Origin of the sequence: Paraburkholderia sp. SIMBA_053, assembly GCF_046534895.1 — a bacterium.
In the GTDB taxonomy this organism is placed as follows: domain Bacteria; phylum Pseudomonadota; class Gammaproteobacteria; order Burkholderiales; family Burkholderiaceae; genus Paraburkholderia; species Paraburkholderia caledonica.
The window spans coordinates 115,111-172,781 of record NZ_JAWRXU010000007.1 but is presented as its reverse complement, the minus strand read 5'-3'; the positions used below and the strand labels follow the sequence as shown (position 1 = coordinate 172,781).

Below are 57,671 nucleotides of genomic sequence, written 5' to 3'. Positions count from 1 at the left end.
TAATGTTTTCCTTCTTCGACTCGGCCGTTACCATCAGCACCGGCAGGTGCTTGAGGTTTGCATCGGCGCGGATCTCCTTGAGCATGGCGAGACCGTCGAGGTTCGGCATGTTCCAGTCGGAAATCACGAAGTCGTAGGTGCCGCCGCGCAAACGGGCGAGACCGGCCTGGCCGTCTTCGGCTTCGTCCACGTTGCCGTAGCCCAGCTCTTTCAGGAGGTTGCGAACGATCCGGCGCATCGTCGGAAAATCGTCAACAACCAGAAACTTCATTGCCTTATCCATTTGATTCCCTTTACTTGATTCACGGTGCGGCGTGTGACCGCCTCAATTCGAACGGCGCATCATACCCGCTGAACGCGATCGCCCATCGACGCAAGCCGCGCCATTACGCGCCGGCACATATCCGGCAGCGACGCGATTTCGTCCGCCGCGCCCAGCGCAATCGCTTCACGCGGCATGCCGAACACAATGCAACTCGCCTCGTCCTGCGCAAGGGTGTAAGCCCCTGCCTTTTTCATATCCAGCAGACCTGCGGCGCCATCGCGCCCCATTCCTGTCAGGATCACTCCGACCGCATTCTTGCCCGCGTGCTGCGCGGCGGAACGGAAGAGCACGTCCACCGAAGGACGATGCCGGTTCACCGGCGGATCATCCGACAGATGCGCGATGTAGTTCGCACCGCTACGGGCAAGCAGCAGGTGAGCGTGGCCTGGGGCGATATACGCATGTCCCGGCAGCACACGTTCGCCATGCTCTGCCTCTTTAACGGTAATCCGGCACAAACCATTGAGGCGTTGCGCAAAAGATTTTGTGAAACCCGGCGGCATATGCTGTGCAATCAGCACCGCGGGTGCATCCGGCGGCAGCGGCACGAGCACTTCGCGGATGGCTTCCGTGCCGCCCGTCGACGCGCCGACGATGATCAGCTTCTCGGTACTCAGCAGCGGATTGTTGAAAAGCGGCGCGGCGCCGACAGGCGCATGTCCGGCGGCAGCCGGCGCATGATGCACCGGCGCGGCCTGGCGCACACGAGCGCGCGCCGCGGCGCGAATCTTGTCGGCGAGCTTTTCCGAATAGTCGAGCATGCCGTCGCGAATGCCGACCTTCGGCTTCGTCACGAAATCGACCGCGCCGAGTTCCAGCGCGCGCAGCGTGATTTCATTGCCGCGCTCGGTCAGCGAGGACACCATCACGACCGGCATCGGACGCAAACGCATCAGCTTCTCGAGGAAGTCGAGACCGTCCATGCGCGGCATTTCGACGTCGAGCGTCAACACATCGGGGTTGTGCTGCTTGATGAGCTCGCGCGCGACCAGCGGGTCGGGAGCGGTTGCAACGACGGTCATGTCCGGCTGGCTATTGATGATTTCCGTCATCAAGCTGCGGATCAGCGCCGAATCGTCGACGCACAATACTTTGATCTTTTGCACAGCGCTCACGCCTCCTCTGCGGTTCTGGCGTTTGTTGAATTAGTCGGGCGCGGGGTCGAGCCGAACAGTTCGATGCGCGATCTTGGCGCGCCCGCGCCATTCGCTGTTGTGCCGCCTGAGCCGTTGCCCGAGCCACCGCTTGAGCCGAACAGTTCGATCTTCGGCTTCGTGGCGGCTGGCGCTGAAAACAGTTCGACCCGCTTTCTCGCGGCGGCAAGCCGCTCAGCGCGCGCTTCGGCGGTTTGTCGCACGAGCGCCTGTTCGCGCTCGGCCACACCCGGGTCCTGCTGCAGACGCAGCTTCTTCACCATGACCTGGCCGGTGCGCGGCATGAATGCCACCTTGCGCGGATGCGAGCCTTGCAAATCCTCTGCGACGATGCGGATCTTTTCGAGCGCGAGATAACGGCGCACGAATTCCGAATTGCGATCGCCGATGTTGATCGTCGTCATGCCCGCGAGCACCGCGCCGCCGCCGAACACCTTCGCTTCGAAACGGTCGCGCCGGCCGCCCGCCTTGATGAGTTCGTTGATCAGCACTTCCATCGCGTAGGCGCCATAGCGCATCGAATCAGACGCGGCCTGGCCGACTTCCGCGCCGTCGTCGGGCAACATGAAGTGATTCATGCCGCCGATGCCGGCCGTGCGGTCCTGAATGCAGGCCGCTACGCACGACCCGAGTACGGTGACGAGCACCATGTCGTCATGCGTGGTGTAGAACTCGTTCGGCAACAGCTTCACGCCTGGGCGTTGGAAGTGGTTGTCGTAATAGAGATTGGTCGCGATAGGCAAGGCGCTGCTCATACCGTCACCCCGCTCGTCGCCGGCGTGCGTGCCGGTACGCGCGCGCCTGCAGCATCGCGCGTCAGTTCATAGACGGTCTGGCCGCGCAGCTTGAAAGCCTGCGTGACGTAGGTGAAGTTTTCCGAGTGGCCGGCGAACAGCAGGCCGCCCGACTTCATCAGCGGCTCGAAGCGGCTCAGCACCTGAGCTTGTGTCGGCTTGTCGAAATAGATCATCACGTTGCGGCAGAAGATCGCGTCGAACTGCGTGCGCAACTGATAGTCCCGATCGGTGAGGTTCAATTGCTCGAAGCGCACCATCGCGCGCACCTGCGGACGCACCTTGACCATGCCCGCATGCGCGCCCGTGCCCTTCAGGAAAAAGCGCTTGAGCCGCTCGGGCGAAAGGTGCTTCACCTGGTCGAACTGGTACATACCGGCTTCGGCTTTCGCGAGCACTTGCGTGTCGATGTCGGTCGCGAGCACCGTGGCCTGACGCGCGCCGGTCTCGCCCAGCGCTTCGATTAGCGTCATCGCGATCGAATACGGTTCCTCACCGGTCGAGGCCGCCGAGCACCACACCGAAACGGGCTGCGCGCGGCGCGGCACGAAATCGGCCAGGATCGGAAAGTGATGCGCCTCGCGGAAAAACGCGGTCAGGTTCGTCGTGAGCGCATTCGTGAATGCTTCCCACTCGGCGGGATCGTTTTCCGCTTCGAGCAGATCGAGGTATTGCTTGAACGAGTCGAGGCCACGGGCGCGCAGCCTCCGGGCGAGACGGCTATACGCCATATCGCGCTTGTGATCGGAGAGCGAGATGCCGGCGCTGCGGTGAATCAGTTCGCGAATGCGTGTGAAGTCCGCCGAAGTGAAATCGAAATCACGTCCCTGTTCGCCGGATCTGACCGGTTCTGCCCGGTCGGTGCGTTGCTGTGCGCGCGTTGCCATCATGAAAGTTCCTGCCTGCGATACGAGCCATCACGCTTGCGCGACGGAGCTGCCGGCGAGCAAGGGACTGTTTTTGCGGGGTCGCGCCCGCCCGCAAGAATCACCACCATGCAGTCGGCCCGCGACACGCTGTAAGAGCGTGCTCCGATGATTCGCGCCACATGGAGCGAGATACCGAATGACTGCATGTTTCTTCGTCATTTCTTAAAACGTTTCCCAGTCCGCGTCCGAGCCCGCCGACGCTACGCTGGCGGCAGCCGGCCGTGGTGCGGGTGCGGATGCCGCGGGCGGCGTCTTCGGCTTGAGCGCCGGTTCGACGCGCGCCGCGCCTGCTTCGTGATTGCCTGAAGCGGAAGCGGTGCCGCCTGCCGTTACTGCATTTGCCGTTGCTGCTGCGGGCTGCGCCGGTCGCGCTGCGCTTTTCGTCACTGTCTTGCTCTTGCTCACCGCCGCCCGCGCCTTCACCTGCGGCTCGGCCTGCGCGGCGAAACTGCGAGCGGGGCTGCTGGCGACTTTCCAGCCGCTCAGCACCGCTTGCAACTGACGCGTCTGATCTTCGAGCGAGCCTGCCGCTGCCGCCGCTTCTTCGACGAGCGCGGCGTTCTGCTGCGTCACCTCGTCCATCTGCACGACTGCGCGGTTCACCTGTTCGATGCCGCCCGATTGCTCCTCGGACGCCGCGCTGATTTCGCCCATGATGTCGGTCACGCGGCGCACGGCCTGCACGATCTCGTCCATCGTCGTGCCGGCACGTCCGACGAGTGCCGAACCGCTTTGCACCTTGTCGGTCGAGTCGCCGATCAGTTCCTTGATTTCCTTCGCGGCACTCGCGCTGCGTTGGGCAAGGCTGCGCACTTCCCCGGCCACGACCGCAAAGCCGCGGCCCTGTTCGCCGGCACGCGCCGCTTCCACCGCCGCGTTCAGCGCCAGAATGTTGGTCTGGAATGCAATGCCTTCAATCACGCCGATGATGTCGACAACCTTGCTCGAACTGCTCGCGATGTCCTGCATCGTCGTGACGACCTGGCTCACCACCTCGCCGCCGCGCGTCGCGATGTCGGACGCATTCACAGCGAGCTGGCTTGCCTGGCGCGCGTTCTCTGCGTTCTGGCGCACGGTCCCCGTGAGTTGCTCCATGCTCGATGCGGTTTCCTGCAACGAGGCGGCTTGCTGTTCGGTACGCTGCGACAGATCGGTGTTGCCCATCGCGATTTCGCGCGCGCCGGTGTCGATCGACTCGGTGCTGCTGCGAACCGCGGTGACCATCGACGCCATGCTTTCCTGCATCCGCTTGATGCCGGCAAAGAGGCGGCCGATTTCGTTGCGGCTTTTCACCTCGATCGCTTCCGACAGATCGCCCGCGGCGATCCGCTCGAAGCATTCGGTTGCGTCCTGAAGCGGCTGCACGATGAGGCCACGCAGCGCGAAACGCAGACCGATCACGAGCAGCAGCGCGAGTGTGGCAAACGCGATGATCAGCGTCGTCATCAGCGAGATGTTCGACTGCGCATCCGCCTGCTGGTCCACGGCCTGTTGCTGCAGGTTCTTGATCACCACCGACGCCACGTTGTCATACGAGACGAACATCGGGCTGATCTTCGTATCGGCGATCGCGTGGTACGCGGCCATGTCGTTCGCCCGCAACGCCGCGAACTCCGGCTCCATGCCGTCGCGCACGAGCGCCGTGCGGCGCGCGAGCAGTTCGTCCATCTGTGCCTGGTCGACGCCGGTCTTCGGCGCGTCGACGTAGGTCTGCCAGTTCTTGTTGCTGAAGCCGTACAGCTCCACTGCACGGTCCAGAACCTTCTTGGCCGTTTCAGTGTCGCCAGCGGCTGTCAGCGCGGTAAAGCGGTCCAGCGAAACGCGCGAGCGCAGCAGGTATGCCGAAGCGTCGTCGAGCGCATGAATCGCCACCAGATCGCCGCGCGCGATGCGGTCGAGCGACTTGCTCGCGCTGCCGAGCGCCGTCAACCCAAGTACGCCGACCACCATGGTCAGCGCGACGAGAATGATCCCCACTAGCGTGAGCGATGTGCGAATCGACCACCTGCTTAGCATCTCAATGCTCCCTGTCACTAACTTTTCTGAACGCCGCGGGCTGTTAGACGCCGAGCGTTTCGATGAGCGCCATCTCGCGGCTCGTCATCAGCTTCTCGATGTCCATCAGGATCAGCATGCGGCCGTCGACGGTGCCGAGACCCGTGAGGTACTCGGTCGTCAGCGTCGCGCCGAATTCCGGCGCCGGCATGATCTGGTCGATGGCAAGCGTCAACACGTCGGACACGCCGTCCACCACCATGCCGACCACGCGATGCGCGACGTTCAGGATGATCACGACGGTCTGGTGGTCGTACTCGACGCGGCCCAGATGGAACTTGATGCGCATGTCGACGATCGGCACGATGATGCCGCGCAGATTGATGACGCCCTTGATGAACTCGGGTGCATTCGCGATGCGCGTCACGTTGTCGTAGCCGCGGATTTCCTGCACCTTCAGAATGTCGATGCCGTACTCTTCGGCGCCGAGCGTAAAGACGAGGAATTCCTGACCGCCGGCGTCGGCCTGCTGCGCATCGCGGCGACCATTCGTCGCGTTCGCGACGCTCGAATTGATGGATTGAACTTCTGCCACGTTAGCCCCCAAACGGTTGGGATAAATTAAGTTGAGTGAGTGTTACGACAAATTTGACGGACATCATGCGAGACTCATTGCGCCATGCGCGTTGCGCGACTCGCGGTTCAGCGCCGCCACGTCCACGATCAGCGCGACGCGGCCGTCGCCGAGAATGGTCGCTGCGGAAATGCCGCGCACCTTGCGGTAGTTCGTTTCAAGGTTCTTCACGACCACTTGCTGCTGCCCCACCAGTTCGTCGATCAGCATCGCAAAGCGACGCCCTTCGGTTTGCATGATGGTGACGATGCCTTGGGTCGGCTCCTGCTTTGCGCCGTCGACGTTGAACACTTCGTGCAACGCGACGAGCGGCAGATATTCACCGCGCACGCGCACCACGCGCTCGCCGTTGGCGACCGTGTAAATGTCCTCGGCTTGCGGCTGCAGCGACTCCATCACGAAGTTCAGCGGCAGAATGAAGATCTCGTTGCCGACCTTGACGGACATGCCGTCGAGAATCGCCAGCGTGAGCGGCAGAACAATGCGGGTGGTGCTGCCCTTGCCGGCGTGCGACGTGATTTCCACGTGACCGCCCATCGACTGGATGTTTCGCTTCACCACGTCCATACCGACGCCGCGACCCGACACGTCCGTGACCTGCTCCGCCGTCGAAAAGCCCGGCAGGAAGATCAGGTTCCACACTTCCTCGTCGGTCATCGTTTCGCTGACCTGCATGCCCTGCTTCGCAGCCTTCGCGAGAATCTTGTCGCGGCGCAGACCGGCGCCGTCGTCGCTGACTTCGATCACGATGTTGCCGCCGTGATGCGCCGCCGACAGCACGAGCTGACCGGTCGAGGCCTTGCCCGCCGCGCGCCGCGCTTCCACGGTTTCGATGCCGTGGTCGAGACTGTTGCGCACGAGGTGGGTCAACGGGTCGATGATCCGCTCGATCAGGCTCTTGTCGAGTTCGGTGGCTTGACCGAAGGTGACGAGTTCCACTTCCTTACCGAGTTTGGCCGCGAGATCGCGCACGAGACGCGGGAAGCGGCTGAACACGTAGTCCATCGGCATCATGCGGATCGACATGACGGCTTCCTGCAGATCGCGCGCGTTGCGCTCGAGCTGCGCCATGCCGTTGAACAGGCGATCGTGCAGCGCCGGATCGAACGTGCTGGTGGTTTCCGCAAGCATCGCCTGCGTGATCACCAGCTCGCCGACCAGGTTGATCAGTTGATCGACCTTCTCGACGCCCACGCGAATCGAGCTGCCTTCCGCGCCGCCTGCCGCCGCTGCCGGACGTGCGGCCTTGCGATCCTGCTCGCCGGCTGCCGCGGCCGCGGCCGCCGGTGCGCTGGCCGCAGGCGCTTGAGCCGCTGCGGGAGCCGGAGCTGCCTTGGCGGGCTCGGCGGCGAGCGCCGGAGCAGGCTGCGCGACCGTCGCGGCAGGCTCCACGGGTGCTGCGGTATTAGTGGCGGCCGAAGCCGCCGGTGCTGCTTGCGCCGGAGACGAAGGCTCAGCGTCGGGCGTTCCAGGTTCGCCTTGCTGAGCACCGTCCGCCGGTGCGGTTCCGCGGCCGATCGAGATCTGACTTTCGTCGATCACGAAACAGCACACGGCGATGATGTCGTCGGACGTAACATCGGTCTGAAGCCACAGCGTCAGATCGCCGCCGCTCTTGACCTGCCCGACGATGTTGCCCAGGTTACCCAGCTCTTCGGCAAGGAGTTCCTGGTCCTTCTCATCAACGCCCCGTAGCGTAATTTTCAGGTGCGGACCGGCGGCGTCGTCCGCGTCGCCGGTTCCTTCGGCTTGCCCGGTCTGTGCCGGTTCGCCGTCATTCCATTCGCCCGCCGCCTGCACCGCCTGTTCGACGACGTGTTCCGGCGGACTGCCTTCTTCTACTGTTGCGAATTCCTCGATCGGCGCGGTCACCGCGACTTCGACCGGCGCCGCAGCAGCCGGCGCAGCCACGCCGCGGCTTTCCGCGTGCAACTGTTCGAGCTTCGCGCAGATCGCCTTCGCAACCGCCGCGTCGGGCTCTGCGCTCGCGCGGTAGTCGGCGAGCTGGCCCGACAACACGTCCTTGGTTTCGAGGAACGTGTCGATCATGTCCTTGCGCAGCACGAGTTCGTTGTTGCGCGCACGGTCGAGCAGCGATTCGAGGATGTGGGTCGTCTCCGTCAAGGCTGTAAAGCCGAACGTCGCCGCGCCGCCCTTGATCGAATGTGCCGCGCGGAAAATTGCCGCGAGGTCTTCGGGGTCTGGGTGCGCGATGTCCAGATTGAGCAGCAACTGCTCCATCTGCGCGAGCAGTTCGTCCGCTTCGTCGAAGAACGTCTGATAGAACTGAGTGATGTCGAGTGTCATGCCTGGGTCACCGCGAGAGTTCCTGTCTAGGCTTGGGCTACCGTGCCGCAGCGTCGAGAGCTTCTATAACTTGTCTAAGGTTGATGCTTATGCCTGATCTGGCTCGGCCAGCGCCGCCACCAGTTCGGTGAGCATGTCGGGGTCGAGCGGCTTTTCGATCCAGCCGGTCGCACCTGCTTCACGCGCCGCGGCTTTGAACGACTCGCCCGATTCCGTCGTCAGGACGAGGATGGGCGTCGCCGTGTAAGCCGGATTGCCGCGCAGTTCGGAGATCAGATCGAGGCCGGTCTTGCCCGGCATGTGCTGATCGGTCAACACCAGGTCGAACCGCACGGCGAGCGCGTTTTCGAGCCCTTCCGCGCCGTCCGCGGCGAGCGTCACCTCATAGCCGGCCGCCGTCAGCGTCGCGGAAAGAATCTGCCGCATCGATGCCGAATCGTCGATTGCCAGGATATGCCTGATCATGAAAACCTCGCTGCACTTACGCTATGTGTCGCCTCGCTGTCCGCGCCAGTGAGGCGCATGGAGCAGCGGGACGACCGCCTTCTGTTACTGAGCCGCCGGCGCTACCGCCGGTACCTTGGGCGCGGCCGTCGCCGGCTGCGCCAGTTTTTGCAGCAGCGGCTTCGAGCCGGCTGCATCGTCCGACAAGGTCGTCGTAGTGGAGTCGTCGTGATCGAGCGCCTCCTCTGACTTCCTGTTCAGAACGATGATGCTGATGCGGCGGTTTTCCGGATCCATCGCGTCCGCCTTATTCAGGTTCTGCGTCGACGCGAGGCCGAGTACACGCATTACCTTTGCTTCGTCCATGCCCCCGGCGATCAGCTCGCGGCGCGACGCATTCGCGCGGTCCGCGGACAATTCCCAGTTGCTGTAGCCCTTCTCGCCGCCCGCGTACTGCGCGGCGTCGGTGTGTCCTTGCACGATGATGCGGTTCGGCACATCGTTCAGCGTGTGGCCGATCTCGCGCAGAATGTCGCGCATGTACGGCTCGACCTGATCTCTCGCGGTCGCGAACATCGGCCGCTTCTGCGAGTCGACAATTTCGATGCGCAAGCCGGTCAGCGTCGAATCGATTCGTATCTGCTGCTTGAACTGGCGCAGCACGGGATTCGCTTCGATCGCGGCCATCAGCTTCACTTGCAGATCGTGCAGCCGGACCTGCTCGCGTCGCTCCAGCTCACCTTGCAACTGCTTCATCGAGTCTTCGCTGCTGTGCGAGACCGTGCGCTCGGCGCGATTGTTCGTACCGTCCGTTGCGCGCGTCACGCCTTGCGCGTCGGTCGAGATATCGCGGCCGCCGCCCTTCAGAATGCTCGAATCTTCCGCGCTGCGGTCGCCGCCCCACAGCGTGATCTTCAACGGCTGGTTGAAGTATTCCGCGATGCCTTTCAACTGCACCGTGGATGCCGAGCTCAGCAGCCACATCAGCAGGAAGAACGCCATCATCGCGGTCATGAAGTCCGCATACGCGAGCTTCCAGGCGCCGCCATGGTGGCCGGCCTTCTTCGGCGCAGCGCGCTTGACGACAATGGCGCGGTCTTTGTCCTTGCTCATCGGTTCGTTCCCGGCGCCCTTACTTGGCCTTCACGCGGCGCACGTGCTCTTCGAGCTCGGCGAACGACGGACGCTCGGTCGAGAAGAGCACCTTGCGGCCGAACTCGACGGCGATCGCCGGTGCGTAGCCATTCAGGCTCGCGAGAATCGTCACCTTGATGCACTGGAACATCTTGGTCGACTCGGTCACGCGCTGTTCGGCGACGCTCGCAAGCGGCCCGATCAGCCCGTACGAAAGCAGAATGCCGAGGAACGTACCAACCAGCGCCTGCGCAATCATTTCGCCGAGTACTGCCGGCGGTTTGTCGGCGGACGCCATGGTGTGCACCACGCCCATCACCGCGGCCACGATACCGAACGCCGGCATTGCGTCGCCCACCTTGTTCAGCGCATGAGCGGGCGCTTCGCCTTCCTGGTGATGCGTCTCGATCTCCTCGTCCATGAGGCTTTCGATTTCGAACGCATTCATGTTGCCGCCCACCATCAGGCGCAGGTAGTCGGTCAGAAACTCGATGATGTGATGGTCAGCGAGAATCTTCGGGTACTGCGTGAAGATCGGACTCTTCGACGGATCGTCGATGTCCGCTTCCAGTGTCAGCGTGCCTTCCTTGCGCGCTTTGGCGAGCAGGACGTAAAGGAGCGCCATCAGCTCCATATAGACGTCCTTGTTGTACTTCGCGCCCTTGAACAGGGTCGGAATGACGCGCAGCGTTGCCTTGATCGTCTTCATCCCGTTTCCGAGGATGAACGCGCCTACGCCGGCGCCGACGATCATCAGCACTTCAACGGGCTGCAACAGCGCGCCGAGATGGCCGCCTTCCAGCGCGTAACCGCCGAAGACGGACAAAAGCGTCACGAGTGTTCCCACGAAAATCAGCACTGCGGAGCCCTCACAAAGAAGCGACGGTGACCGTCGTTAAACTGGTTTACGGCAACGCACCAGAAAACTTTGACGGAAAAGCGGCTAGCCTCGCCGGTGTAAACCAGAGGCGGGCGCGGCTGGCCGGAGACGTGGACGCGCGGCCCGGCGCGGTAGTCAGCCGGGCGGCAGCGCCCAGTGGGGCGGGGAGATGGACGAGGGCCGCACGGCGGCGGCCCGCTTGAGGATCAGGCGGCGAGCGCAGCGAGGCTCTCGCGGGCGCGGGCGTCCGCAACTTTCTTTGTCTTACCGGCACGCGAAGGCGGCTGGCACAGCCCGCAGATAAAGCCGTGTTTCGGGTCGTGAGCGTGTGCGACGAAATGCCCGCCGCAGCGGCAGCAGGGCGTGATCTGCAGCATCCCCGAATCGAAGAAACGCACGAGCGTCCATGCGCGCGTGAGGCTGAGCACGGGTTCGTCTTCGTGCAACTGCACGTGCTCGAGATAAAGCCGGTAGCTCTTCACGATCGACTGGATCGTCGCGCAGCCGCCATGGTCGGCCATGAAACGGTAGATGTTGTAGAACAGCGAGGAGTGAAAGTTCGGCTGCCACGTCATGAACCAGTCGGTCGAAAACGGCAGCATGCCCTTGGGCGGCGAGACCCCTTTCAGTTCCTTGTACAGCTTGATGAGCCGGTCGCGCGACAGGCTGGTTTCCGCCTCGAGCAGTTGCAGACGCGCGCCGAGTTCGATCAGTTCGATGGCCAGGGTAATTTCCCTGACTTCGAGCACCACGCTTTTATAGGCCATCCGCTTACGTTCCCGTCCCGATTGCTTGCCTTGTGCGGACCGCCATCAGCCGAGTTGCTCGACAGGCTGGCTTGCCATCAGGATCGCGGAGTGCGCCTGCGCAACGGCGCTGGATTTGCCCTTGTCCGCGAGCGCGGACAGCACGGCGTGGTCGTCGAAACGGAAGCGGCACAGCACCTGATTGGACGCCGCCAGCTTCACGGTCTGCGCCAACGAAAGGTTGGCGAGCACGTCGGCCAACTGGTCCGAAATCCCCATGCGGAACATGCCCATCGGCTTGTCTTCGCGGAGCAGGCGCTGCGCGAGCAGGAGATAAGACAGGTTGACTTCTCTGATCTCATTGAGCATTTCGCTTGTCGCGCTCATGATTCCCCCGGGGTGTATCTGGCTGGTCAGGCCGTTACGGAAACGTTTGCTCGAACGCGCGCAGTCAAACCGCGCCGGTCGGCTCGTTTGTAGTCTTGCGAGCATTGTCTCGAAAGGGGGGGCGAAACGAAATCGGACAGACACCCAGCTTGTTTGACGGATTAATCCGTCATTCATGTAGGAGTTTTTCCTACAACGCTGTGTTTTTGGGTTGGGTTAAGCAGATTAACGGGCGCGGAGATCAGGGCCCTTATGCGCGGTGAATCTTAACTTCCCGGCAAATGTGCCAAGCGGTGAGCAGATTAGGCAGTCGGGCCGCACCGTTCGACGGTGAGCCGGATTATAAGACGTTTTCACCGCCCCGTAATATTCCCGACTTTGCGGTCGCGGGCTCGCCGCTTGCTGTAACGGAGCGCGGCGGTTCGAGGAACGTTCGTCATCCCCCGCCAGAATCAGTTTAGAAGCGCCGAAAGCGTGCCTGAGCGTGTGTAACGTCTCGTGTTTCGCGCTGTAACAAGGTTAAGCGTTTGAAAAATAACTCGAATTGGCGCGGCCGATCCCGATAATGACCCTAAGGGATAACCCGATGCAGTTTCGGAGCACCCCCGGGCGGCGGCTACCGCGCCCAACCGTCCGTCAGGCATTCGCTCCTCGCTCTACCCGAGCGCCGCTGTGCGAAGCCGTACTCAACAGGAGAAACGCATGCGAATCGCACAAATTGCGCCGCTGTATGAAGCAGTCCCGCCGAAATTGTACGGTGGCACCGAACGTGTCGTGTCCTACCTCACCGAGGCACTGGTGGACGACGGTCACGACGTCACGCTGTTTGCGAGCGGCGACTCGGCGACTTCCGCGAAGCTCGACGCGTGCTGGCCTCGTGCGCTGCGCCTCGATCCGACGATTCGCGACGCGCTGGCCCCCCATATCCTGATGATGGAAAAGGTGCGCCGGGTCGCACACGAGTTCGACGTGCTGCATTTCCACCTCGACTACATGCCGTTCCCGCTGTTTTCGACGATGGACACGCCGTTCGTGACCACGCTGCACGGCCGCCTCGATCTGCCTGAATTGCAGCCGGTGTTCGATGCGTTCTCGGGCGCGCCGGTCGTTTCGATTTCCGATTCGCAGCGCCTGCCGTTGCCGCAAGCAAACTGGTTGAGCACGATCTATCACGGCTTGCCCGAGCAGCTGCTCACGCCGCAGGCGCACAAGAAGCCGGAATATCTCGCGTTCCTGGGCCGGATCTGTCCGGAAAAGCGTGTCGACACAGCCATCAAGATCGCGGCGCAAAGCGGTTTGCCGCTGAAGATCGCGGCCAAGGTCGACAAGGCCGACCAGGATTACTTCAAGCGCGAGATCGAGCCGCTGTTGTCGCAGGCGCATGTGGAGTTCGTCGGCGAGATCAACGAGGCACAAAAGCCCGAGTTCCTGTCGGGTGCCAAGGCGCTCCTGTTCCCGATCGACTGGTCCGAGCCGTTCGGGCTCGTCATGATCGAGTCGATGGCGTGCGGCACGCCGGTGATCGCGTTCAACCGCGGTTCGGTGCCGGAAGTGATTGACCATGGCGTGACCGGCTATATCGTAGAAGACGTGCAGGGCGCGGTGGCAGCGCTTCAACGTCTCGACGAGTTGTCGCGCAGCGAGATCCGCGCGCAGTTCGAACGCCGTTTCAGTTCGAAGACGATGGCACGCAACTACGTCGACGCGTACTCGGCGCTGATCGAGGCCTCGCGTCGGCCGATGCTGCGCCAGGTTGCGGTGGGCTAAAGCGTGGTGAGCCTGAAGATGGCGGCGCAACCAGGATACTGGTGCTTTAAACGGGCCAGTACTCTGTCGCCATCCAGCCTCACATGCCTGAAGCGCTTTTCGATTGACGCACGGAATGCAGGTATTTTTTCCACGTGAATCGTTTGCGCAAACGGTAACTCGGACTTATCCCGCTTCATTTACAGAAAAGCCGCCTCTCAAAGGCGGCTTTTTTAATGGCGATGTGGATACGCTTCCATGTCCGATTAGAACAGCCCACTAAACCCGGACTCGCGCCGATCCTTCAATTCGCTTTCGTTCACTCGCGAACACTCAGCTTGCACCAATCAAAAAGCGTTCACGGTTCTTGCCGACGATCCACTTGGGCGGTTTTCCCCGGCCGCTCCAGGTATTACCTGTTTTCGGGTCTTGATATTTAGCCGGCAGCGGCGCCTTCTTGGGCGGGCGTCCGCGCTTGGCGGCTACTGCAAAGCCGAGGTCCTGTGCAGTCAGGCCGTATTCGGCGATTTTTTGGCGGATGTCGGCTATCACATTGTCGATTTCCGTACGGCGGGCTTCTTCTGCTTGTGCCTGCAATTTGGCGATCTGCGCCTTGAGGTCTGCATATTGAGACATTCCGGTTCTCCCCTTTTAGATCTCATTCGCTTCGCAGACTAACTGTAATTATAAAAATTCGCAATGGATAACATTACTGATTTAGGACGGTATCTTCTGATAATTATTAAGGTTGATGAATTGCAAAACGGCTTTATCCCGGAATAATCGGTAATGCCGCCCGGCATTGACAATTCTTGACACCCGATTGGCGAGTCTTTCCCTAGAATTGGGCGCTCAAAGGCACGCGCCCGCCCGGAGCGTGCGCCCAGACTCCGTGCTTTCAGAGCATCAACTATTTTAGGATTACCAATCATGCAGTTGTCAAAGCGCCTTGCTGCCGAGTTGTTCGGCACCTTCTGGCTCGTGCTGGGAGGCTGCGGCAGCGCTGTCCTGGCCGCCAACTTCGCCGGTCCGGTGCATGGCCTCGGCATCGGCTTCGTCGGCGTATCACTCGCTTTCGGGCTGACGGTGCTGACCATGGCGTATGCAATCGGCCACATTTCCGGCTGCCATCTAAACCCGGCAGTCAGCGTCGGCTTGGCAGTGGCCGGCCGCTTCCCGGCTCGCGACCTGCTTCCGTACATCGTCGCGCAGGTGGTCGGCGCCGTGCTGGGCGCGGCGGTGCTGGCATTGATCGCCTCGGGCAAGCCCGGCTTCGAACTCGTCGCGAGCGGTTTCGCGAGCAACGGTTATGGCGAGCGCTCGCCGGGCCACTACTCGCTCGCCGCGGCATTCGTCTGCGAGGCGGTTATGACGGGCTTCTTCCTCTTCGTCATCCTCGGAGCGACTGACAAACGCGCGCCGGCCGGTTTTGCGCCTATTGCCATCGGCTTGTGTCTGACGCTGATTCACCTTGTCTCGATTCCGGTGACGAATACCTCGGTCAACCCAGCGCGCTCGACCGGCCCGGCGCTTTTCGTCGGCGGGGCTGCGGTGGATCAGTTGTGGCTCTTCTGGATCGCGCCGATCATCGGCGCCGTTATTGCCGGCGTGCTGTATCCGCTGGTCGCGGAAAGCCGCGACGCTAACGCGCGGAAGCTGGCACTGGACTAACCGGAACCGGTTGGCTGCGGGTTCGAACGGGCGCTACGGCGCCCATTTTTTTATGAAGGCCGCGTGCCGGAGAGGTCTAGCAGCCGCTTCAGTGCTATTTATAGTGTGGGTCTTCGCGGGCGTTTCACGTCCGGCCATCTCAGCGAATTCGTCGAAAGGACCAGATTAATCCGTTATACAGATGTAAGCCGGGATTACGCGCCATGCCGGCAAACGCCTGTCTTAGTTGCCATCAATTCGATGCGCGCGTCGCTTGCCTGCCCCAACGCCCCGCTGCGACAGGCTTTCCGATCAATAAGTGGCGCCGATCCGACGCGGAGCAGGCCCGAATGGATGCTTTCAAGCACTGCGACGATGCTTGCAGTCCGTAACATCTGGTCGCAGTACTCGTGAGGCGCAATGCGTAGATTGAACCTGTGCGACAAACACTCGTCGCTTCACAGCAGGCTCTTGGATGGAGAACAACATGAAACGCATCGTCACTCAATTGCTGGTTGCCGCAGGTCTCGCAGCAGGCGCATGCGGTGTAGCGCAAGCACACACGGATCTGAACATCGGGCTGTCGCTCGGCGCGCCGGTCTATACCCGCCCAGCGCCGGTCTACGCAGCACCGCAGCCCGTGTACTACGGCAATAGCGGCTGGGGCCATCGCTACGATCGCGGCGACTATTATCGCGGCGACCGCCGTTACGAGCACGGCTGGAATCGGGACGACCGCCGTTGGGGCCACGACGACCGGCGCGATCACGGCGACCGCCGTGGCGGATGGCGCGACTAATGACTACGACTAATGGTTACGACTAGTGATTCCGACTGGTAGTTAAGTCGGCAACGAGAGCCGGAGAGACGCCGGCATCTAGTCAACCGGCCCGCATCTGCCGTCGTGCGATGCGGGCCGGTCGCATTCAAGACTCCGGTCGTCAGGCCGTCAGTTCGTCGTCGAGTGAAAACAGCTTGCGCAAGTGATGCGCGACGCCCGCTTCGAAATTGTTGCCTATCCGCGGCACGTTCGGCAGCCGTGTGATCAGATCGGGATTCGCGTTGTTCATCATGAACGGATGGCCGGCCGTTTCGAGCAGGTCGATATCGTTCATGTTGTCGCCGAAAGCCACGCAATGCGCAGCATCCACGCCCACGCGCTCGAGCACGATTTGCAACGCGCGTCCCTTCGAGACATTCGCCGTCATTACCTCCAGGCAGTCCGGCAGCGAATATGTCACGTAGAGCGCGTCGCCGAACTCGCGTGCGAGATTGTCCGCGACCGTGGCCAGATCCGCCGGATCGCCGATGTAAAGAACCTTGGCGATATCGACGCCGTCGTGCGCGAGCAGTTCGGCGACTTCATAGGTGAAGCCGGAATCCTGATGAAACTTCAGCAGCTCCGGCGCGTCGCGGTCGATCAGCCACGCCTGGTCGGCGAACAGGTTGACGATGACGCGACCGTGCCCGCCGACAATTCCGGGCTGCACGAGACGTTGCACGATGGCGGGCGGCAGGTCGTCGGCGTGGATCACAGTGTTGTCGGGCGCATGGATACGGGCGCCGTTCGACGTGATCAGGTACGGCTTGATGCCGAGAATGTCGCGAATACCCGCGACGTCGCAGAAATGGCGGCCCGTTGCGATCACGAATTGCACGCCGTCGCTTTCCAGCTTGCGCACGGTGGCGACCGTGAACGGGTCGACCTGATGGTCGGCATTGAGCAGCGTGCCGTCGAGATCCGTGGCGATGACTTTATACATAGTGAGCAGGCGAGCAGCGTGGAAGGCGCTATTTTACCGTCGATGACGAGATGGGCCCCGAACGCTTCCCGCCCGCATTGAACGCGCGGCGCCCGCGCCCATATCGGACGCCGGTCAGACACTGGCTCACGCGTCGCCCACAAGCCGCGCGGCTTGACGCTGCGCCAGCTGCAAACCACCATGCGCGGAGTCGGACAACGGTTCGCGCAGCCGTGCCTGATAGATCTGCGGCACATACTCGCGCAACGGCGCCCCGAGGCCGCCGCACAGGGCTATGGGCAATGCCCCAGATGGATCGAGCGCGGCAATCATTTTGGCGATCTGAAGCCCCGCTTCGCCGAGCAGCCGCGCGGCGAATGGATGCGCGCGGTGCGCAATCACGATCCGCGCGAGGCTCGCATACGCGGTCTGATTGGCTTCGCAAAGCCACACGACGAGTTCGTCGCGATCGTGTGCGCCGACATGGGCCAGGAGCGCCTGCGCGAGGTCGTCGTTCGGCCCCCGTCCGTCGAGCGCGTGCTGTGCGTGAACAATGGCTCGCACTCCGAGCCAGGCGCCGCTCGCTTCATCACCCGACGGAAAACCATACCCGCTGACCGTCCGGAATTCGCCGTCGTCGCGGTCGGCCGCCGCCGCAATGCTGCCCGTGCCGAGCGCGACAATCACGCCATACGCGCTGCCATGCGCGCCAAGCAATGTTGTGTACGCGTCACTTTCCACGGCGAGCCCGGCCAAAGCTGGCGCCTGCGCGAGAAATGCCGCCAGCCAGTCGCGATTGTTCACGCCCGCGAGACCGCAACCCAATACGCAGCGTGACCAGTCGAGCGCGGCGCCCGCCCGCGCGAATGCATCGGCACAGCCAGCCGCGATTGCTTGCCACGCACGCTCGACGCCCAAGCCAAGACCCGACGGCCCACTTGCCGCCTGCGCCAACTCGCGCCCGTGCGCGTCGGCCAGCACAATGCGTGTGCCGGTGCCGCCGCCGTCAACGCCGATCAGAAATAGGTCTTCGTTCATTGAGAGAGGTGCGTTTCGTGGGAAATGTGCATAGCGTGGCAGGTCTGTTTCGATCCGGCAATTGGCCGAACGGCTAGCTTGCGACGCCCAGGCGTTCCGCTATGCTGGCGAGCGACATGACTACCGGGAGCGCCACATGACACAACGATGCAATTGGGTATCGAGCGAAGCGCTCGCAAAGTATCACGACACCGAATGGGGCGTGCCGTCGCGCGAGGACCAGCATCTTTTCGAAATGCTCGTGCTGGAAGGCGCGCAAGCCGGACTATCGTGGTCGACGATTCTCAACAAGCGAGCGGGCTACCGGCGCGCGTTTGCCGACTTCGATATCGACAAGGTCGCGCGCTTCACGCCGCAACACGTCGACACGCTCGTGGCGGACGAAGGCATCGTGCGCCATCGCGGCAAGATCGAGTCCGCCATCACGAATGCGCGCGCCGTGCAGCAGATCCGGGCGGAACACGGATCGCTCGCCGGCTTCATCTGGTCTTTCGTCGACAACACGCCCATTCAGAACGAGTGGGCGTCGTACAAGCACGCGCCGGCATCGACGGAAGTTTCCGATGCACTCAGCAAAGCGTTGAAGCGCTATGGCTGCAAGTTCGTCGGCTCGACCATCTGTTATGCGTTCATGCAGGCGGTCGGCATGGTGAACGATCACGAGGTGACCTGCATGTGCCGCGCGCGCTGCGCCGCCCTCGGCAAGAAGGGACGGGCTCGCAAGGCCGGTTAGCCGCGGAGACTACACGGTGACGGTGCCGGGCGCGTGTGAGGCAGCGCTCGCCTGCCTACACGGTCCTTGCGCACCGGTCGAAACCGCTATCCGGTAAAGCCCTGCTGCGCTTATCACGGATGCCGGTCGTTATACGGTTATGAGCGTCGCTTCGTTTGCGGAAGCCAGTGGCGATTGGAGCCTGCTGGGGCTTCTTGCGCTGTGCTTGGGCGCCCGCCTGAGTCACGCGGCGAATCCACGGGCAAAGGCCGGAATTGAAGGCTTTTCGCCATGCTAGTCGGGGCTTGGCCAACGCACGCAGGCTGGATACTGGTATCAGACGCTCATCAACGAGTAACCACCGCGCAGCATCGCGAGACCAACCATGAAAACCGTTACCTTCCTCACCCATCAGGACATTTTCGACCGGGCCGTGAGCCACCTTTTCGGCCAGAAGCGCGCAGCACTGCTGCCACGCGGAGGTGGCGCCTATCGTGGCTATTGTGGCGGCTGTCCTGTCGGCAACTTCATCAAGCTGCGCGACTATACGACGGCTATGGAAGGCGTGCCCGTGCGCTATATCGGCAAGACGCCCGTCCCGGCGCCCGCGTATATGGACGTCGGCGTGGCCGCACTGAGGAAAGCGCTGCTGCGTTCGCGCATCAATGTGTACGATCAGGCCACCGTCGATCTGCTCAGCTGCCTGCAAAACGTGCACGACGTGTTCGGCACCTGGGAGTGGGACGAGCGCCTGAACTCGATCGCGCGTCAATTCGGGCTCTCCGTGCACAAGTTGAAGAGCGCAGCGTAACCTCGCGCGAGGCGTCGTCTGGCGACGCCTGAGCACGGCGCGGCGCCGGCCTGCTCAACACGGTAAAGCCGCGTCAACTGCGACCACAAAGCAAAACGGCGGTGTGGCTTCTTTCGAAGCTCACACCGCCGTTCTGACGTGCTGAGAAGCTTGCTTAGTGCAGCTTCTTCGGCAGCATCTGGCTGCGCAGGCGCTTGTGCAGGCGCTTCACAGCAGCGGCCTTCTTGCGCTTACGTGCCGTAGTCGGCTTTTCGTACGATTGGCGCTCACGCAGTTCTGCGATCAGGCCGTTCTTTTCGATTGCGCGACGAAAGCGGCGAATCGCCACTTCGAACGGCTCGTTTTCCTTCAGAAGAATCGTCGTCATGTAATTCCTAACTCAATCACTTGATATGGGTTGATTGCGTGGCGGAGACCGCTCACGCGCCGGCCCTCCGGTCGTTTCGATTCATGGCCAGTAACAGGCAAACGCGGGAAGAACCCGGCCAAACCACGAATGAAACGAGAGGCAAAGCGGCCACGGAGGCCGGAAAAGAGAGGTGCGGAGCTCACCGCGGAACGCGGACAGACGTACTGCAAAGCCGCGTCTGCTGCCGTTTCGCCAACCTTTCACCAACGGAAAACCGATGACGAAACAGGCAAAGATCTCAATTCACTCCCGATGATATCAGGAAACTCTCCATGCTACCAGGGGTTTAGGGATTACGCCAGGCCATCCGAGCGATTCATGCGCTCGCATCGTCCAGTTCGCGGATGTCGGTACTCGTGAGCGTCAGATGAACCGCGGCGACAAGGCTTTCCAGCTGCTGCAGCGACGTCGCGCTCGCAATCGGCGCGGTCACGCTCGGGCGCGCAATCAGCCATGCCAGCGCGACGCTGGCCGGCGTGCTGCCATGCCGCGCCGCGACGCGGTCGAGCGCCGTGAGAATCTGCAAACCACGTGGGTTCAGATACTTTTCCACGCGGCTACCTCGCGCCTTATTGGCGAGATCCTCCTGCGAACGGTACTTTCCAGAGAGGAATCCGCTCGCAAGACTCCAATACACGACCACACCCAACTGATGGGCTACCGCAACGGGCTCGATGTCGGTCTCATATTCGGCCCGGTCGTACAGATTGTATTCCGGTTGCAACACCTGGTACTCGGGCAGCCCGTGCTGGCGGGAAATGGCAAGCGCCTCCTCGACGCGCGCACCGCTGTAGTTAGACGCACCAATCACTCGCACCTTACCGGCTTCGATCAGCCGCTGGTACGCGCCGAGTGTCTCGGCAAGCGGCGTTTCGGTATCGTCTTCGTGGGAAAAGTACACGTCGATGTAATCGGTCTGCAAGCGGCGCAGCGAGTCTTCCACTGCCGCCCGAATGTTCGCCGCCGAAAGTCCCTTACGCTGCGGATGCTTCGCCACTTTCGTCGCAAGCACGATTTTGTCGCGCTTGCCGCTCTGCCGGAACCACTTTCCGATGACGGTTTCGGACTCGCCGCCCTGATTGCCGGGCGCCCAGGCGGAATAGACGTCGGCCGTATCGATGAAGTCCAGTCCGGCGTCGACGAAGGCATCCAGAATCGAAAACGACGTCGCTTCATCGGCGGTCCAGCCGAATACATTGCCACCGAACATAAGCGGTGCGACTTGCAATTCCGAGCGTCCAATGCGGCGTCTTTGCATGATTTCTTCCGCGTTTATTCACAAGAGAAAAAGAGAATACGCCGCCTTTTCAAATCGTGCAGCGCACCCATGAATCGCACCGCAAACCCTTGTCGGGCGGGGCTCGCACGCCTCGTCCGCGATAGCAATTGGACCGCGATAAAAGAAAGTCCCTCAAGTTTTTTTTAGGGGGGCCGTCAACCTTCACTGAGGCGGCCAGCAATGAACGAGTGCTTCCGCCGATGCCAACGTGGCGTATTGGGCTCAGGCTTATTTAGGAGATTTTCCATGCTCGGAATCAATAGCAATATCAACTCGCTGGTTGCACAGCAAAACCTCAACGGCTCGCAAAGCGCCCTGTCGCAAGCTATCACCCGCCTGTCGTCGGGCAAGCGCATCAACAGCGCGGCTGACGATGCAGCAGGTCTGGCGATCTCGACGCGTATGCAAACCCAGATCAACGGTCTGGGCCAAGGCGTGTCGAACGCGAACGACGGCGTTTCGCTGATTCAGACGGCGTCGAGCGCGCTGTCCTCGCTGACGTCCAGCCTGCAGCGTATCCGTACGCTGGCTGTGCAAGCTTCGACGGGCACGATGTCCTCGTCGGACCAGGCAGCTCTGCAGAAAGAAGTTGCGCAGCAAATCCAGGAAGTGAACCGTATCGCGTCGCAAACGACGTACAACGGCACGAACATTCTGGACGGCTCGGCTGGTATCGTGGGCTTCCAGGTTGGCGCGAACGTCGGTCAGACGATCAACCTCGACCTGTCGAAGAGCATGTCGGCAGCTAGCCTGGGTAGCGGTTCCCTGGCAACCGGCCAACTGGCTGGCACGATCAGCGGTCTGGACATCGACGCATCGACCGGCGCAGCAGCAACGGCTGGTTACACCGGCAGCGCGATCACCTCGATCAACGTTCTGTCCGACGGTCACGGCGGCTTCACGTTCACCGATCAGAATGGTGGCTCGATCGGCGCAACGGTTGCTGGCTCGATCTTCTCGACCGGTACTTCGACGGGCGCGACGACGACTTCGCCGATCACCACGCTGACGATGTCGACGGGTGCATACGACACGACCAACGCAGCACTGGGCACGTCGATTACCAACGCGACGGCGCAGATCGGTGCGGTCAACGCATCCAATACCACCGTTTCGAGCCTCGACATCAGCACGGTCAGCGGCGCGAACGTGGCGATGGTCGCAATCGACAACGCACTGACCGCAGTCAGCAACCTGCAAGCAAGTCTCGGTGCAGCACAGAACCGCTTCAGCGCGATTGCAACGTCGCAGCAAGCTGAAGCAACCGACCTGTCGTCGGCACAATCGCAGATCACCGACGCGAACTTCGCACAGGAAACTGCTAACCTCTCGAAGGCTCAAGTGCTGCAACAAGCTGGTATCTCGGTTCTGGCGCAAGCCAACTCGCAGCCGCAGCAAGTTCTGAAGCTGCTCCAGTAATAGCTTCTGAAGTTTGACCGGGCTTCGCGCATAAAGCGCGTTGTCCGGTTTTTAGCTATTCGATGGAAGGTTCGCCTTCCATCCTGCATTTCTGTCACGTCAATCACGCATCAAAACGGACGCACGGAGCATTTCCATGTCAACGATTACGAGTTCATCGGCGGCAAGCGCAGCCTCGGCGACAGTCGCAGCCGACAACGCAGCCCTGCAGCAGGCCATGCAATCGGTCATCAGCGGCGCGACCGGCAACACCTCGCTGGATGTCAACTCGCTCGTCACGGCGCTCGTGAATTCCAAAACTGCTGGCCAGGTTGCAGCAATGGCAGCCAAGCAAAGCAGCGACAACACCCAGATTTCCGCATTCGGCACGCTCTCGGCCGCGCTCGGCGCGCTGGAGAGCGGCCTCAGCTCGCTGTCCAACGGCGGGCTTGCATCCACTTTCACCGCCACCATGACGGGCGGCACCGGCATCACCGCGACGGCCAAAACGGGCGCGGTCGCTGGCAGCTATAGCGTCGCCGTCTCGCAAATCGCAACGGCGCAGGCGCTGACGTCTTCCAAATTCACCGCGAACCAGACACTTGGCTCCGGAACGCTCGCCGTTTCACTCGGCAGCAAGTCGTTCAATGTATCGATCGACAGCAGCAATAACACCGTGGCCGGCATCGCCGCAGCGATCAACAGCGCGACCGGCAATCCTGGCGTTACCGCGACGGTCGTCAACGGCACCGACGGCGCCCACCTCGTGCTCGCCTCTTCCGGGACCGGTGCGGCGAGTACGATCAGCGTCGCAGTCAACAATGTGACCGGCGATAACGGTCTGTCGAGCCTCGGCGTGACGTCCACTGCCAGCACGACGGGCGGCCAGTCGACTTTTGTGTCGGCGAACAGCTCGAACGCGTGGACGCAAAGCTCTGCCGCGCAGGACGCCGAATTCACCATCAACAACGTCGCGGCATCCAGTTCGACGAACGCAGTGACCAGCGCGATCGCAGGTGTCACACTGAACCTGACTTCCGCAGCGGTTACGAGTCCGGCGACCACGCAGACGCTGACCGTGGCAACCGACACCGCGACGCAGGCCAGCACGATCAACAACTTCGTGTCGCTCTACAACACCGTCGTGACGACGATGGGCACCCTCGCGCAGTACACGTCTGGCGCGACCACGCAAGGCCCGTTGCTCGGCGACTCCACGCTCAACACGATCAAGAACACGCTGGCTTCGATCATTGCAGGCGGTGTGAAAGACGGCAGCACGACCAACAGCCTCGGCTCGATCGGCATCTCGCTGCAGGCCGACGGCACGCTGCAGGTCGACAGCACGGCGCTCAATAACGCGTTGACGAACAATTCGACAACCGTAGCGTCGATTTTCAACTCGACCAACGGTATCGGCGCAAAGCTCAGCACCAGCATTACGAACTTCACGCAGACGGGCGGCATGATCGACGCGCGAACCAGCGCGCTGAACTCCGACCTGAAAAGTCTCACGACGCAGCAGACGAGCCTGAACGATTACATCGCGCAACTGACGAGCCAGTATTCGGCGCAGTTCACCGCGCTCAACACGCTGATGGCCACGACGAGCAACAACTCGGCGTACCTGACGCAGCTCTTCGGCGGCACGAACAGCGCCGGCGCGCTCGCGACCAACAAGTAACAGCACGGAGAACCGCAAATGGAGCAATCTGCCCTGATCGAGAAAGTGCTGGCACTGACCGGCGAAATCGAGCACGCGGCCGCGCTGGCCGACTGGCCCGAAGCCGCGCGACTTGCCGAACTGCGCTCGCCGCTCATCATGTCGCTCGACGCCCAGCAGGTTCAGGGCTCGCTCGATGTGATCCGCTCGATCGTCGCGCGCAACGACGCGATCGTCGCCGACGCACAAACCACGCAGGTCGAATTGCAGGCGGAATACACGGCTGCCATGCGCCGCGTGAGCGCCGCGAATCAGTATCAGAAGGCGGCACAGCTGTAAGCGGTACGAACGGCCCGCCGGACGAGCCGCGGAACGGCAGAACGACAGAACAGAAGAACAACAACACGCGCGCCAGCATAAAGGTGCGCACGCTTCACCCTCGCCCGCCTTGCGCGGGCGTTTCTTTTTGTGCTTCCAGCGAGACACACGAGGACGGCCGACGCCCCTGGAAGCCCGGCGCGAGAGCCTCGCGCAACCCATGTCGACACATTGCCGAAAGGCCTGCGAGCGGCGTTTCATGGCGGCGTCGCCGGGTGGCCGTAATCAGGTGAATTGGTGGCCATTTTGCCGTCACTTCCACCCTTCAGGCTGCGAATTCCGACTTGATAATCCAACGTACAGCTTCCTCGTGCGAGCATCATGTCCATCCAATTCGACTTCTCGGCTCCCCAGCCTCTCTCTCCTGAACAGCAGCGCGCTCAGGACATCGCTCTCGTCATGCAGAGCGCCATCGAGCAATATCACGCGGGTGAGGTCGACGACGCGCGGGCGCTTTTCGAAGCGATCGTCGAAGCGGTGCCGAATCATCCCGATGCGAACTACAACCTCGGCGTGATCAAGGTGCAGACCGACCGTGCCGCTGAGGCCGTCGCGCACTTCGAGGTCGCGCTGGGCGTGCGGCCGTCTAACGGGCAGTACTGGGTGGCCTACATCAACGCGCTGTTCCAGAGCGACCAGACGGCGGCGGGCTGGCTCGCGGTAGAAATGGCGCAGCAACAGGGCGTCAACGGTCCCGCGCTAAATGGCCTGATCACGCAGCTGGCCTATCCGGACCGCAAGCTCGAGACGGTGCCCAATGCGCGCCCAACGACGGCGAACAACATCACGCTGATCGTCGGCGAAACGGCGGCCGAAGCGCAACAGCAGGAACCCGCGCCTCAGGAAGAGCAGCGCGAAGCGGCGCCAGTGTCGATAAAAACGACCAAGCACCGTCAGGCCGAAAAGGGCGAACTGCACAAGCACAACACGCTGGTGCACAAAGGCCAGATCGCCGAGTCGGTCGCCGTGGCGCGCAAGCTGGTGGCGCGCTACCCGAAAGACAGCGAATGCTGGCGCGCGCTGTCTATTTCGCTGCACAAGAACAGCCAGTTCCGCGAAGTGATTCCGGCCGCGCGCAAGGCCGTCGAACTCGACCCGAACGATGTGATCTGCCGCCTGCTTCTGTCGGATACGCTGCGCCACACTGGCGCATTGGCCGAGGCGGAAACCCAGGTGCGCGAACTGCTCGCGCTCGTTCCCGATCACGCGGAAGCGCACCGTATTCTCGGCGTGACGCTGATTGCACTCGGCAAACGTGCTGAAGCCATTGCATCGTGTCAGCGCGCCGCCGATCTCGCGCCGCGGTCCGCCGCCGTGCATAGCTCGCTCGGCACGCTCTACCTCGGCATCGGCGCGATGGATCTTGCGGAGAAGGCACTGCGTCTCTCGCTGGAACTCGAGCCGACCAACAGCAACGCGCGTAGCAACCTGCTGTTCTGCCTGACGCACAACAGCACGATCGACAAAGCGGCGCTCTACAAGGAGCACTGCGTGTTCGGCCAGATCCACGACGTGCCCTCAGCCAGCAACCGCCGCTATCCGAACAAACGCAATCCGGACCGCAAGCTGCGGATCGGGTTTGTTTCCGGCGACTTCTGCAACCACGCGGTGGCTTACTACTTCCTGCCGATCGTGCGGCATCTGAGCCGCGACCCGAACCTGTCGCTGCACTTCTATTACACGTTCGGGCTCCAGGATCACATGACGGAGCAACTGCGTGCGCATGCGCACGCCTGGAATGCAGTCGCCGACATGAGCGACGCCGCGCTGGTGAAGAAGATCCGCGACGACAACATCGACATCGTGGTCGATCTGTCGGGACACACCGCGCATACGCGAATCGTCGCGCTCGCGCAGAAGCCGGCGCCCGTGCAGGCATCGTGGATCGGCTATCCGGGAACCACCGGCATGGCCGCGTTCGATTACTACATCGCGGACCGCTTCGTCGCGCCTATCGACGAGTTCACGGAACAGTTCACCGAAAAACTCGCACTGCTGCCGTCGTCGACCGCTTATATGCCGCCGCCGAACTGCCCGCCGGTCAATGGCCTGCCTGCTCTCCACAAGGGCTACATCACGTACGGCAGCTTCAACCGGCTGAACAAGCTGAGCCCCGAGGTCATCGCGCTGTGGAGCACGATTCTGCGTGCGCAGCCGACCTCGCGCATGGTCATCGGCGCGATCGGCAGCAAGCTCGACGAAGAGACGTATCTGGACTGGTTCAGGGCCGAAGGCATCGACACGTCGCGGCTCACGTTCTGCCCTCGCACGACGTTGCCCGTTTATATGCAGCAGCATCATCACGTGGACCTGTGTCTCGACACGTTCCCTTACGTGGGTTCGACAACCACGCTTAACGCGCTATGGATGGGCGTGCCGACTGTGACGATGCCAGGCATCTCGATGCCGAGCCGATGCGGTGCGGGCTGGCTCGAACAGGTTGGACTTCACGAATTCGTCGCGCGCGACAAGGAAGAGTTCGTGCAGAAGAGTATCGATTTGACGCGCGATCTGGATGCGTTGAGCCGTCTTCGCATCGGCATGCGCGATCGCTGCCAGGGTTCTGTGCCGTTCCAGCCGGAGAAGGTGGCCGGCGGTCTGTCGATCGCGCTGCGCACGATGTGGAACCGCTGGTGCGCCGAAGAAACGCCGAGCGCATTCGAAGCGACCTTGCCTGCGGACTGGTGCCCGCCGCCTGCGCCCGAGGACAAGCCCGACCTGAAGTCGAATTCCAAGGCCGACGCCAAGACCGACGCCAAGCCGGAAACAGAGCCTGAAGTCAAAACAGCGGCGTGACGGATTCGTCCGGGCATTGTCCTCAATAAAAGTGAAGACGCGAATATGAATGCGAGCCTACCAGCCGAAGCGCTCTCGGCGCTGACCCAGGAAACGATCTACGTCACGCAGCCGCACCTGCCGCCGCTCGACGATTTCGTCCCGTATCTGCGGGAAATCTGGGACCGCAAGATCCTGACTAACGGCGGCCCATTTCACCAGCGCCTCGAGAAAGCGCTCGAAGAATATCTGGGCGTCGACCACCTCGCGCTGCTGTCCAACGGCACGCTCGCTCTCGTTACCGCGTTGCAGGCTTTGCGCATTACCGGCGAAGTCATTACGACCCCGTATTCGTTTGTCGCGACCGGTCACTCGCTACTGTGGAACGGCATCAAGCCGGTTTTCGTCGACGTGGACCCTGTGACGCTCAACATGGACCCCGCGAAGATCGAGGCCGCGATCACGCCGCAAACAACCGCGATTTTGCCGGTGCATTGCTATGGCTATCCGTGCGACACCGACGCCATCCAGAAGATTGCCGACAACTACAACCTGAAGGTCATCTACGACGCCGCTCACGCGTTCGGTGTTAAAACCGGCGGCAAGAGCGTTCTGCGACACGGCGATCTTTCAGTGCTCAGCTTCCATGCAACGAAGGTGTTCAACACTTTCGAAGGCGGCGCGATCATCTGTCCCGACGCCAAGACGAAGCAGCGTGTGGATCATCTGAAAAACTTCGGCATCGTGGACGAAACCACCGTGGTGGCGCCCGGCATCAACGGCAAGATGAGCGAGATCAACGCGGCGTTCGGCTTGCTGCAACTCGAACATATCGACGAAGCGCTTGCACGCCGCCGCGATATCTCCGCGCGCTACTGTGAACTGCTCGCCAATGTACAGGGCATTCACTGCCTGCCCGCGTGCGAAGACACGGTCTCGAATCACGCGTACTTCCCGATTCTCGTCGGCGACAAGTATCCGTTGAGCCGCGACGCGTTGTACGAGCGATTCCGCGAACACAACGTCATCGTGCGTCGTTACTTCTATCCGCTGATTTCGGATTTTCCGATGTACCGTGGCTTGCCGACGGCGCATCGAGCGAATCTGCCGATCGCGTCCGACGCCGCGCAACGAGTGCTCTGTCTGCCGATCTTCCCGACTCTGTCCGACGCGCAAATGGACCGGATTGTCGACATCATCACGTCCTGCTAAGAAGTCTGGGCGGACGTTTCAAATGCACGGCGGCGCCAGGCGCCGTACCGTGCGCCTGGCTATACCTTCCACGAATAATCGAATCGGCCGTTAGCCTTGCACTGCCGCCGCGCGCGTTGCTTCGAGCGCGTTGTTCTTCGAGATCTGCAGCTCGGCGAGCAACTCCAGCGCGCGACCCTCGTCCTTCGTGAGATCTTCGAGAAACGCGCCGTTGTTCGCCTTGATCCAGTCGAGCGGCATGTCCCACCACGCGAGTTCGAGCAGGCGCTCACGGATCTTTTCCGGGAAGCGGAAGCGCACCAGCCGCGCCGGCGATCCGACATATATTCCATAGGGCTCGCTGCGAAAGTTCGGCGGCACGACCGCGCGTGCGCCGATCACGCATCCGCTCTCAATCACGCTGCCGCCAAGGATCATCGCTTCGTCGCCGATCCATACATCGTTGTGGACGATCGTGTCGCCGTATTGGGGCATTTCGCAATTGGTCAGACCGTTTCCGTACAGCGAGAACAGGGTCATCGAGATGCCTTTGATCTCATGCTGGCCATTCAACACGAACTTAAGGCGCTGGCCGCCAGCCACATTCTTGCCGATCACGAGCTTCTGAGCGGCGCCGTCGTACTTGACGATCGAGCCGACACCCAGCCCCGAGCATCGGCCGATATGAAATGTGCCGACCGCGGCTTCTTCGTCCAGCCAGTTACGGAAACAGTTATTCGGAATGGTTGAGAAAGCGCCGTCTCGATAGCCGATTACAACGAACTGCTTCGAGAGAGGATGGTTCGGCAGGATGCCGATGCTGTCATCCGATGTCACGACGTTCATATGTTTTGTCTTTCTTCGGGTTAGAAGTGCCGGATAGAAAAAAAGCCCGGCATATATGCCGGGCTTCGTGTCAATCAGTCGCCGGACTCAGCTGCAAACGCCGAGATACGCGCGGCGATTTTCTCCGCGACCAGCCCGGTTTTCTCGAGCATGTAGCGATACTCGCCTGCCTTCTCGAAGCGGTCCGGCAAGCCGAGAATCAGTTGCGGCGGCGCCGCTCTTTTCGACGCCTTGTATTCGGCGACCGCGCTGCCAAGACCGCCGATCACCGAATGCTCCTCGACGGTGACGAGCACTTTTGAACTTGCCATTGCTGCGTCGATAGCCGCGGTGTCCAATGGCTTCAACGTATGCATGTTGACCACTCCGACCGACATGCCTTGCGCTTCGAGCAGCTTCGCAGTTTCGAGCGATTCGTGCACCATCGTGCCGTTCGCGATGATCGTCACGTCCGAGCCGCGGCGCAGCGTGATCGCGCGGCCAATGCGGAAATCGTAGTCCTCGGTATAGACGGGCGGATTGTTGACTGCGCCCGTCAACCGGATATACATCGGCCCTTTGAAATCGGCGGCCGCTTGCACGGTCTTGATGATCTCCGCGCAATCGGCCGGGCACACCACCGTCATATTCGGAATCGAGCGCATCACAGCCGCGTCTTCGATGCCGTAGTGCGAATTGCCGAGAAATGCCATCGATACGCCGCTGCCAATCGCCACGGCTTTTACGTTCATCTCCATGTAGCCGAGATTCATGCGAATCTGCTCGGCCGCACGCATCGAAATGAACGGTGCGAACGACGTGGCGAAGACGTTGTAGCCTTCCTTCGCGAGGCCGGCGGCAACGCCCACCAAGTTCTGCTCCGCAATGCCGATGTTCAGAAACTTCTCGGGATACGCTTTCTTGAAGCGATCCAGACCCGACGAGTTGCCGAGGTCGGCGGACATCAGCATCAGATCGTCATGCGTCTCGCCAATCGACAAAGCCGCGAGACCGAACACGCCGCGCGAACCGAGCCGCGACCATTGACGCGCATTGCTTGCGTTGATTTCCAACATTTGATTCGGTCTCCGTTCAGTCCGCCATGACGCTCAACTCGGCGAGCGCAAGATCGTAGTTTGTCTTGGTCAGCCGGTTATGGTGCCATTCATTGTTGTTCTCCATGAAGGAGATGCCCTTTCCCTTGACCGTATGCGCGACCAGCACGCGCGGCCGGTCGGCAACCTTGGGCGCCTCGAAAGCGGCTACCAGTTGCGCGATGTCGTGACCGTCGACTTCATGCACGTCCCAGCGGAAGCTGCGGAACTTATCCGCGAGGTCGCCCAGGTCCATGATCTGGCCCGCTTCGCCGTCGCTTTGCAGTTTGTTGTAGTCGACCATCGCCACCAGGTTGTCGAGTCGCAATTGTGCGGCCGACATGATCGCTTCCCACACCGAACCTTCGTTGCATTCGCCGTCGCCGAGCAGCACGTATGTTTTGAACGGCTGCTTCTTCTTTTTGGCCGCGAGCGCGATGCCGATCGCCATCGAAAGACCCTGCCCGAGGCTACCATTCGAAGACTCGATACCGAGATCCATGTTCATGACCGGATGAGCAATCAGATGACTGTCGTTGGTCTGAAAAGTGTTGAACACCGCGTCGTCGATAATGTCGGCCGCTCGCAGCGCCGAAAAATAACCGAGTACGCCGTGACCCTTGCTGAGAATAAAGCGGTCGCGTTCCGGCCAGCGCGGGTTCGCACGGTCGTAGCGCAACTGCCTTGCATACAGCGTGGCCATGATCTCCACCATCGACAACCCGCCGCCCAGGTGGGCGCTCAGATTGCAGTGGTGGCTCACCTCGAGGATTTTCTGGCGCATCAGCAAAGCCATGCGCTCGATGTCGGAGTAGTTCATAGTGTCTCGTCCTGAATTCATACCATGCCGCCGTCCACCCGCATGATCTGCCCGGTCACACTGGCGGACAGATCCGATGCGAGGAACAGCGCCATGTTGGCAACGTCCTGGGGTTCGATCGCGCGCTTGAGCGCCGACGAAGCAATCAACTTTTCACGGGCAGCTTCGGACATCTGGTCGTACATGTCGGTGCGCGTCACGCCGGGCGCAATCGCATTCACGCGAATGCCCGCCGCGCCGAGTTCCGTGGCCATGCTTTGCGTCGCGCGTGCGAACGCAGCCTTGCTCGATCCATAGGCGAGCGTGCCCGGATCGGCGACCATCGCGGCCGTGGATGCGATGTTGATGATGGAGCCGGCCTTGTGCCGCGCCATCGAGCGCGCGAGTCCTTGCGTCAGCAGAATCTGGCTGAAGAAGTTGATCTCGAAGAGACGGCGCAATTCTGTCATCGACGTCATCTGGAAGATCGCGCCGCTCGCCACGCCGGCATTGTTCACCAGTACGTCGATGCGAGGCGCGAGGCTCGCGATCTGGCGGACGGCGGCTTTCACCGACGCTTCATCGGCGAGGTCGACACCGACTGCGTGCGCCGTCACGCCGTGCTGCTGGGCGAGCGACGCAAGCCATTGCTGTTTCTCGTCGCTCACTTCGCGCATGCAAGCGATCACGCTTGCGCCTTGCGCGGCGAAGGTTTCGGTAATTGCGCGGCCGATGCCCCGATTGGCGCCGGTAATCACCGCGAGCTTGTCTTTTAGCAACATCGAAGGTTCCTGCCTGTTCATTCGGCGTTACGCCAGATCTGACCGCGCAGATAGACGGGTTCGAGAATCGTCCAGTCGTCGGCGGCTATTTCATTGCCTGCGGGAAACGGCGGCACTGCGCCGACCGACAGTTGCGCGAGCACGCGGCGCTCGGTGTAATAGGCGCGCATCACATGAGTCACGAAGGCAGAAAAGAGACGTACATCGACGAGCTTGCAGCCGTTGATCGCCGCGAGCCGCTGACCTGCGTCGAGCGCGTCGAACGGCTGACCAAACTTTTCGTGTGCGACGTTCGCGAGCATTTTCAGAAACGCGTCTACCTGATCTGTCACGCGATGACGCAGTTGATAGCCTTCGAAATCGAGCGTGGAAGCGCGAGGCATGCCCAACGCGGCGTCGCCCGGAAGCATGGTGTCGAGAACGAGTTCGATCATGTTCATGCCACCAGTGTGTGCAGATTGCGCTGCAGATGATCGCAGGCCATCAGCGTCAACGCCTGGGCCGTCGCTACGGGATTCACCGCGCCCGCCGTTACGAAGATACTGCTGTCGACGATGAACAGGTTCTTCACCGCATGCGCCTGGCCGAATTTGTTCACGACCGACGTGGCCGGATCGTCGCCCATTCGAGCCGTGCCCATCAAATGCCAGCCGGTATTCTTCACCGGCGCAAAAGAAGACGTGACTTTCGCACCCGCTGCCGCGAACACCTGCTTGCTCATTTCAATGCCGTGCTTGAGCATGCGGCTCGTGTTGTCACCCAGCTTATAGAACACTTTCACGCCCGGCATGCCGCTCGAATCGCAATGGTCCGGATCGAGTTCCACGCGATTCTCCGGCTCCGGCAGATCTTCGGTAATGATTGCGATACCGGCGGTCCGGTTAAAGAGCCGGTTGAACTTCGCATGATGCTCGGCGCCGAGCGGCACTTGCCGCATGAAATAGCCGGACACCGCGGTCTCGACCGGCGGCGCGCCGCGCAACACTTGCATCGTGTAGCCGCGTACGAAGTCGCGCTCCGCTGCGCTCTCGTAGAACTGCTGGCTCAGAATGCAGCAGCCGTGCGGTCCAATACTCGATTGCACGTCGTGGTCGAACACGGCTTCGGTGTAAGCCAGCGGATGCAGCATAAGATTCCGGCCGACCAGACCGTTATCGTTCAGCAGCCCATCGGGAAATGCGCTCGACCTGGAGTTGAGCAACAGGCGCGGCGTGCCGACGCCGCTGCAGGCCACAACCACCACACGCGCATTCAGCCGATGCTCGACGCCATCGGCGTCCATGTAAAGCACACCGTCTGCTTGTCCGCGCGCATCGAGCGTGATTTCACGGACGCGGCATTGTGTCCTCACTTCGACACCCTGCTGGCGCGCAACCGGCCAATACGTGACATCCACGCTGGCTTTCGCGCCCTGTGCGCAACCGGTATTGCAAGGACCGAGATTCACGCACGCGCCGCGATTGCCGTGCCGGTGCGTATTGATCGCGCTGTACGACGGCCACCAGTGCCAGCCGAGCTCATTGAATGCAGCCGCCATAGTTCGACCCATCGGGCCGAGCGGGATAGGCGGCAACAGCGACTCGTAGTCCGGATTCGCAGGATCGCCGACGAGTCCGGCCACGCCCATCATCCGCTCGTTTTCGGTGAAGAACGGCTTCAGTTCGTCGAAGCTGAGCGGCCAGTCGTCGCCGACGCCGTCGAGTGTGCGGGTACGAAAATCCGACGGATGAAAGCGCGGAAAATGCGCCGAATACAGAATGGTGCTGCCGCCAAAGCCGTTGAAGTTGGCAATGGATATAGGAGATGCGGAATCGTCGATCGGATAGTCAGCCGCGCTGCGGCGCACCGACGGATTCGAGCTATACGCGCCCGAACGGCTCAATTCCCAGTCGACGGACGTCGACGGGTAATCGGATGGCTTCGTGACGGAGCCCTGCTCGAGACACACGATGCGCAACGAGCGATCGCGGCTCAAACTCCAGGCAGCGGCGGCGCCGCTCGCTCCGGAGCCGATGATCACGATGTCCGCAACTTCTTTCATACCGGCGATTTCTTCTTCGGCAAATATTGTTCGAGGATTTCCGGAATCGTGATGAGCATGTCCGCTTCGCAGGCGATTTCGCCGTCGACCTTCGCCACGCCGCGACCCTTGCAGATGCCGCGATTCCACGACAACACTTCGGTGTCGATTTCAAACTTTTTGCCGGGCAGAACTTCCTTGCGATAACGCACGGTGTGCTGCAGCGCGTGCGTCACCTTGCCCTTGAGACCGGGCAGCGTGGTGATCGCCACGGTGAGCATCTGCGCGAGCGCTTCCAGCTGAAGCGCGCCGGGCATATTCGGGCCACCGGGAAAATGAACCGGGAAGTACCACTCGTTCATTGTCAGGTTTTTATAGCCGCGCGCGTATTTGCCGGGCATGACTTCATCGACGTGGTCGATCATCAGGAAGGGATAGCGATTCGGCTGGTATTCCTGCAGCTCGATGCAATTGAGACTGAACTTGTCCATCTGTTCCTCGGGTGTCCGATGCGTCATTGAATGTCTACGACGCGCGAGAGGCTCGCGACAACGTCGTAGCCATCCCATACGATATTCATATCCAGCGCGCGCCCGATCGGCACGACGCGGTCGATGCCACGCAGCCGCCGCGAGACGACGAAATCCTGCAACTGCGTCTTGCCGACGCCAAAGTAGGTGAGCGTCTGATAGCGTTCGTTCACGATCGGCGCGAGCTTGTCGAGCGACGCGAGCGTGACTTCGTGAATGGTGCCGAAGTAACCGCGGCATTCGTCCTGATCGGCCGCGACCGCCGACAACTCCACGCGATACAGCAAATTGCCATGCTGACGGATCGCAACGACCTGCTCGTTGTCGAATGCATGGCGGCAAGCCTGCACGTATTTGTCCATCACCTGCACGGGCTCCGGCGTATAGCGCTGGGCAACGTGTTTGACGAGCGCGGGCCAGAGCCGCTCTTTCGCGGCTTCAACGGCGTCTTGCGATCCTATCCATGCAACCAGTTGCGGTGACGAACACGCGGCCTGATCCATCAGATACAAGTCGTTGAACATCTGATGGCAGAGCGTGCGCAAACCTTCGTCGTCGAGAGACAACACGGCTTGCGGTTCCATCACGCACAACGAATAGCGGTCGGAAAACGCGACCTCGCGCGAGCGCGGCCGGCTTGGCAGAGCACGCATATGCTCGACGGTCTGGTCGCCGCCCCATACGAGCCGCGCATCGGCGACGGAGAGCCAGAAGCGGTTCAGCAGGTCGTCGCGCTCGAAGCGAGTCAGCAGGATGCAATCGGACAGCGCAGCGTGCCGCTCTTCCTTCAACAAATCTCCGATTGCTTCGACGAGAACTTCTGCGGTGGCGGACGCTCGCGACGGCAAACGCAGCACGCAGGTGTTGCCCGACAGCAGGCCGAACGCGAGCGAAAAGGCGAAGTTCACCGGCACATTCGACGGGCACACATGAAATGACAAGCCGAGGCCCATGCGAACTTCGTCGCGCGATCCGAACTTCGCGGCGAGCTGAGTCAGATTCGCACGACGGCACCAATAGGCGAAGCTGACGACGTCTGGCAGCGACCGCGTCTCGGCACGGGCCAGCAACGCGCGCGACAGATCGGCGAGAAACTCCACGCGTGCCGCGTCGAACACCGGCGCGGGCGCATTCGAGATCTCGTCCCGACGGCCGACCAGAATCGTGGTCTTGCCCTGAATCTCATCGGGAATACGTATCACTGCAACCTCTCGTCTCGGCGTTCTGAATCCGGCCGTGCACCTTGAAATAGGTGCCGTGGCGACCGCATGCGCAATCGTCGACACCGACAATCTCTCCTTGATCCTCGCTTAGCAGCGAGTGGCCCGGATAGCTGTGCGGAATAACCGACAACAACTGGATCAAGCCTGGCTTGCCCGGCGGCAGCGCGCTGAAATCGAGCGGATCGCGAATGATCACGTCCGACCACGACGACGCATGCAAATGCCCGTGCTCGCATTCGACGAAGATCGAACCGGTTTGCTCGACCATACCGTAGTAGTTGTGCACACGCGCAACACCGGCAACGTTTTGCAGGCGGCGCTTGAATTCATCGGCACTGACTGCCTTCGATTGAAGCTGCTTCCAGCCGCCGCCGTGAATCAGAATTCCGCGTTCGAGAGGCAGCGTCTCACCGCATGCTTCGAGCGCCTCAACGAGGTGCTGCCAGACGATGAACGTGAAGCCGAACAACAACACGGGCTGATCCCGGTGCTTGTCGAGGAAGCGCCGCGTCGCTTCGAGATTGAGGGACATGTCGTCGTTCAACGCATATTCGACGTCGCGCCCGAAAATCGAAAAGCCGAGAATGCCGGCAGTGCGCGCGGAAAAACGATAGCGGTCGGCGACCGTTGCGCGGCAGTCGATCACGAGCATCGGCAGACGCTTCGGCCCAATGAAGTCGCCGACGATGCGCGACAGCACTTTGACCTGAAGCGCCGACGTCTGCTTGTCGAGAAAGATCTGCGACACGTTCTGGCCGCTCGTGCCCGACGATGTCATCGTCTTGATGACTTCGCTTCTGGGCACGCTAAGCAATTGCTCGTGCTTGAAGAGCCGCACGGGCAGAAACGGAAGTTCTTCCAACGTGGCCGCTTCGCGCTTTGCGCCGAGCTTGTCGACAATCGCACGGTATTGCGGACAGCCTTCGTAGTGCAGGCGCGTGAGGCGCTGCAGTTCGTCCAGCAGGGCAGGCTCCTTGTCCGCCTTCGGCAGCGCGAACACCGGCCATTGCGGGACGTCGCTCAGGACAATTGGGTCAGACATTGATAGTCAACCTTTCCTGTGGGTAGGCGCGGCAGTTCCGGCAAGCGGCTCACGGCGACGACTGAAGGGTGAAGTCCAAGCGACTTCGCCATGGCGGTCCTGAATTCGTCTGCGACGAATTCAGGCTTGTCCACTACGTGAATGACCAGTTGCTCGTCGGTACCCTTTGCGGCGCAGGCGAAGCCTTTGTCGGCGGCGATCTGCTCGACCGCATCGAGCGAGATTCGCAGGCCCAGTATTTTCAGGAAGCGATGACGGCGCCCTTCGATGAAGAAACAGCCGTCTTCGTCGATCCGCGCGAGATCGCCGGTGCGCAGCGTGCCGCCGTTCAGATCGCCCAACGCGAGATCGGCGGCCTTTTGCGCATAGCCCATCGACACATTACCGCCCGCGTAGACGAGTTCGCCCACTTCGCCGGGCTCAGCGATCGTGCGTCCGTCGTCGCTCTCGAGCCACAGGCGGCCACCCGGAATCGCGCGGCCGATACTGCCCGCCTTATGCTCGATTTCTTCCGGGCTCAGATAGGCGATGCGCGCGGTCGCTTCCGTTTGACCGTACATCGAAAAGAAGCGAATACCCTTCGCGCGGCAGATTTCGCTGACCTGGCGAAGCTTCGCCGCGTCCATGCGACCGCCCGCCTGCGTCAATGTTCGTACCGACGGCATGTTGATTCGCGCCAGACGCAGCTTCAGCAAAATGTCGTAGCTATAGGGTACGCCCGCGAAACTCGTCACCCCGTGCTCGTTGATCTGCCGCCAGAACGCGGCGTCCATCAGCGAGCGGTCCGATACGACGAGCGACGCGCCCGCCAGCAAATGGCTGTTGATGACCGACAGACCATACGAGTAGTTGAACGGCAACGACGTGATCGCCCGCTCTTCGTGCGTGATGTGCAGATACTCGGCAATCGACGCCGCATTCGCACGCAAATTTGCGGCGCTCAGACGCACGAGCTTGGGCGAGCCGGTGGAGCCCGACGTCGTCATCAGCAACGCGAGGTCGGGGTGAAGGTCGACGCGTGCCGAATCGGCGCGGCGATACAAACCGTAGGCGCCTTCCTGATGAACCAGCGTGCCGTATTCCGCACCGGTCGAAGAGAAAATGTACGCCGGATCGTATGTGTCGATCAGGCGATTCAACTGCACCTGATCGAGCCCGCTGCTCAACAGGAGCGGCACAGTGCCGCTCGCGAGCGACGCGAGATAGCACAGCACCGTCGGCAGATCGTTGCCGCCGACGATAAAAAGCAGTTGCCTTGCAGGCAACGCGGTCGCGAGCCGGTCAACGGCCTGATGCAGTTCGGCATACGTGAGCGTGACACCGCTCTCCGTAATGAGCGCTGCGCGTTCAGGATATTGCCGGCTAACGAACCCGGAGTTCATAGCTCTACGCCGTACTTCTTGAGCTTGTCGACGCCGATGGTGTACGAGCCGAATTCGATGATGTCGTCGGTCTCCATCATGATGCCGAAGGTGTCCTCGAGCGCCGCGATCATGCCCATGTGGCCGACCGAGTCCCACGCCGGCACGCATTGATAGACGAAAGCTTCGTTCAGCGCGTCGCGCGGAACGGCGAAGCTGTCCATGAACACCTGATCGTATTTATCTCTGTTCGTCATTTATTGCCAATCTCACTTGAAGACCTTGCGGTCGGTATTAGGACGGGCAACGCGCGCGGGGTTGCCCAGGGCGATCACGTCGTCGGGAATGTCGGAGTACACGACCGATCCCATGCCGACGATTGAATTCGAGCCGATGCGCACGCCCTCCTTGATCAACGCGCCCATGCCGAGGTAGCTGTTCGCGCCGATCACGCACGCGCCGCCGATGTTGACCATCGACGAGACGACGGTGTTTTCGCCGACGTGTACGTCATGGCCGACGATCGACATGGTGTTCACGCAAACATTGCGGCCAAGTTGCGCGTCGCTGGAAATGGAGCACAGCGGCGTGACCAGGAGACCTTCGCCGAGCGATGCGGTGTCGGCGACGAGCGAGCTGACGTCGATCACCTGGCCCAGGCGGGCGCCGGCTTCGCGCAGCTTATTGCCGAGCTTTTCGCGGCCTGCCGGCTCGCCCACGGCGATCACGAACTCGGCCTGGTCGAGATGTCCGGCGACTTCCGCGTCGTTGAAGCGCAATACCTGGGTGCCGTAGAACGTGCGCTCTTGGCGGATGTCGTCGACGAAGCAGATCTGCTCCCAGCGCCGGCTCACCGCGTTCTGGCGGCGCGCGACGTCCATCACTTCTTTGCCGAAGCCGCCGGCGCCGTACACGAAAAGTCTCAGAGTCACGATTTTGAATCACCCGAACATGAATGCCGGCGTCTCGGCCCGTATGGCGGTTGATGCGGCGAGCCGCTCAAGACCAGACAGATGGGCACCGAGGCCAATGGAACATGGTCGAAATTATGCCGTTGCACCCTCGTTCGCGATTCCAAGAGTTAGCACTGGAAAAGCCTTTAAATCGATGCATTGCGGGACGCTTGAGGCGCGGGGCAGAGGGCTGGGCGGGGGGTGCTCGGCGGCGCGGCGTGGGCGCCGAGGGTTGCGTGAGCTTAGGGCTGCGTGGGCTTGGCGGGCTGCGCGCAGCGGCCCGCCCGGGCTGTGTGAGACAGCCGACAGCTGTAGTGGCCCTTCTGGTCGCACGCTGCGGCGCAGATTGCCCGCATTGTGTAAATCACCCGGCGAGGTGCCCGAAACGCCTACAGCGCCGTGGGAATCTGCCGGGCTACGTGAGACATGCGCCTGCGCAACGCCTAGCGGCTCAGCGTAATCGCCAGATAAGCCACATAAAGCGCACCGCACACGAGCAGCGCCCACACCGGCGCGCCGCGCTCCCGCGCGTTGACGCGCAGCCACGCCGCCGCGGCTAGCGTGATGACGATGCCCGTGACAACCTCGATTCGCGGCGTCCACGGCGTCAGAAGGATGCCGATCGCCGGCAGCAACGTGCCTTGAAACACCATTGCACCGGTGATGTTGCCGAACGCCAGCGTGTCCTTGCCGCGGCGAATCCACAGAATGCTGTTCACCTTCTCCGGCAGTTCGGTAGCGATCGGGATGATCAGCAGGGAGAGCAGCAGCGGCGAGACGCCGAACGCCTCGGACACGCCCCGAACGCCATGGATGAAACCTTCGGCGCCCCACACCAGCAAGGCGACGGCGAGCACGAGCTGGACGGCGATCGTCGCCAGGTTGGTCGACACGCCGAGGCGCGCGAGCATCATCTTGCCCGGCGCCTCCGTGCCGTGACCCGCATCCACGAGACTGTTCGACGCGCGGAAAGTCGCCACCACATAAGCGACGTAGACGCCCACGAGTGCAATGCTGAACAGCGCGCGGACGATTCTTTGCTCGTGCGGCACATACATGGCCGCCGCCGCCAGCAGGAACGCGAAAAGGAAATAGTTGAGGTCGCGCGTGAAACCCGAGCGTTCGGGTGCGACGCGTCCGCCGATGCCGCGTGAACGCAGGACCGCGAGCGTCATGAGGAAGGTGGACAGCGTGGAAAGCATCAGCGGCGCGCCGAGGATGGCGCCGACACCGATTTCCTCATTGACGGCATGATCAGCCGTGCCGCCGATGATTGCGATCAGCGGCACCAAGGTCTCCGGCAACGCAGTGCCGACCGCCGCAAACAGCGAGCCGGTGACGCCTTCCGAGATTTTGAGGCGCTCGCCGAGATGTTCGAGCGCGTTGGTGAAAAGCTCGGCCGCCACCAGAATGACGACCAGCATGACGGCCAGTTCGATGATAAGACCGGTCATGCACGGCTCCCGTCGACGGGAAACGCGCGGCGCGGCGCATGGTGCAGGAGGAAATTGGGTAGGGGACAACGTGATTTCACAGCGGCTCCGCGGTCGGACGTTAGACGAACCAATGACGCACCGCCACCCGTCCGACCAGAACGAAGCAGTGCGCCAATGGTCTCGCCAAACCGACCCGGTCGAACGCGCCATGACCCGTCAGGTCAAGTATGTTGACGCGCTCTCCTTCATGCGATGCGTGAAGGAAGGCTACTCCCCAGTGACCGGGGGATTCTAGCGGGAGTGAGCGCAGCGGACAAGCCTGGGGATGAGGCGCCGAATGGCGCGGCATTGAGGGCGCGGGAAATAAAAAAGGGCTTAGGCGTTGTTTGCCTAAACCCTTGATTCCGAGCCAATGTTATTGGCGCGCCCGGCTGGGATCGAACCAGCAACCCCTGCCTTCGGAGGGCAGTACTCTATCCATTGAGCTACGGGCGCTTTGACACAAGAAACGCGAAAGCGCGGCAAACTGAGCGGATGCGGCGCCAAAGCAAGACCGAAAGGATACCCGGTTTCCGCCATACCGTCCACCGGACGGCCTTCGGGCCCGTCTCCCGTGGTTTCGCGCACCTTTGCAGGACTTCGCGCGATGCGGGTAAACGCCTGCTGAACAGCACGCCGCGGCCCTCGCCGCCGCAGAAAGCTTGCGTCTATAATCGTCCGTGGCCGATCAAGAACAAGAAGTTGCCGTCGCGCTGTACCGCTCACATACCCACGGAGACGAGACAAGCATGAGCGAAGCACCACACGGAGCCCCGATCAAAACCCCAGGACAGCTCATCGCCGCGGTCATCGCTGGGTTTGCTGTGCCGATCATCATCATCGTTCTGCTGGCCTATTACGTCGACAATTCGACGCGCACGGGCGCCGGCACCGACAGTCTCTCCCAAGCCGAGGTCAGTGCCCGCATCAAGCCTATCGCTCAGGTCGACATTCGCGACGCCAACGCGCCGCGCGTCTACAAGACCGGCGAAGAAGTCTACAAGGCGGTGTGCTCGACCTGTCACGCGTCCGGCGCGGCAGGCGCACCGAAGTTCACCAATACTGCCGACTGGGCACCACGCATCTCCCAAGGCTTCGACACGCTGCTGCATACGGCGCTCGCCGGTAAAGGCGCCATGCCGCCGCGCGGCGGCACGAGCCCGGACGATTACAGCGACTTCGAAATCGCCCGCGCGGTGGCCTACATGGCGAACAATTCGGGCGCGAGCTTCGCTGAACCGGCGCAACCGGCATCGGGCGCAGCGGCCGCTTCTGTCGCGGCGGGCGCTTCTGGTGCAACGGCTGCCGCCGGCGCTTCCGACGCGGGCGCGGCACAAGCCGCCGCCGCGGTGGCGGCAATGGCGAGCGTCCCGCAAGCCGCAGCGCCCGCGTCCGGCGCCACGCAAAGCGCGGATGCATCGCAAGCGGGCAAGGCCCTGTACCAGCAGGTGTGTCAGGCATGTCACGCTGCCGGCGTGCTCAACGCGCCCAAGTTCGGGGACAAGGAAGCGTGGGCAGCGCGCCTGAAAGAGCCGATGGACACCGTCTACAACTATGCGCTGCACGGCAAGGGCGCGATGCCGCCCAAAGGCGGCTCGAACGCCTCGGACGCCGACGTAAAGGCCGCCGTCGACTACATGGTCAGTGCCGCGAAGTGACGGGAAGTAACACGAAGTAGCGTGCATTAGTCGCGCGCAAAGACAATTGCGCGCCGCTTGCCCGACAACTCAATCCCTGCACCGCAACCACGCGGGCAGGGATTTTTTATGCTCGACGGATTCTTGCGCGCGTGGCGCCTTATCGCTCGCCGACGGGACGAGCGAAGGCATCGACAAACGAGAGCGCCGGCGTCCTGCGCGCAAGCTCGGTGAAACGCGCGTGCAATTCCGCCGGCGCAAGCCACGGATAACTCAAGCCTTCCTGCAACGCGTCGAGCAACGCGCCATCCGCATCGTGCACGACGTCCATGCGTGCGATGTGAATATGAAAGCGGCTGACAGCGGGCGTCTTATCGAAAGTCCAGCGGTAGACGCCGTGGCCCACGCGCAATGCGCCGGCCGCGGGTTCACGCATCAGCACAAGCCACGGCCGCGCATCGATCACACCGTCGCGCACCTTCAGCGAGTCGCACAAGTAATACGTGCGGCACCGCGTGTATGTCGCGCCGAAGTCGGTGACGAGTGTCTTCGTGATCGCGTCTATGCCGACCGTGCGCGCGGGGAAGGTGATTGTCGACGTTGCAAGAGAAATGGTGAGCTCGGCGTCGGGAGCGAAAGCATCCGGCATGCGTTGCGCGCGCGTGTTGTCTTTCGCGTCGATGTAGGCTTCGAGGGCGCGGGTGTATGGCGCGAGCGTCGGCGAGGTCATGCGGCGGTCTCCAGTTGGCATGCTCGAAGGTGCGCAAAGATACGCGAAGGTACATGACCGTGCGACCGACCAGCCGCGCCACTGTAGCGCGCCTTTCTACGAAAACCGGTGAAGCACCTGAGGTCAGCGGGGTCTTGCCACGCACGCGCTAACCACGGCATTCAAGGCTTCTGCAGCAGCGCCTTGAGACTCGCGAGCCGGTCTTTCGGCGACATCGGCGCCTCTTCGGGCGTCGGCGGCGGCGCGTCGTCCAGCAGCATCTCGGGAATGAATCGCGACGGCTCGCAAACCACCGTCTCCCGTGCGCGCTTGCGCTTTTTGCACCAGTTCAGATGCAGACTGCGTTGCGCGCGCGTGATCGCGACATACATCAGACGGCGCTCTTCCTCGATGCGCGCGTCGTCGATCGGCTCGTCGTCCGCGCCGCCTCTATGCGGCATGATGCCTTCTTCGACGCCCACCAGAAACACGTGTGGATATTCGAGCCCTTTCGACGCGTGCACGGTTGAGAGCCGCACCGCGTCCGGGTCTTCCTCGCGGCCTTCGAGCATCGACATCAACGCGACCGTCTGGATGAGGCCGAGCAGGTTCTTGCCGGTGTCGCCAAAGCCGTCCGCCGTGTCGTAGCCGGTTGCCTCCTGGTTGCCCGAGCCAGCGGATTCATCCGAGCCTTGGGGCTCCGCCTTCGTGCCCTTGCGCTTCAACCATTCGATGAACTCCAGGACGTTCTGCCACTTGGATTGCGCCTGACGTTCATCGAATGCGTCGTACAGATACGCTTCGTAGTGGATCGCGTCCATCAACTCATCGAGCAGCGTGCCGGCCGCGTCCTTTTCGGCGCGGTCGGTAAGGCGCTGCATGAAGTCGCAGAACACGCGCATCGGTTCGATCTGACGCGGCGACAAGCGCGCTTCGATGCCGCCCATATACACCGCCTCGAACAGCGACACCTTCGCTTGACCCGCGAACGAGCCGAGCGCTTCGAGCGTCGTGTTACCGACACCGCGACGCGGCGTGGTGATCGCGCGGATGAACGCGGGGTCGTCGTTAGCATTCGCAATCAGCCGCAGATACGCGCAAATGTCCTTGATTTCGGCTTTATCGAAGAACGACTGGCCGCCGGACAGCACATACGGAATCCGCTCGCGGCGCAGCACCTGTTCGAAAATGCGCGCCTGGAAGTTGCCGCGATAGAGAATTGCGTAGTCGCGAAAATTCGCACGGCGCTCGAACTTGTGCGCGGACAGACGAAACACTACGGACTCGGCTTCGTGCTCTTCGTCGTTGCAGGGCGTGACGGTGATCGAATCCCCCATGCCGTGCTCGGACCACAGCTTCTTTTCGAAGAGCTTCGGGTTGTTCGCGATCACGTTGTTGGCGGCCGTGAGAATGCGCACCGTCGAACGATAGTTCTGCTCGAGCTTGATCACATGCAGCTTCGGGAAATCCTTGCCGAGTTGTGCAAGGTTCTCGAGCGTCGCGCCGCGCCAGCCGTAAATGGCCTGATCGTCGTCGCCCACCGCCGTGAATGCCGCGCGCGGACCGGCCAGTTGCTTGAGCAATTCATACTGGCAGGCGTTGGTGTCCTGATATTCGTCGATCAGCAGATAACGCAGCTTGTTTTGCCAGCGATCGCGCACCTGCTCGTTGCTCGCGAAGAGTTCGGCGGGCAGGCGGATCAGATCGTCGAAATCGACCGCCTGGTACGCGTGCAGCGTCGCCACATAGTTGCGATAGACGATCGCCGCCTGGTGCTCGTCTTCATTCGCGGCAATCGCGATCGCCTGTTCGGGCATGATGAGCCCGTTCTTCCACAGCGAAATGATCGACTGGATCTTGCGGATAAAGCCCTTGTCCGTCGAGCCGACCTGCTCCTGGATCATGCCGAAGCAGTCGTCGGAATCCATGATCGAGAATTGCGGCTTGAGGCCGACGTGTTCCGCTTCCTGCCGCAGAATCTGCACGCCGAGCGAGTGAAACGTGCACACCGTCAACTGATTGACGGGCACTTTGCGGCCTTCCTTGCCGGGCGTGGTCAGCGTCTTGCCTTCGAGCAGTTTTCCCACGCGCTCGCGCATTTCCGCCGCGGCTTTATTCGTGAACGTGACCGCTGCGATGTGGCGCGGCTCGAAGCCCTTTGCCTCGATCAGGTGCGCGATTTTCTGCGTAATCACGCGCGTCTTGCCGCTCCCTGCGCCGGCGAGTACGAGACACGGCCCGTCAAGGTAACGGACCGCTTCATTTTGAGCGGGATTCAGGCCTGCGGACATCGTCTGTGGATGGGGTAGTGCGGGTTGAAAAGCGGCTGTTCAGACGGAGCACTCGAACACGCCGTTTGATAGCGGCGCCTGAGGCGCCGCAGCGCAGTATTGCCGGTCGCGAAGCCGGCGCATGCCGCGCGGCGCGCGCTCAGGGAATGCATGCCACGCGTTGCGAGGCTCGCCCGGCGCGCCTCGGTTGGCGCGAGAGGAGCGATGTTAACACGGATGAAATCGGCGGATAGATTCGCTCGACGAATCCCGCCGTTGAACCGGCGCCCACCGCTTTGGGAAAAATGGCAGAGCTTCGGCACCTGGCCTGCCGGCGCAATCCCGGTCCCGGCCATGCCACAATGACGGCGTTGCGCGCCGCCGCCGCGGTGGCAAAGCGGCGCGCCGTTTTTGCAGGAAGACACGCATGTCCGCATCGCTGAAAATTGGATTGATGGGTTACGGATTCGCAGGCGCGACGTTTCATGCACCGGTGATCGAGCACTGCGGCCGCGCCAGCGTCGCCGCCATCGCGACCGGCAGACCCGAGGCCGCGCTCGCCGACTATCCGCACGCGAAAGTGGTGGCCGATCTCGACGCATTGCTCGCGCTCCCGGAGATCGACTGCGTGGTTATCGCCACGCCGAACGACACGCACTTCGACCTCGCGCGCCGTACGCTCGAAGCAGGCAAGCATGTGGTGGTCGACAAGCCGGTTACGCTGAGCGCCGCCGACGCTCGCACGCTCGCCAACATTGCACTCGCGCGGGGCAAGCTGTTCGTGCCGTTCCACAACCGTCGCTGGGACGGCGATTTCATGACCGTTCGCGATCTGCTCGCGAGCGGCGAGTTGGGACGCCTCACGCACTATGAATCGCATTTCGACCGGTTCCGTCCCGAAGTGCGTCAGCGTTGGCGCGAGGAAGCGTCGCGCGGCGGCGGGCTGCTGTTCGATCTCGGACCGCACCTGATCGACCAGGCTCTGGCGTTGTTCGGCGCGCCGCAGACCGTGTCCGCGACCGTTCGCACCCATCGCGATGACGCGAGCGCGCCTGACTACGTGCATATCCAGTTGGGCTACGGCGGGTTCGAAGTCGTGTTGCACGCCAGCGCGCTGACGGCGATCGTCGCGCCGAGGTTCGCCATTCACGGCACGCGCGGCAGTTACGTGAAGTACGGTCTCGACACGCAGGAAGACCAGTTGAAAGCCGGCTTGCGTCCGGGCGACGAGGGCTTCGCGGCCGGCAATGCCGCAGGCACGTTGCGCGTGCTGGAGGGCGACCGCGAAGTGGAGCGCGAATTGCCGACGCGCAACGGCGATTATGCGGGCTTCTACACCGCGCTCGCCGAGGCGATCCAGCACGGCGTGAAATTTCCGGTGAGCCCGCAAGATGCCGTCGACGTGATGACCGTCATCGAACTGGCGGCGCGCAGTTCCGACGAAGGCGTCCGCCTGCCGTTCCAGCGGGTTCGTTGAACGGCGTTACAGGCTATTCAGGTGTTGCCGGCGCGGCGTAAAGTGCCGCGCCGGCAAAACTGACAAAGCGGAAAGCAATATAACGTTACAAAAGAGCGGGCCGTCCGGGTCAGCGCTCGTCTGCCGTGATCCGTTGCTACGCCTGTAGCACCGCAAAACCACAACGACTTCACGGAGAGTTCATGTCACGTCCCATCCGCGCCCTCGCCGCATGCGTATTACTGAGTTCGCTCGCCGCCTGTGTGGTAGCACCGCAGACCGAGCCGCCGCCGCGTCCAAGCCCGCAACAGATCGCCGATAAACGCCTGCATCAGGTCGACGGCCGCATCGACAATCTGAGCCGCCGTATCGACAATCGCGTCAATCAAGGCTATTACCCGCCGCCGCAAGGCGATGCGTTGCATCATAGGCTGGATGTGATCCGGCGCGAGGCGCACGAAATGGCCGGGCAACATGGCGGCGGCTTATCCCCCGACGAACAGCGTGTGCTGAACCAGGAACTGGACGGCGCGGCGCATGCGATCGGAGAGTAAGGGCGAATAAGGACGAATCAGGGCGAACGAGGACGAATGACGGCGAATAAACCGTTCATTTGACAAGCCTCCGGCCCTCGCGTACATTCGCCGCACGCGTCGGGAGAGCGCGCGGGCCGCTGATTTTCGCAGGCCGCGCCGCCGAAGGGGCACACCCGCAAACTCTCAGGCAAAAGGACCGAACGCGTCGAAAGACCGGCCGCCACGTAACACACGCAACATCAAGGCGCCGTTTTTCGCACTCTGGAGAGCGGCAGTAGCCGTCTGCATCGCAATGTCGTGCAGATCCGGCAAGCTGCCCACCGAAGGGGCGCGCGTTCCGCCGTGACGAATCAACGTCGCCGCGGCAGCGCAATCTCTCAGGTATCGAGGACAGAGGGGCCATGCAGAACCACGCTCGCAGCCAGCAGGCCGCGAGGCGCGGCTCTGCATGGCCTTTTTTGTTTCGCGAGACGCCCGAGGCCCCATGACCGAACTCAAACACACTCCGCTCAACGCCACCCATCGCGCGCTCAACGCTCGCATGGTCGATTTCGGCGGCTGGGACATGCCCGTCAACTACGGCTCGCAGATCGACGAACACCGCGCCGTGCGTACCGACGCCGGCATGTTCGACGTCTCGCACATGTGCGTCATCGACTTCACCGGGGAACGCGTGCGCGGGTTCTTCGAGCATGCGCTCGCCAACAACGTCGCGAAGCTGCAAACGCTTGGGCGCGCGCTGTACTCGTGCCTGCTGAACGCGGACGGCGGTGTAATCGACGACCTGATCGTCTATTACTTCGGCGAAGATCATTTCCGCGTGGTGGTCAACGCGGGCACCGCCGACAAAGACATCGCGTGGTTCAAGCAGCTCAACGAAGGCGGCTTTGGTCTGACCATCACGCCGCGCCGCGATCTCGCGATCGTCGCCGTGCAAGGTCCGAACGCGCGTGAGAAGGTTTGGCAAACCGTCCCGGCCATCCGCTCTGCCACCGAAACACTCAAGCCCTTTAACGCCGCGCGCGTCGAATCGACACCGTTCGGCGAATTGACCGTTGCACGCACCGGGTACACCGGCGAAGACGGCTTCGAGATCATCGTCCCGGCCGATCACGTCGTCGCGTTGTGGAACGCGCTCCAAGCACAGGGCGTGCGCCCGGCGGGTCTCGGCGCGCGCGACACGCTCCGTCTCGAAGCCGGCATGAACCTGTACGGCCAGGATATGGACGACAACATCTCGCCGCTCGACGCCGGTCTCGCGTGGACCGTCGACCTGACCTCCGCGCGCGACTTCGTCGGCAAGAACCGGCTGGAAGCGGACGGCTCGCGCGCGGCGTTCGTCGGTCTGATCCTGCTGAAGGAGAACGGCAAGGCCGCAGGCGTGCTGCGCGCGCATCAGAAGGTCGTCACGCCGCACGGCGAAGGCGAAATCACCAGCGGCACCTTCTCCCCGACCATGCAGGAATCCATCGCCTTCGCGCGGGTGCCGAAAGGCGTGCAACCGGGCGACACGGTTCATGTTCAGATTCGTGACAAATCCGTGCCCGCAAGCGTGGTAAAACTGCCGTTCGTGCGCAACGGCAAAGTACTCGCTGTGAGTTGAAGCATTGTTAGCAGCCGGCGCGTGCGTCCTTTTCCCAGTTTTTAGTCCATATCGAATCACACCGCATAGGAGCATCCGATGAGCATCCCGGCCGATCTGAAATACACCGAATCGCACGAGTGGGTCCGCACCGAGGCGGACGGCACGCTGACGGTCGGCATCACCGACCACGCGCAGGAAGCGCTCGGCGACATCGTCTTCTTCGAAGTACAGGAACTGGGCAAGACCGTCACGGCCGGCGATACCGTCGCCGTGATCGAATCGGTCAAAGCCGCTTCGGACATTTACGCGCCGGTTTCCGGCGAAATCATTGAAGCGAACACCGCCGTTGCCGACACGCCCGATTCGGTCAACAGCGCCCCGTATGAAAGCTGGCTCTTCAAGATCAAGCCGGCCTCGGACGCAGCACAGGATCGTTTGATCGACGCGGACGCGTACTCGAAGTCGATCGGCGCCTGATTCACTTTTATATAACCCGACAGGTGCGGCGCGTCCCTCGCGAAACACACGGGACCGCGCGCTGAAGAAAATCCCTTTGGGATTGCTCCTTCAGGAGACCTTGCGCACAGCGCCAGGTTTCGAACGGTCCAGCACGGACAGCCGCACCGCCAGGAACACCATGAAGCTCGAACACCCGGATCGTCTGATGAACCGCACTCCTCTCTCGCTCGCCGCGCTCGAAGTGCATGACGCCTTCGCTGAACGGCATATCGGCCCGGATGCGGCCGACCAGGAAGCGATGCTCGAAGCCTTGGGCTTCGCGTCGCGCGCCGCGCTGATCGACGCCGTCATTCCAAAGACGATCCGCCGCACCGAACCGCTGCCGCTCGGCCCCTTTGCACAGCCTAAGAGCGAAGCTGAAGCGCTCGCCGCGCTGCGCGAACTCGCGGACAAGAACCAGGTGTTCCGCTCGTACATCGGGCAGGGGTACTACAACGCCCACACGCCGACGGTGATCTTGCGTAACGTGCTCGAGAATCCCGCGTGGTACACGGCGTACACGCCGTATCAGCCGGAAATCTCGCAAGGCCGCCTCGAAGCGCTGTTGAACTTCCAGCAAATGATCGTGGACCTGACAGGTCTCGCGATCTCGAACGCGTCGCTGCTCGACGAAGCCACCGCCGCAGCTGAAGCAATGACGCTGCTGCAACGCGTGGGCAAGCCGAAGTCGAATGTATTCTTCGTCGCCGACGACGTGCTGCCGCAAACCATTGAAGTGGTGAAAACGCGCGCCACGCCGGTCGGCATCGAAGTGAAAGTGGGCCCCGCAGCGGAAGCCGCGAACGCAAATGCATTCGGCGTGCTGCTGCAATATCCGGGCGTGAACGGCGACGTGCGGGACTATCGCGCGCTGACCGAGGCGATCCACGCAGCGGGCGGCCACGTGGTGGTCGCCGCCGACCTGCTCGCGCTGACCGTGCTTACGCCGCCGGGCGAGTGGGGCGCGGACGTGGCCGTCGGCAACACGCAGCGCTTCGGCGTGCCGGTCGGCTTCGGCGGCCCGCATGCGGCCTACCTCGCCGTGCGCGACGAATTCAAGCGCCAGATGCCGGGCCGTCTCGTCGGGGTGACCGTCGACGCGCAAGGCAATCCCGCGCTGCGTCTCGCGCTGCAAACGCGCGAACAGCACATTCGCCGCGAGAAAGCGACGTCGAACGTATGTACGGCGCAAGCGCTGCTCGCGATCATGGCCAGCATGTATGCGGTGTACCACGGCCCGCGCGGTCTCAAGACAATCGCGTTGCGCGTGAACCGCATCGCCTCGTTGCTCGCGGAAGGTGCGAAGCAGCTTGGCTACACGCTCGTTAACGAAACGTTCTTCGATACGCTCACTTTCGACACCGGCGCACGCACGCAAGCGTTGCACGACGCGGCCAAAGCGAAGCGCATCAATCTGCGCCGCGTGAGCGACACGCAAGTCGGCGTGTCGATCGACGAAACGACATCGCGTCGCGATCTCGGCGATCTGCTGGCTGTGTTCGCCCAAGCCGCAGGTGCGAAAAACGCGCCGCAAGTCGACACGCTCGACGCCGCGATCACGGCATCCAGCACGGCCTCGGTGCCGGCCGCACTCGAACGCACGAGCGCGTATCTCACGCATCACGTATTCAACCGTCATCATTCGGAGACGGAAATGCTGCGCTATCTGCGCAGCTTGTCGGATAAGGATCTCGCGCTCGACCGGTCGATGATCCCGCTCGGTTCGTGCACGATGAAGCTGAACGCGACGTCGGAAATGCTGCCGGTCACGTGGCCCGAGTTCGGCCAGATTCATCCGTTCGCACCGGCTGAGCAAACCGTCGGCTACCGCGAAATGATCGATCAGCTCGAAGAAATGCTGGTCGCCGCAACCGGCTACGCAGCGGTTTCGCTGCAACCGAACGCGGGCTCGCAAGGCGAATACGCCGGCCTGTTGATCATCCACGCATATCATGCGTCGCGCGGCGAAGCGCATCGCAACGTCTGCCTGATTCCAGCTTCGGCGCACGGCACGAACCCGGCGTCGGCGCAAATGGCCGGCATGCAGGTCGTGGTCGTTGCGTGCGACGCGCAAGGCAACGTCGACGTCGAAGATCTGAAGAAGAAGGCCGACCAGCACGCCGACAAGCTCGCGGCGATCATGATCACGTATCCATCCACGCATGGCGTGTTCGAACAGAACGTCCGCGAAATTTGCGAGATCGTGCATGCGCGCGGCGGTCAGGTCTATGTGGACGGCGCGAACATGAACGCGATGGTCGGCTTGACCGCGCCGGGCCAGTTCGGCGGCGACGTCTCGCACCTGAATCTGCACAAGACCTTCTGCATTCCGCACGGCGGCGGCGGACCGGGCGTCGGTCCGGTTGCGGTCGGCGCGCATCTCGCGCCGTTCCTGCCGAACCAGATTTCGTCGGGCTACGAACGCGCGCCCAACGGCATTGGCGCAGTGTCGGGCGCGCCGTACGGCTCGGCGTCGATCCTGCCGATCTCGTGGATGTACATCGCGATGATGGGCGCGAAAAACCTCACCGCCGCGACCGAGACCGCGATCCTCAATGCGAACTACGTCGCGAAGAAACTCGCGCCGCACTATCCGGTGCTGTATTCGGGCCCGGGCGGACTCGTCGCGCATGAGTGCATTCTGGATCTGCGTCCGATCAAGGAAACCAGCGGCATCACTGTGGACGACGTCGCGAAGCGCCTCGCCGACTACGGCTTCCATGCGCCCACCATGAGCTTTCCGGTGCCGGGCACGCTGATGGTCGAGCCGACCGAATCGGAATCGAAGGAAGAACTCGACCGGTTCATCGAAGCGATGATCGCGATCCGTAACGAAATTCGCGCTGTGGAAGAAGGCCGCTCGGACCGGGAAGACAATCCGCTGAAGCACGCCCCGCACACGGCTGCAGTCGTCATCGCGGACGAGTGGAAGCATGCGTACGCGCGCGAAACCGCCGCCTATCCGCTGCCCACGCTGATCGCGAAGAAGTACTGGCCGCCGGTCGGCCGCGCGGACAACGTCTATGGCGATCGCAACCTGTTCTGCTCGTGCGTGCCGGTTGCGGATTACGAGTAACACCCGGCCGTCGCCGCGCGCCGCCCGCAGCCTGTAGCGTGCGGTGCGCGGTTCTGTCGCTGGAGGCCGCAAACGGCTAACATCACACACCGAATCAGCCCAACGAGGAGTTTCGCATGGTGCGAAAGGTGCGATTGATGCAAAGCCCGGCCGGGACAACGCGGGTCCCAACGTGGCGGCACGCATGCGCATGCGTGCTTGCCGGCGCAGCCGTGTTGCTGCCGCTTCGGCATGCGCAGGCGGCGATGAATTTTTGCGCAGCGCCCGCCTGGCAAACCAGCGAGCGCACGAATGCCGATCCCGGCGTCAAGGCATTGGTGAGCAATGTGCTCGCGCATCTGGGCGACAAGCCTCACGCGCAAGCCAAACTGCACACGGAAGGCACGCTGCCGCACGAGGGCATCTACGACCAGAGCGTCGAAGCCGAGAAGGATCTCGACCTGTTGCGGGACGCGGCGCTCGCATGGCGCGCCACCAGCGACGACCGGTATCTGAAGCTCGTCGACCGTTTGCTGTACGCGTGGGTCACGACCTATCAGCCGAGCTTCAATCCAATCGACGAAACGCATTTCGAAGGGCTGATCCTCGCGTACGACATGACGGCGAGTGCGCTGCCTGTGAAAACGCGTAACGCGTCGATGGCGTTTCTGGCGAAGCTCGCGAACGGCTACATCGCCGATATCGACGACCAGCCGCGTCCTTTGAAGGGCACTTACCGGAACAACTGGCAAAGTCACCGGATCAAACTGATAGCCATGGCGGCTTTCACGCTCGACAACCGCAAAATGATCAATGCGGCGCAGCGTCTCTTTGCCGAGCATATTGGCGACAACATCGAGCCGGACGGCTCCACGATCGATTTCAGCGAACGTGACGCGCTGCACTATGTCACTTACGATCTGCAGCCGCTCGTCACCGCCGCGCTCGCCGCCCGCCGCCACAACCGCAACTGGCTGCCGGAGAAGGGTGCGAACGGCGCGTCGCTGCAAGCCGCGCTGAACTGGCTCTCGCCGTACGCGGAGGGCAGCAAGACGCATGAGGAATTCGTGCATTCGAGCGTCGCATTCGACGCAAAACGTCGCGAAGCCGGCTTGCCCGGCTACTCGGGTCAGTGGGACCCGAAGAACGCGACGGAACTGTTTCATCTGGCGGCGCGTCTCGACGGACGCTATACGCCGATTGCGCTGCGGCTTGCGCCGACGCCACCCGCGTGGCTCGCCGTGTGTTTGCCGATGCCGGCGCGCTAAACCAACTTTCATCAGCAGGGAGCAGTAATGGCAGTCAGCGTGTTCGATCTCTTCAAAATCGGCATTGGTCCGTCAAGTTCGCATACGGTCGGGCCGATGCGCGCGGCGCTGATGTTCGCCCAAGGGCTCGAACGCGACGGGCTGCTGCCGAACACCGCGTCGGTGAAAGCGGATCTTTACGGGTCGCTCGGCGCAACAGGCAAAGGGCACGGCACGGATCGCGGCGTAATGCTCGGTCTGATGGGCGACGCACCCGACACGGTGGACCCCGACACGATCGCGCAACGGCTCGAAGCCGTGCGCACCACGCGCAAGCTTGCACTGCTCGGCACGCATGAAGTGCCGTTCGTGCAGAAGGATCACATCTCGTTCTACCGGCAAGCGCTGCCCGAACATCCGAACGGGCTCAAGCTGCGCGCGTTCGACGCGCAAGGCGAGACGCTGCGCGAATCGACGTATCTGTCGGTGGGCGGCGGCTTCGTGGTGACGGCCGGCGCACCGAATACCAAGGTTCTTGCCGCCGTCGACCAATTGCCGCACTCGTTTCGCACCGGCAACGAATTGCTCGCGCTGTGCGGATCGACCGGCAAAAGCATCGCGCAATTGATGTGGGAAAACGAGCGGGTCTGGCACACGGAAGAGGAGACCCGCGCAGGCCTTCTGAAGATCTGGGACGTGATGCAGTCATGCGTGTCGCGAGGCTGCGGCATCAACAATCCGGACGCGGACGGCAACCTGCCCGGCCCGTTTCAGGTGAAGCGCCGCGCGCCGCAGTTGTATCGAGCGCTATCGGGCAACCCTGAGCTTGGGCTGCGCGATCCGCTGTCGATGATCGATTGGATCAATCTCTACGCAATCGCGGTCAACGAAGAAAACGCGGCCGGCGGCCGCGTCGTCACCGCGCCCACCAACGGCGCGGCCGGCATCATTCCCGCCGTGCTGCATTACTACACGCGGTTCATGCCCGGCTCGAACCAGCAAGGCGTGATCGACTTCCTGATGACGGCGGCTGCGATCGGCATTCTGTACAAGTTGAACGCGTCGATTTCCGGCGCCGAAGTCGGCTGCCAGGGCGAGGTCGGCGTCGCCTGCTCGATGGCTGCCGGCGCACTCGCCGCCGTGATGGGCGGCACGCCGAAGCAGGTCGAAAACGCGGCGGAAATCGGCATGGAGCACAACCTCGGGCTGACGTGCGATCCGGTCGGCGGCATGGTGCAGATTCCGTGCATCGAGCGCAATGCAATGGCGTCGGTGAAAGCCGTCAACGCAGCGCGCATGGCACTGCGCGGCGACGGCAGTCATTACGTGTCGCTCGATTCGGTCATCAAGACCATGCGCGAAACCGGCGCGGATATGAAGACGAAGTACAAGGAAACGTCGCGCGGCGGTCTGGCGGTGAATATCGTCGAATGTTGATGCTTGACTGCAGGATGTCCGTTGCTGATCGTTGGTCGGCAACGCGGCGTGTTGCGAAGTGAACGAGACGCGGGCCCCAGGGTCCGCGTTTTTTGTTTGCACGTTTGCATGTTTGCTAGCCGCGCCCGCTGTGTGAGCGCCCGTTGCGCTGCGCCGTGACACCGGGTGCGCTCCCAGCGTAAGCTGTCGGGGCGCCGGTCGGCCGATCACGCAGTCGATACCGACGCAACCGCACTCATGCACTGTCTGGAGGCCTCATCGCAATGTCGCAACCGAATGCTCCCGTTTCCGATCCTGCCGCCGCTCGAACCACTGGCGCGCGCCTCGTTGTCGACGCTTTGCTCACACACGGTGTCGAACGTGTTTTCTGCGTGCCCGGCGAGAGTTTTCTCGCGGTGCTCGATTCATTGCACGACGAAACGGAGCGCATCCAGACCATTGTCTGCCGTCACGAAGCGGCGGCCGCGAACATGGCGGAAGCGATCGGAAAGCTGACCGGGCGCCCGGGCGTCGCGCTCGTCACGCGAGGACCGGGTGCGACGCACGCATCGATTGGCGTGCACACCGCGTTTCAGGACTCCACGCCGATGATCCTGCTGATCGGTCAGTGCGCGCGCGAGCATCTCGATCGCGAGGCTTTCCAGGAGATCGACTATCGGCGCATGTTCGGTCAGATGGCGAAATGGGTCGCGCAGATCGACGATCCGAAGCGCATTCCCGAATATCTGAGTCATGCGTTCTACACGGCGACTTCCGGGCGGCCGGGACCCGTGGTGCTGTCTTTGCCCGAAGACGTGTTGAGCGACGCATGCGACGCCGTACCGGGCGCGCCGCGATATCAGCGCGTGGCTGCGTCGCCCTCAACCGCGCAGATCGACAAGCTGCGCGAATTGCTGGAGAGCGCGCAACGGCCAATGGTGATCGCAGGCGGAAGCGGTTGGACGCCCGTGGCCTGCGCGGACTTGCAACGCTTCGTCGAGAACTGGCAATTGCCTGTCGGCCTTGCGTTCCGCTTCCAGGACACGCTCGATAACGAGCATCCGAACTATGCCGGCGATGTGGGACTCGGCATTAATCCGGCGCTGGCCAATCGTATCCGCGATGCCGACCTGCTGCTCGCGCTGGGTCCTCGCCTCGGCGAAGCCACGACGAACGGTTATACGTTGCTCGACATTCCCAAGACAAAGCAGACACTGGTTCACGTGCACCAAGGCGCGGAAGAGCTGGGGCGGGTGTATGCCGCCGATCTGCCCATCGTCTCCGGCATGCCTGAACTTGCGGCAGCGCTCGCAGCGTTGGAACCCTCCGCCCATACGCTGACGTGGGCGGGCGCGGCGGAAGAAGCGCATCGCGCGTATCTCGAGTGGCGCAAACCTCGGCCGATTCCCGGCGACGTACAAATGGGCGAAGTGATCCAGCAACTTCGCGCGCATCTTCCCGATGACGCAATACTGACCAACGGCGCCGGCAATTACGCGACGTGGTTGCATCGGCACTTTTCGTATCGTCAATACCGCTCTCAACTTGCGCCCACGAGTGGCGCGATGGGCTACGGCGTGCCGGCGGCGATCGCGGCGAAGTCGCTCTATCCGCAACGCGCGGTGGTCGCGCTGGCGGGCGACGGCTGCTTCATGATGGCCGCGCAGGAACTCGCGACGGCGATGCAATACGACCTGCATGTGCTGTTCATCGTCGTGAACAACGGTCACTTCGGCACGATCCGCATGCATCAGGAGCGGCACTATCCGAATCGCGTACACGGCACCGGGCTCACGAATCCGGACTTCGCGGCATTCGCGCGATCGTTCGGCGCGCACGGCGAAACCGTTGAACGCACCGAAGATTTTCTGCCGGCGTTACAGCGTTCATTGGAGGCGAAATGCGCGGCGGTGATAGAGATCCGTATGCCGCAGGAGGCGAGCACGCCCGGCGCGACTTTGGAGCAGATTCGGGAGCAGGGGAGGAAGTTGCGCGGGGAGTAAGCGCAACGGTGCGAGGGAAAAGCGCCTTCTTCGACAATCCATAAAAAAACCCCGCCGAAGCGGGGTCTTCAAGATCGGATCGATCTGCAAAGAGAGGCTTACTTGCCGCCAACGCTTTGCAGGGTCGTCCACTTGCCGTCGACAACCTTGTACAGCGTGATGCCGCCGTTCTTCAGATCGCCCTTGGCGTCGTACGAGAGGTTCGACGACGTCACAGCCGGCATCGACGTCTTGGCGAGCACCGGCAGGTACTTGGCCGGGTCCGTCGAGTTAGCCTTCTTCATTGCTGCGAACATGGCCATTGCGCCGTCGTAAGCGTACGGCGAGTACGTTTGCACGTCTTCGTTGAAGCGCTTCTTGTACTTGGCGACGTAGTCCTTGCCGCCCGGCATTTCTTCCAGCGGCAGGCCGGCGAGCGATGCCACCGTGCCGTTCGCTGCGTCACCCGCGATCTGGATGAACGTCGGCGTGTGAACCATTTCGCCGCCCATCAGCGGCGCCTTGATGCCGAGCGCCTTCATCTGCTTGACCATGGGTGCTGCTTGCGAATCCGCGCCGCCGTAATAGATCAGGTCCGGATTGGCTGCCTTCAGCTTGGTCAGGATCGACTTGAAGTCCACGGCCTTGTCGTTCG

General features: G+C 62.2%; 52 protein-coding genes, 1 tRNA gene and 3 riboswitches (2 of these 56 only partly in view). Of the genes, 19 read left to right on the top strand and 34 right to left on the bottom strand.

What is annotated here, in order from left to right; genetic code table 11:
* The 12 genes from cheY to flhD form a co-directional block, all read right to left on the bottom strand.
* Positions 1-283, bottom strand: partial view of a chemotaxis response regulator CheY gene (cheY, locus tag SB753_RS21840; RefSeq protein WP_006050905.1) — the 5' portion only. It extends 113 nt beyond the left edge of the window; the window shows 283 of its 396 coding nt (coding positions 1-283); it begins with the start codon at positions 281-283; the stop codon falls past the left edge of the window.
* A gap of 59 nt (positions 284-342) precedes the next feature.
* Positions 343-1,431 (bottom strand): chemotaxis response regulator protein-glutamate methylesterase, encoded by a 1,089-nt coding sequence (locus SB753_RS21835; protein ID WP_027776958.1) that lies wholly within the window; start codon positions 1,429-1,431, stop codon positions 343-345.
* 5 nt (positions 1,432-1,436) lie between these two features.
* Complete coding sequence (gene cheD, locus SB753_RS21830) at positions 1,437-2,234, bottom strand: chemoreceptor glutamine deamidase CheD (protein ID WP_088176163.1); 798 nt, start codon at positions 2,232-2,234, stop codon at positions 1,437-1,439.
* A complete protein-coding gene (locus SB753_RS21825) occupies positions 2,231-3,163 on the bottom strand; it encodes a CheR family methyltransferase (protein WP_410801776.1) in 933 nt (310 codons plus the stop codon). Before SB753_RS21825 ends, cheD begins: the two co-directional genes overlap by 4 nt.
* 201 nt (positions 3,164-3,364) lie before the next feature.
* Positions 3,365-5,218 (bottom strand): methyl-accepting chemotaxis protein, encoded by a 1,854-nt coding sequence (locus SB753_RS21820; RefSeq protein ID WP_410801774.1) that lies wholly within the window; start codon positions 5,216-5,218, stop codon positions 3,365-3,367.
* Positions 5,219-5,261: 43 nt separating this feature from the next.
* Positions 5,262-5,792 carry a chemotaxis protein CheW gene (locus SB753_RS21815; RefSeq protein ID WP_020070727.1) on the bottom strand — a complete coding sequence of 177 codons (531 nt, stop codon included), beginning with the start codon at positions 5,790-5,792 and terminating at the stop codon, positions 5,262-5,264.
* Between the two features lie 63 nt (positions 5,793-5,855).
* Positions 5,856-8,138 carry a chemotaxis protein CheA gene (cheA, locus tag SB753_RS21810; protein ID WP_410801772.1) on the bottom strand — a complete coding sequence of 761 codons (2,283 nt, stop codon included), beginning with the start codon at positions 8,136-8,138 and terminating at the stop codon, positions 5,856-5,858.
* 87 nt (positions 8,139-8,225) lie between these two features.
* Entirely contained in the window at positions 8,226-8,603 is a 378-nt protein-coding gene (locus tag SB753_RS21805; RefSeq protein ID WP_020070725.1) for a response regulator, read from the bottom strand.
* A gap of 84 nt (positions 8,604-8,687) precedes the next feature.
* Positions 8,688-9,695 carry a flagellar motor protein MotB gene (gene motB, locus SB753_RS21800; protein ID WP_020070724.1) on the bottom strand — a complete coding sequence of 336 codons (1,008 nt, stop codon included), beginning with the start codon at positions 9,693-9,695 and terminating at the stop codon, positions 8,688-8,690.
* Positions 9,696-9,714: 19 nt separating this feature from the next.
* Positions 9,715-10,575 (bottom strand): flagellar motor stator protein MotA, encoded by an 861-nt coding sequence (gene motA, locus SB753_RS21795; protein WP_006050895.1) that lies wholly within the window; start codon positions 10,573-10,575, stop codon positions 9,715-9,717.
* 227 nt (positions 10,576-10,802) lie between these two features.
* A complete protein-coding gene (gene flhC / locus SB753_RS21790; RefSeq protein ID WP_020070723.1) occupies positions 10,803-11,363 on the bottom strand; it encodes a flagellar transcriptional regulator FlhC in 561 nt (186 codons plus the stop codon).
* 45 nt (positions 11,364-11,408) lie between these two features.
* On the bottom strand, positions 11,409-11,729 hold the full coding sequence (gene flhD, locus SB753_RS21785) for a flagellar transcriptional regulator FlhD (RefSeq protein WP_006050893.1): 321 nt from the start codon (positions 11,727-11,729) through the stop codon (positions 11,409-11,411).
* 702 nt (positions 11,730-12,431) lie between these two features.
* Between flhD and SB753_RS21780 the strand changes: the two genes are divergently transcribed.
* On the top strand, positions 12,432-13,496 hold the full coding sequence (locus SB753_RS21780) for a glycosyltransferase family 4 protein (RefSeq protein ID WP_020070722.1): 1,065 nt from the start codon (positions 12,432-12,434) through the stop codon (positions 13,494-13,496).
* Between the two features lie 312 nt (positions 13,497-13,808).
* Here SB753_RS21780 and SB753_RS21775 read toward each other — a convergent pair whose 3' ends face one another.
* A complete protein-coding gene (locus SB753_RS21775) occupies positions 13,809-14,111 on the bottom strand; it encodes an H-NS family nucleoid-associated regulatory protein (protein ID WP_006050891.1) in 303 nt (100 codons plus the stop codon).
* Positions 14,112-14,405: 294 nt separating this feature from the next.
* Between SB753_RS21775 and aqpZ the strand changes: the two genes are divergently transcribed.
* Positions 14,406-15,146, top strand: a complete 741-nt coding sequence (gene aqpZ / locus SB753_RS21770; RefSeq protein WP_410801768.1) for an aquaporin Z — start codon at positions 14,406-14,408, stop codon at positions 15,144-15,146.
* A gap of 466 nt (positions 15,147-15,612) precedes the next feature.
* Positions 15,613-15,924: a PXPV repeat protein gene (locus SB753_RS21765; RefSeq protein ID WP_020070718.1), complete on the top strand. Its 312-nt coding sequence runs from the start codon at positions 15,613-15,615 to the stop codon at positions 15,922-15,924.
* 142 nt (positions 15,925-16,066) lie between these two features.
* Here SB753_RS21765 and SB753_RS21760 read toward each other — a convergent pair whose 3' ends face one another.
* Both SB753_RS21760 and SB753_RS21755 read right to left on the bottom strand, forming a co-directional pair.
* The gene (locus SB753_RS21760; RefSeq protein WP_410801766.1) at positions 16,067-16,888 is read right to left on the bottom strand and encodes a Cof-type HAD-IIB family hydrolase; all 822 of its coding nucleotides are present in this window, start codon (positions 16,886-16,888) and stop codon (positions 16,067-16,069) included.
* Positions 16,889-17,014: 126 nt separating this feature from the next.
* Positions 17,015-17,905, bottom strand: coding sequence for a BadF/BadG/BcrA/BcrD ATPase family protein (locus SB753_RS21755; protein WP_410801764.1), 891 nt, complete (start codon positions 17,903-17,905; stop codon positions 17,015-17,017).
* Between the two features lie 136 nt (positions 17,906-18,041).
* Between SB753_RS21755 and SB753_RS21750 the strand changes: the two genes are divergently transcribed.
* Complete coding sequence (locus SB753_RS21750) at positions 18,042-18,638, top strand: DNA-3-methyladenine glycosylase I (protein ID WP_410801762.1); 597 nt, start codon at positions 18,042-18,044, stop codon at positions 18,636-18,638.
* Positions 18,639-19,002: 364 nt separating this feature from the next.
* On the top strand, positions 19,003-19,428 hold the full coding sequence (locus tag SB753_RS21745; RefSeq protein WP_410801760.1) for a hypothetical protein: 426 nt from the start codon (positions 19,003-19,005) through the stop codon (positions 19,426-19,428).
* Positions 19,429-19,582: 154 nt separating this feature from the next.
* Here SB753_RS21745 and rpsU read toward each other — a convergent pair whose 3' ends face one another.
* Together rpsU and SB753_RS21735 are read right to left on the bottom strand one after the other, a co-directional pair.
* Positions 19,583-19,795, bottom strand: a complete 213-nt coding sequence (gene rpsU / locus SB753_RS21740; protein ID WP_006050883.1) for a 30S ribosomal protein S21 — start codon at positions 19,793-19,795, stop codon at positions 19,583-19,585.
* Between the two features lie 358 nt (positions 19,796-20,153).
* The gene (locus SB753_RS21735) at positions 20,154-21,095 is read right to left on the bottom strand and encodes an aldo/keto reductase (RefSeq protein WP_410801757.1); all 942 of its coding nucleotides are present in this window, start codon (positions 21,093-21,095) and stop codon (positions 20,154-20,156) included.
* Between the two features lie 267 nt (positions 21,096-21,362).
* Between SB753_RS21735 and SB753_RS21730 the strand changes: the two genes are divergently transcribed.
* The 5 genes from SB753_RS21730 (at position 21,363) to SB753_RS21710 (ending at position 28,542) form a co-directional block, all read left to right on the top strand.
* A complete protein-coding gene (locus SB753_RS21730) occupies positions 21,363-22,535 on the top strand; it encodes a flagellin (RefSeq protein WP_204522559.1) in 1,173 nt (390 codons plus the stop codon).
* A gap of 136 nt (positions 22,536-22,671) precedes the next feature.
* Complete coding sequence (gene fliD / locus SB753_RS21725) at positions 22,672-24,198, top strand: flagellar filament capping protein FliD (protein WP_020067467.1); 1,527 nt, start codon at positions 22,672-22,674, stop codon at positions 24,196-24,198.
* Positions 24,199-24,216: 18 nt separating this feature from the next.
* On the top strand, positions 24,217-24,516 hold the full coding sequence (gene fliT, locus SB753_RS21720; protein WP_020067466.1) for a flagellar protein FliT: 300 nt from the start codon (positions 24,217-24,219) through the stop codon (positions 24,514-24,516).
* 360 nt (positions 24,517-24,876) lie between these two features.
* Positions 24,877-27,351: a tetratricopeptide repeat protein gene (locus SB753_RS21715; RefSeq protein ID WP_410801755.1), complete on the top strand. Its 2,475-nt coding sequence runs from the start codon at positions 24,877-24,879 to the stop codon at positions 27,349-27,351.
* 45 nt (positions 27,352-27,396) lie between these two features.
* Positions 27,397-28,542 carry a DegT/DnrJ/EryC1/StrS family aminotransferase gene (locus tag SB753_RS21710; protein WP_087754275.1) on the top strand — a complete coding sequence of 382 codons (1,146 nt, stop codon included), beginning with the start codon at positions 27,397-27,399 and terminating at the stop codon, positions 28,540-28,542.
* 90 nt (positions 28,543-28,632) lie between these two features.
* Here the strand turns inward: SB753_RS21710 and SB753_RS21705 are convergent, their stop codons facing one another.
* The 14 genes from SB753_RS21705 to SB753_RS21640 form a co-directional block, all read right to left on the bottom strand.
* Entirely contained in the window at positions 28,633-29,367 is a 735-nt protein-coding gene (locus tag SB753_RS21705) for an acetyltransferase (RefSeq protein ID WP_087754276.1), read from the bottom strand.
* 74 nt (positions 29,368-29,441) lie between these two features.
* Positions 29,442-30,422 (bottom strand): transketolase family protein, encoded by a 981-nt coding sequence (locus tag SB753_RS21700; protein WP_410801753.1) that lies wholly within the window; start codon positions 30,420-30,422, stop codon positions 29,442-29,444.
* A 16-nt stretch (positions 30,423-30,438) separates the two neighbouring features.
* Positions 30,439-31,260 carry a transketolase gene (locus tag SB753_RS21695; protein WP_020067461.1) on the bottom strand — a complete coding sequence of 274 codons (822 nt, stop codon included), beginning with the start codon at positions 31,258-31,260 and terminating at the stop codon, positions 30,439-30,441.
* Positions 31,261-31,277: 17 nt separating this feature from the next.
* The gene (locus SB753_RS21690; RefSeq protein WP_410801751.1) at positions 31,278-32,021 is read right to left on the bottom strand and encodes an SDR family NAD(P)-dependent oxidoreductase; all 744 of its coding nucleotides are present in this window, start codon (positions 32,019-32,021) and stop codon (positions 31,278-31,280) included.
* A 17-nt stretch (positions 32,022-32,038) separates the two neighbouring features.
* Complete coding sequence (locus tag SB753_RS21685; protein WP_165572588.1) at positions 32,039-32,455, bottom strand: gluconate 2-dehydrogenase subunit 3 family protein; 417 nt, start codon at positions 32,453-32,455, stop codon at positions 32,039-32,041.
* Positions 32,456-32,457: 2 nt separating this feature from the next.
* Entirely contained in the window at positions 32,458-34,062 is a 1,605-nt protein-coding gene (locus SB753_RS21680) for a GMC family oxidoreductase (RefSeq protein WP_410801749.1), read from the bottom strand.
* Complete coding sequence (fabZ, locus tag SB753_RS21675; protein ID WP_087754282.1) at positions 34,059-34,532, bottom strand: 3-hydroxyacyl-ACP dehydratase FabZ; 474 nt, start codon at positions 34,530-34,532, stop codon at positions 34,059-34,061. The genes SB753_RS21680 and fabZ overlap by 4 nt, the downstream gene beginning before the upstream one ends.
* Positions 34,533-34,555: 23 nt before the next feature.
* Positions 34,556-35,773 carry an acyl-CoA reductase gene (locus SB753_RS21670; protein WP_410801747.1) on the bottom strand — a complete coding sequence of 406 codons (1,218 nt, stop codon included), beginning with the start codon at positions 35,771-35,773 and terminating at the stop codon, positions 34,556-34,558.
* A complete protein-coding gene (locus SB753_RS21665) occupies positions 35,754-36,836 on the bottom strand; it encodes an acyl-protein synthetase (protein ID WP_087754284.1) in 1,083 nt (360 codons plus the stop codon). The genes SB753_RS21670 and SB753_RS21665 overlap by 20 nt, the downstream gene beginning before the upstream one ends.
* Entirely contained in the window at positions 36,815-38,218 is a 1,404-nt protein-coding gene (locus SB753_RS21660) for an AMP-binding protein (RefSeq protein ID WP_410801745.1), read from the bottom strand. Before SB753_RS21660 ends, SB753_RS21665 begins: the two co-directional genes overlap by 22 nt.
* Entirely contained in the window at positions 38,215-38,454 is a 240-nt protein-coding gene (locus tag SB753_RS21655; RefSeq protein ID WP_020067453.1) for an acyl carrier protein, read from the bottom strand. The genes SB753_RS21660 and SB753_RS21655 overlap by 4 nt, the downstream gene beginning before the upstream one ends.
* A 12-nt stretch (positions 38,455-38,466) precedes the next feature.
* Positions 38,467-39,129: an acetyltransferase gene (locus SB753_RS21650; RefSeq protein ID WP_410801743.1), complete on the bottom strand. Its 663-nt coding sequence runs from the start codon at positions 39,127-39,129 to the stop codon at positions 38,467-38,469.
* A 464-nt stretch (positions 39,130-39,593) separates the two neighbouring features.
* Entirely contained in the window at positions 39,594-40,604 is a 1,011-nt protein-coding gene (locus SB753_RS21645) for a sodium:calcium antiporter (RefSeq protein WP_020067451.1), read from the bottom strand.
* A gap of 90 nt (positions 40,605-40,694) precedes the next feature.
* A riboswitch (yybP-ykoY riboswitch) is annotated at positions 40,695-40,874 on the bottom strand.
* Positions 40,875-41,005: 131 nt separating this feature from the next.
* A tRNA-Arg gene (locus tag SB753_RS21640) sits at positions 41,006-41,081 on the bottom strand.
* A 293-nt stretch (positions 41,082-41,374) separates the two neighbouring features.
* Here SB753_RS21640 and SB753_RS21635 point away from each other — a divergent pair.
* Positions 41,375-42,283, top strand: coding sequence for a c-type cytochrome (locus tag SB753_RS21635; protein WP_410801741.1), 909 nt, complete (start codon positions 41,375-41,377; stop codon positions 42,281-42,283).
* A gap of 139 nt (positions 42,284-42,422) precedes the next feature.
* Here SB753_RS21635 and SB753_RS21630 read toward each other — a convergent pair whose 3' ends face one another.
* Complete coding sequence (locus SB753_RS21630; RefSeq protein ID WP_410801739.1) at positions 42,423-42,992, bottom strand: hypothetical protein; 570 nt, start codon at positions 42,990-42,992, stop codon at positions 42,423-42,425.
* Positions 42,993-43,153: 161 nt separating this feature from the next.
* On the bottom strand, positions 43,154-45,262 hold the full coding sequence (locus tag SB753_RS21625; RefSeq protein ID WP_020067448.1) for a UvrD-helicase domain-containing protein: 2,109 nt from the start codon (positions 45,260-45,262) through the stop codon (positions 43,154-43,156).
* Between the two features lie 406 nt (positions 45,263-45,668).
* On the opposite strand from SB753_RS21625, the gene SB753_RS21620 reads away from it, so the two are divergent.
* The 8 genes from SB753_RS21620 to SB753_RS21585 all read left to right on the top strand — a co-directional run bounded on the left by SB753_RS21620 (position 45,669) and on the right by SB753_RS21585 (position 57,037).
* On the top strand, positions 45,669-46,718 hold the full coding sequence (locus tag SB753_RS21620; protein WP_410801737.1) for an oxidoreductase: 1,050 nt from the start codon (positions 45,669-45,671) through the stop codon (positions 46,716-46,718).
* A gap of 182 nt (positions 46,719-46,900) precedes the next feature.
* Positions 46,901-47,251 carry a hypothetical protein gene (locus SB753_RS21615; protein WP_410801735.1) on the top strand — a complete coding sequence of 117 codons (351 nt, stop codon included), beginning with the start codon at positions 46,901-46,903 and terminating at the stop codon, positions 47,249-47,251.
* A gap of 90 nt (positions 47,252-47,341) precedes the next feature.
* Positions 47,342-47,443, top strand: a riboswitch (glycine riboswitch).
* A 41-nt stretch (positions 47,444-47,484) separates the two neighbouring features.
* Positions 47,485-47,637: riboswitch (glycine riboswitch) on the top strand.
* Positions 47,638-47,717: 80 nt separating this feature from the next.
* Positions 47,718-48,836, top strand: coding sequence for a glycine cleavage system aminomethyltransferase GcvT (gene gcvT, locus SB753_RS21610; RefSeq protein ID WP_410801733.1), 1,119 nt, complete (start codon positions 47,718-47,720; stop codon positions 48,834-48,836).
* Positions 48,837-48,914: 78 nt separating this feature from the next.
* Positions 48,915-49,295 carry a glycine cleavage system protein GcvH gene (gene gcvH, locus SB753_RS21605; RefSeq protein WP_020067442.1) on the top strand — a complete coding sequence of 127 codons (381 nt, stop codon included), beginning with the start codon at positions 48,915-48,917 and terminating at the stop codon, positions 49,293-49,295.
* Positions 49,296-49,455: 160 nt separating this feature from the next.
* Positions 49,456-52,392, top strand: coding sequence for an aminomethyl-transferring glycine dehydrogenase (gene gcvP, locus SB753_RS21600; protein ID WP_410801731.1), 2,937 nt, complete (start codon positions 49,456-49,458; stop codon positions 52,390-52,392).
* A gap of 116 nt (positions 52,393-52,508) precedes the next feature.
* The gene (locus SB753_RS21595; protein WP_410801729.1) at positions 52,509-53,639 is read left to right on the top strand and encodes an alginate lyase family protein; all 1,131 of its coding nucleotides are present in this window, start codon (positions 52,509-52,511) and stop codon (positions 53,637-53,639) included.
* Between the two features lie 27 nt (positions 53,640-53,666).
* The gene (locus SB753_RS21590) at positions 53,667-55,055 is read left to right on the top strand and encodes an L-serine ammonia-lyase (protein WP_410801728.1); all 1,389 of its coding nucleotides are present in this window, start codon (positions 53,667-53,669) and stop codon (positions 55,053-55,055) included.
* Positions 55,056-55,318: 263 nt separating this feature from the next.
* Positions 55,319-57,037: a thiamine pyrophosphate-binding protein gene (locus SB753_RS21585; RefSeq protein ID WP_410801726.1), complete on the top strand. Its 1,719-nt coding sequence runs from the start codon at positions 55,319-55,321 to the stop codon at positions 57,035-57,037.
* A gap of 98 nt (positions 57,038-57,135) precedes the next feature.
* On the opposite strand, the gene SB753_RS21580 is transcribed toward SB753_RS21585, so the two are convergent.
* Positions 57,136-57,671: the 3' portion of a branched-chain amino acid ABC transporter substrate-binding protein gene (locus SB753_RS21580; RefSeq protein ID WP_020067437.1), read on the bottom strand. Its footprint extends 613 nt past the window's final position; 536 of the gene's 1,149 nt are visible here — the last part of the coding sequence; its start codon lies off the right edge, out of view; the stop codon is at positions 57,136-57,138.

Coding starts and splice junctions, on each gene's coding strand:
- cheD (WP_088176163.1), bottom strand. CDS start 2,234: ATGAGCAGCGCCTTGCCTATCGCGACCAATCTCTATTACGACAACCAC.
- SB753_RS21825 (WP_410801776.1), bottom strand. CDS start 3,163: ATGATGGCAACGCGCGCACAGCAACGCACCGACCGGGCAGAACCGGTC.
- SB753_RS21820 (WP_410801774.1), bottom strand. CDS start 5,218: ATGCTAAGCAGGTGGTCGATTCGCACATCGCTCACGCTAGTGGGGATC.
- cheA (WP_410801772.1), bottom strand. CDS start 8,138: ATGACACTCGACATCACTCAGTTCTATCAGACGTTCTTCGACGAAGCG.
- SB753_RS21805 (WP_020070725.1), bottom strand. CDS start 8,603: ATGATCAGGCATATCCTGGCAATCGACGATTCGGCATCGATGCGGCAG.
- motB (WP_020070724.1), bottom strand. CDS start 9,695: ATGAGCAAGGACAAAGACCGCGCCATTGTCGTCAAGCGCGCTGCGCCG.
- flhC (WP_020070723.1), bottom strand. CDS start 11,363: ATGGCCTATAAAAGCGTGGTGCTCGAAGTCAGGGAAATTACCCTGGCC.
- flhD (WP_006050893.1), bottom strand. CDS start 11,729: ATGAGCGCGACAAGCGAAATGCTCAATGAGATCAGAGAAGTCAACCTG.
- SB753_RS21780 (WP_020070722.1), top strand. CDS start 12,432: ATGCGAATCGCACAAATTGCGCCGCTGTATGAAGCAGTCCCGCCGAAA.
- SB753_RS21775 (WP_006050891.1), bottom strand. CDS start 14,111: ATGTCTCAATATGCAGACCTCAAGGCGCAGATCGCCAAATTGCAGGCA.
- aqpZ (WP_410801768.1), top strand. CDS start 14,406: ATGCAGTTGTCAAAGCGCCTTGCTGCCGAGTTGTTCGGCACCTTCTGG.
- SB753_RS21765 (WP_020070718.1), top strand. CDS start 15,613: ATGAAACGCATCGTCACTCAATTGCTGGTTGCCGCAGGTCTCGCAGCA.
- SB753_RS21760 (WP_410801766.1), bottom strand. CDS start 16,888: ATGTATAAAGTCATCGCCACGGATCTCGACGGCACGCTGCTCAATGCC.
- SB753_RS21755 (WP_410801764.1), bottom strand. CDS start 17,905: ATGAACGAAGACCTATTTCTGATCGGCGTTGACGGCGGCGGCACCGGC.
- SB753_RS21750 (WP_410801762.1), top strand. CDS start 18,042: ATGACACAACGATGCAATTGGGTATCGAGCGAAGCGCTCGCAAAGTAT.
- SB753_RS21745 (WP_410801760.1), top strand. CDS start 19,003: ATGAAAACCGTTACCTTCCTCACCCATCAGGACATTTTCGACCGGGCC.
- rpsU (WP_006050883.1), bottom strand. CDS start 19,795: ATGACGACGATTCTTCTGAAGGAAAACGAGCCGTTCGAAGTGGCGATT.
- SB753_RS21735 (WP_410801757.1), bottom strand. CDS start 21,095: ATGCAAAGACGCCGCATTGGACGCTCGGAATTGCAAGTCGCACCGCTT.
- SB753_RS21730 (WP_204522559.1), top strand. CDS start 21,363: ATGCTCGGAATCAATAGCAATATCAACTCGCTGGTTGCACAGCAAAAC.
- fliD (WP_020067467.1), top strand. CDS start 22,672: ATGTCAACGATTACGAGTTCATCGGCGGCAAGCGCAGCCTCGGCGACA.
- fliT (WP_020067466.1), top strand. CDS start 24,217: ATGGAGCAATCTGCCCTGATCGAGAAAGTGCTGGCACTGACCGGCGAA.
- SB753_RS21715 (WP_410801755.1), top strand. CDS start 24,877: ATGTCCATCCAATTCGACTTCTCGGCTCCCCAGCCTCTCTCTCCTGAA.
- SB753_RS21710 (WP_087754275.1), top strand. CDS start 27,397: ATGAATGCGAGCCTACCAGCCGAAGCGCTCTCGGCGCTGACCCAGGAA.
- SB753_RS21705 (WP_087754276.1), bottom strand. CDS start 29,367: ATGAACGTCGTGACATCGGATGACAGCATCGGCATCCTGCCGAACCAT.
- SB753_RS21700 (WP_410801753.1), bottom strand. CDS start 30,422: ATGTTGGAAATCAACGCAAGCAATGCGCGTCAATGGTCGCGGCTCGGT.
- SB753_RS21695 (WP_020067461.1), bottom strand. CDS start 31,260: ATGAACTACTCCGACATCGAGCGCATGGCTTTGCTGATGCGCCAGAAA.
- SB753_RS21690 (WP_410801751.1), bottom strand. CDS start 32,021: ATGTTGCTAAAAGACAAGCTCGCGGTGATTACCGGCGCCAATCGGGGC.
- SB753_RS21685 (WP_165572588.1), bottom strand. CDS start 32,455: ATGATCGAACTCGTTCTCGACACCATGCTTCCGGGCGACGCCGCGTTG.
- SB753_RS21680 (WP_410801749.1), bottom strand. CDS start 34,062: ATGAAAGAAGTTGCGGACATCGTGATCATCGGCTCCGGAGCGAGCGGC.
- fabZ (WP_087754282.1), bottom strand. CDS start 34,532: ATGGACAAGTTCAGTCTCAATTGCATCGAGCTGCAGGAATACCAGCCG.
- SB753_RS21665 (WP_087754284.1), bottom strand. CDS start 36,836: ATGTCTGACCCAATTGTCCTGAGCGACGTCCCGCAATGGCCGGTGTTC.
- SB753_RS21660 (WP_410801745.1), bottom strand. CDS start 38,218: ATGAACTCCGGGTTCGTTAGCCGGCAATATCCTGAACGCGCAGCGCTC.
- SB753_RS21655 (WP_020067453.1), bottom strand. CDS start 38,454: ATGACGAACAGAGATAAATACGATCAGGTGTTCATGGACAGCTTCGCC.
- SB753_RS21645 (WP_020067451.1), bottom strand. CDS start 40,604: ATGACCGGTCTTATCATCGAACTGGCCGTCATGCTGGTCGTCATTCTG.
- SB753_RS21635 (WP_410801741.1), top strand. CDS start 41,375: ATGAGCGAAGCACCACACGGAGCCCCGATCAAAACCCCAGGACAGCTC.
- SB753_RS21630 (WP_410801739.1), bottom strand. CDS start 42,992: ATGACCTCGCCGACGCTCGCGCCATACACCCGCGCCCTCGAAGCCTAC.
- SB753_RS21625 (WP_020067448.1), bottom strand. CDS start 45,262: ATGTCCGCAGGCCTGAATCCCGCTCAAAATGAAGCGGTCCGTTACCTT.
- SB753_RS21620 (WP_410801737.1), top strand. CDS start 45,669: ATGTCCGCATCGCTGAAAATTGGATTGATGGGTTACGGATTCGCAGGC.
- SB753_RS21615 (WP_410801735.1), top strand. CDS start 46,901: ATGTCACGTCCCATCCGCGCCCTCGCCGCATGCGTATTACTGAGTTCG.
- gcvT (WP_410801733.1), top strand. CDS start 47,718: ATGACCGAACTCAAACACACTCCGCTCAACGCCACCCATCGCGCGCTC.
- gcvH (WP_020067442.1), top strand. CDS start 48,915: ATGAGCATCCCGGCCGATCTGAAATACACCGAATCGCACGAGTGGGTC.
- gcvP (WP_410801731.1), top strand. CDS start 49,456: ATGAAGCTCGAACACCCGGATCGTCTGATGAACCGCACTCCTCTCTCG.
- SB753_RS21595 (WP_410801729.1), top strand. CDS start 52,509: ATGGTGCGAAAGGTGCGATTGATGCAAAGCCCGGCCGGGACAACGCGG.
- SB753_RS21590 (WP_410801728.1), top strand. CDS start 53,667: ATGGCAGTCAGCGTGTTCGATCTCTTCAAAATCGGCATTGGTCCGTCA.
- SB753_RS21585 (WP_410801726.1), top strand. CDS start 55,319: ATGTCGCAACCGAATGCTCCCGTTTCCGATCCTGCCGCCGCTCGAACC.